This is a genomic window from Lactobacillus sp. ESL0684, assembly GCF_029392675.1.
Classification (GTDB): domain Bacteria; phylum Bacillota; class Bacilli; order Lactobacillales; family Lactobacillaceae; genus Lactobacillus.
On sequence record NZ_CP113941.1, the window covers coordinates 338,357 to 396,027 of the forward strand.

The 57,671-nt window shown below is 37.4% G+C and carries 58 protein-coding genes (2 of these 58 running past the window's edge); 53 read left to right on the plus strand and 5 right to left on the minus strand.

Annotated features, from left to right (window positions below; genetic code table 11):
• The 5 genes from OZX56_RS01595 to OZX56_RS01615 all read left to right on the plus strand — a co-directional run.
• Positions 1–36: the end of a ribose-phosphate diphosphokinase gene (locus OZX56_RS01595; protein WP_277124774.1), read on the plus strand. It extends 936 nt beyond the left edge of the window; 36 of the gene's 972 nt are visible here — the last part of the coding sequence; its start codon lies beyond the left edge, outside the window; its stop codon occupies positions 34–36.
• 192 nt (positions 37–228) lie between these two features.
• On the plus strand, positions 229–1,023 hold the full coding sequence (locus tag OZX56_RS01600) for a Fic family protein (RefSeq protein WP_277139939.1): 795 nt from the start codon (positions 229–231) through the stop codon (positions 1,021–1,023).
• A gap of 194 nt (positions 1,024–1,217) precedes the next feature.
• Positions 1,218–1,679 carry a YbaK/EbsC family protein gene (locus OZX56_RS01605; RefSeq protein ID WP_277139940.1) on the plus strand — a complete coding sequence of 154 codons (462 nt, stop codon included), beginning with the start codon at positions 1,218–1,220 and terminating at the stop codon, positions 1,677–1,679.
• 115 nt (positions 1,680–1,794) lie between these two features.
• Positions 1,795–2,778, plus strand: coding sequence for an ornithine cyclodeaminase family protein (locus tag OZX56_RS01610; protein ID WP_277139941.1), 984 nt, complete (start codon positions 1,795–1,797; stop codon positions 2,776–2,778).
• A gap of 21 nt (positions 2,779–2,799) precedes the next feature.
• Positions 2,800–3,990, plus strand: a complete 1,191-nt coding sequence (locus OZX56_RS01615; RefSeq protein ID WP_277139942.1) for an amidohydrolase — start codon at positions 2,800–2,802, stop codon at positions 3,988–3,990.
• Positions 3,991–4,039: 49 nt separating this feature from the next.
• Here OZX56_RS01615 and OZX56_RS01620 read toward each other — a convergent pair whose 3' ends face one another.
• Positions 4,040–5,335: a glycosyltransferase family 2 protein gene (locus tag OZX56_RS01620; RefSeq protein WP_277139943.1), complete on the minus strand. Its 1,296-nt coding sequence runs from the start codon at positions 5,333–5,335 to the stop codon at positions 4,040–4,042.
• Positions 5,336–5,496: 161 nt separating this feature from the next.
• Here OZX56_RS01620 and OZX56_RS01625 point away from each other — a divergent pair, with 161 nt between their 5' ends.
• The 4 genes from OZX56_RS01625 to OZX56_RS01640 all read left to right on the plus strand — a co-directional run bounded on the left by OZX56_RS01625 (position 5,497) and on the right by OZX56_RS01640 (position 11,084).
• Positions 5,497–6,255, plus strand: coding sequence for a DeoR/GlpR family DNA-binding transcription regulator (locus OZX56_RS01625; RefSeq protein WP_277139944.1), 759 nt, complete (start codon positions 5,497–5,499; stop codon positions 6,253–6,255).
• Positions 6,252–7,166, plus strand: a complete 915-nt coding sequence (gene pfkB / locus OZX56_RS01630) for a 1-phosphofructokinase (protein WP_277139945.1) — start codon at positions 6,252–6,254, stop codon at positions 7,164–7,166. The genes OZX56_RS01625 and pfkB overlap by 4 nt, the downstream gene beginning before the upstream one ends.
• Before the next feature lie 18 nt (positions 7,167–7,184).
• The gene (locus OZX56_RS01635; RefSeq protein ID WP_277139946.1) at positions 7,185–9,128 is read left to right on the plus strand and encodes a fructose-specific PTS transporter subunit EIIC; all 1,944 of its coding nucleotides are present in this window, start codon (positions 7,185–7,187) and stop codon (positions 9,126–9,128) included.
• A gap of 138 nt (positions 9,129–9,266) precedes the next feature.
• Positions 9,267–11,084 (plus strand): DUF2207 domain-containing protein, encoded by a 1,818-nt coding sequence (locus OZX56_RS01640; RefSeq protein ID WP_277139947.1) that lies wholly within the window; start codon positions 9,267–9,269, stop codon positions 11,082–11,084.
• 30 nt (positions 11,085–11,114) lie between these two features.
• Here OZX56_RS01640 and OZX56_RS01645 read toward each other — a convergent pair whose 3' ends face one another.
• Positions 11,115–11,555: a Fur family transcriptional regulator gene (locus tag OZX56_RS01645; protein ID WP_277124758.1), complete on the minus strand. Its 441-nt coding sequence runs from the start codon at positions 11,553–11,555 to the stop codon at positions 11,115–11,117.
• Positions 11,556–12,004: 449 nt separating this feature from the next.
• On the opposite strand from OZX56_RS01645, the gene OZX56_RS01650 reads away from it, so the two are divergent.
• The 10 genes from OZX56_RS01650 (at position 12,005) to OZX56_RS01695 (ending at position 22,785) form a co-directional block, all read left to right on the plus strand.
• Positions 12,005–12,901 carry a zinc ABC transporter substrate-binding protein gene (locus OZX56_RS01650; RefSeq protein WP_277139948.1) on the plus strand — a complete coding sequence of 299 codons (897 nt, stop codon included), beginning with the start codon at positions 12,005–12,007 and terminating at the stop codon, positions 12,899–12,901.
• Positions 12,902–12,919: 18 nt separating this feature from the next.
• Positions 12,920–14,047, plus strand: a complete 1,128-nt coding sequence (locus tag OZX56_RS01655) for an SLAP domain-containing protein (RefSeq protein WP_348635966.1) — start codon at positions 12,920–12,922, stop codon at positions 14,045–14,047.
• Between the two features lie 55 nt (positions 14,048–14,102).
• A complete protein-coding gene (locus tag OZX56_RS01660; protein ID WP_277140337.1) occupies positions 14,103–14,723 on the plus strand; it encodes an ATP-binding cassette domain-containing protein in 621 nt (206 codons plus the stop codon).
• Positions 14,723–15,514, plus strand: a complete 792-nt coding sequence (locus OZX56_RS01665; protein ID WP_277124754.1) for a metal ABC transporter permease — start codon at positions 14,723–14,725, stop codon at positions 15,512–15,514. Before OZX56_RS01660 ends, OZX56_RS01665 begins: the two co-directional genes overlap by 1 nt.
• Positions 15,515–15,701: 187 nt before the next feature.
• Positions 15,702–16,931 carry a lactate oxidase gene (locus OZX56_RS01670; protein ID WP_277139949.1) on the plus strand — a complete coding sequence of 410 codons (1,230 nt, stop codon included), beginning with the start codon at positions 15,702–15,704 and terminating at the stop codon, positions 16,929–16,931.
• Between the two features lie 486 nt (positions 16,932–17,417).
• The gene (locus OZX56_RS01675) at positions 17,418–18,914 is read left to right on the plus strand and encodes an ABC transporter substrate-binding protein/permease (RefSeq protein WP_277124750.1); all 1,497 of its coding nucleotides are present in this window, start codon (positions 17,418–17,420) and stop codon (positions 18,912–18,914) included.
• A complete protein-coding gene (locus tag OZX56_RS01680; protein WP_277139950.1) occupies positions 18,907–19,656 on the plus strand; it encodes an amino acid ABC transporter ATP-binding protein in 750 nt (249 codons plus the stop codon). Before OZX56_RS01675 ends, OZX56_RS01680 begins: the two co-directional genes overlap by 8 nt.
• Before the next feature lie 15 nt (positions 19,657–19,671).
• Positions 19,672–20,823, plus strand: a complete 1,152-nt coding sequence (locus OZX56_RS01685; RefSeq protein WP_277139951.1) for an ArgE/DapE family deacylase — start codon at positions 19,672–19,674, stop codon at positions 20,821–20,823.
• A 241-nt stretch (positions 20,824–21,064) separates the two neighbouring features.
• Positions 21,065–21,796, plus strand: a complete 732-nt coding sequence (locus tag OZX56_RS01690; protein ID WP_277139952.1) for a hypothetical protein — start codon at positions 21,065–21,067, stop codon at positions 21,794–21,796.
• 149 nt (positions 21,797–21,945) lie between these two features.
• Positions 21,946–22,785, plus strand: a complete 840-nt coding sequence (locus OZX56_RS01695; protein WP_277139953.1) for an aldo/keto reductase — start codon at positions 21,946–21,948, stop codon at positions 22,783–22,785.
• A gap of 11 nt (positions 22,786–22,796) precedes the next feature.
• Here OZX56_RS01695 and OZX56_RS01700 read toward each other — a convergent pair whose 3' ends face one another.
• The gene (locus tag OZX56_RS01700) at positions 22,797–23,675 is read right to left on the minus strand and encodes a LysR family transcriptional regulator (RefSeq protein WP_277139954.1); all 879 of its coding nucleotides are present in this window, start codon (positions 23,673–23,675) and stop codon (positions 22,797–22,799) included.
• Positions 23,676–23,751: 76 nt separating this feature from the next.
• Between OZX56_RS01700 and OZX56_RS01705 the strand changes: the two genes are divergently transcribed.
• The 6 genes from OZX56_RS01705 (at position 23,752) to OZX56_RS01730 (ending at position 28,596) form a co-directional block, all read left to right on the plus strand.
• A complete protein-coding gene (locus OZX56_RS01705) occupies positions 23,752–24,597 on the plus strand; it encodes a DUF3737 family protein (protein WP_277139955.1) in 846 nt (281 codons plus the stop codon).
• A 9-nt stretch (positions 24,598–24,606) separates the two neighbouring features.
• Positions 24,607–25,788 carry a MalY/PatB family protein gene (locus tag OZX56_RS01710; protein WP_277139956.1) on the plus strand — a complete coding sequence of 394 codons (1,182 nt, stop codon included), beginning with the start codon at positions 24,607–24,609 and terminating at the stop codon, positions 25,786–25,788.
• Positions 25,778–26,524 carry an SDR family oxidoreductase gene (locus OZX56_RS01715; RefSeq protein WP_277139957.1) on the plus strand — a complete coding sequence of 249 codons (747 nt, stop codon included), beginning with the start codon at positions 25,778–25,780 and terminating at the stop codon, positions 26,522–26,524. The genes OZX56_RS01710 and OZX56_RS01715 overlap by 11 nt, the downstream gene beginning before the upstream one ends.
• A gap of 15 nt (positions 26,525–26,539) precedes the next feature.
• Positions 26,540–27,079, plus strand: coding sequence for an NAD(P)H-dependent oxidoreductase (locus OZX56_RS01720; protein WP_277139958.1), 540 nt, complete (start codon positions 26,540–26,542; stop codon positions 27,077–27,079).
• Positions 27,076–27,975 (plus strand): alpha/beta hydrolase, encoded by a 900-nt coding sequence (locus OZX56_RS01725; protein WP_277139959.1) that lies wholly within the window; start codon positions 27,076–27,078, stop codon positions 27,973–27,975. Before OZX56_RS01720 ends, OZX56_RS01725 begins: the two co-directional genes overlap by 4 nt.
• Before the next feature lie 195 nt (positions 27,976–28,170).
• Positions 28,171–28,596, plus strand: a complete 426-nt coding sequence (locus tag OZX56_RS01730) for a hypothetical protein (RefSeq protein WP_277139960.1) — start codon at positions 28,171–28,173, stop codon at positions 28,594–28,596.
• Positions 28,597–28,668: 72 nt separating this feature from the next.
• Here the strand turns inward: OZX56_RS01730 and pepF are convergent, their stop codons facing one another.
• Complete coding sequence (pepF, locus tag OZX56_RS01735; protein WP_277139961.1) at positions 28,669–30,474, minus strand: oligoendopeptidase F; 1,806 nt, start codon at positions 30,472–30,474, stop codon at positions 28,669–28,671.
• A 159-nt stretch (positions 30,475–30,633) separates the two neighbouring features.
• Here pepF and OZX56_RS01740 point away from each other — a divergent pair, with 159 nt between their 5' ends.
• Together OZX56_RS01740 and OZX56_RS01745 are read left to right on the plus strand one after the other, a co-directional pair.
• A complete protein-coding gene (locus tag OZX56_RS01740) occupies positions 30,634–31,833 on the plus strand; it encodes an LCP family protein (protein WP_277139962.1) in 1,200 nt (399 codons plus the stop codon).
• Between the two features lie 20 nt (positions 31,834–31,853).
• Entirely contained in the window at positions 31,854–32,225 is a 372-nt protein-coding gene (locus OZX56_RS01745; RefSeq protein ID WP_277139963.1) for a hypothetical protein, read from the plus strand.
• A gap of 53 nt (positions 32,226–32,278) precedes the next feature.
• On the opposite strand, the gene OZX56_RS01750 is transcribed toward OZX56_RS01745, so the two are convergent.
• Positions 32,279–33,193 carry a proline-specific peptidase family protein gene (locus tag OZX56_RS01750; RefSeq protein ID WP_277139964.1) on the minus strand — a complete coding sequence of 305 codons (915 nt, stop codon included), beginning with the start codon at positions 33,191–33,193 and terminating at the stop codon, positions 32,279–32,281.
• Positions 33,194–33,377: 184 nt separating this feature from the next.
• Here OZX56_RS01750 and OZX56_RS01755 point away from each other — a divergent pair, with 184 nt between their 5' ends.
• The 26 genes from OZX56_RS01755 to OZX56_RS01880 form a co-directional block, all read left to right on the plus strand.
• Positions 33,378–34,118: a PAS domain-containing protein gene (locus OZX56_RS01755; protein ID WP_277139965.1), complete on the plus strand. Its 741-nt coding sequence runs from the start codon at positions 33,378–33,380 to the stop codon at positions 34,116–34,118.
• A gap of 103 nt (positions 34,119–34,221) precedes the next feature.
• On the plus strand, positions 34,222–34,671 hold the full coding sequence (locus tag OZX56_RS01760) for a DUF3290 domain-containing protein (protein ID WP_277126959.1): 450 nt from the start codon (positions 34,222–34,224) through the stop codon (positions 34,669–34,671).
• Between the two features lie 9 nt (positions 34,672–34,680).
• On the plus strand, positions 34,681–35,313 hold the full coding sequence (locus tag OZX56_RS01765) for a DUF421 domain-containing protein (RefSeq protein ID WP_277139966.1): 633 nt from the start codon (positions 34,681–34,683) through the stop codon (positions 35,311–35,313).
• Positions 35,314–35,326: 13 nt separating this feature from the next.
• A complete protein-coding gene (locus tag OZX56_RS01770) occupies positions 35,327–36,151 on the plus strand; it encodes a Sir2 family NAD-dependent protein deacetylase (protein WP_277139967.1) in 825 nt (274 codons plus the stop codon).
• Between the two features lie 9 nt (positions 36,152–36,160).
• The gene (locus tag OZX56_RS01775) at positions 36,161–37,114 is read left to right on the plus strand and encodes an exonuclease domain-containing protein (RefSeq protein WP_277139968.1); all 954 of its coding nucleotides are present in this window, start codon (positions 36,161–36,163) and stop codon (positions 37,112–37,114) included.
• A 98-nt stretch (positions 37,115–37,212) separates the two neighbouring features.
• On the plus strand, positions 37,213–38,082 hold the full coding sequence (locus OZX56_RS01780) for a DNA/RNA non-specific endonuclease (protein WP_277126955.1): 870 nt from the start codon (positions 37,213–37,215) through the stop codon (positions 38,080–38,082).
• Between the two features lie 487 nt (positions 38,083–38,569).
• A complete protein-coding gene (locus tag OZX56_RS01785; protein ID WP_277139969.1) occupies positions 38,570–39,397 on the plus strand; it encodes a type II CAAX endopeptidase family protein in 828 nt (275 codons plus the stop codon).
• Positions 39,397–39,609 (plus strand): hypothetical protein, encoded by a 213-nt coding sequence (locus OZX56_RS01790; RefSeq protein ID WP_277139970.1) that lies wholly within the window; start codon positions 39,397–39,399, stop codon positions 39,607–39,609. The genes OZX56_RS01785 and OZX56_RS01790 overlap by 1 nt, the downstream gene beginning before the upstream one ends.
• A 228-nt stretch (positions 39,610–39,837) precedes the next feature.
• Positions 39,838–40,566 (plus strand): L-ribulose-5-phosphate 4-epimerase, encoded by a 729-nt coding sequence (locus OZX56_RS01795; protein WP_277139971.1) that lies wholly within the window; start codon positions 39,838–39,840, stop codon positions 40,564–40,566.
• Between the two features lie 112 nt (positions 40,567–40,678).
• Positions 40,679–41,134, plus strand: a complete 456-nt coding sequence (locus tag OZX56_RS01800) for a PTS sugar transporter subunit IIA (RefSeq protein WP_277126950.1) — start codon at positions 40,679–40,681, stop codon at positions 41,132–41,134.
• 15 nt (positions 41,135–41,149) lie between these two features.
• Positions 41,150–42,547 carry a PTS transporter subunit IIC gene (locus OZX56_RS01805; RefSeq protein WP_277139972.1) on the plus strand — a complete coding sequence of 466 codons (1,398 nt, stop codon included), beginning with the start codon at positions 41,150–41,152 and terminating at the stop codon, positions 42,545–42,547.
• 39 nt (positions 42,548–42,586) lie between these two features.
• The gene (locus tag OZX56_RS01810; RefSeq protein ID WP_277126948.1) at positions 42,587–42,877 is read left to right on the plus strand and encodes a PTS sugar transporter subunit IIB; all 291 of its coding nucleotides are present in this window, start codon (positions 42,587–42,589) and stop codon (positions 42,875–42,877) included.
• Positions 42,878–42,941: 64 nt separating this feature from the next.
• Positions 42,942–45,014 carry a PTS sugar transporter subunit IIA gene (locus OZX56_RS01815; protein ID WP_277139973.1) on the plus strand — a complete coding sequence of 691 codons (2,073 nt, stop codon included), beginning with the start codon at positions 42,942–42,944 and terminating at the stop codon, positions 45,012–45,014.
• 179 nt (positions 45,015–45,193) lie between these two features.
• Positions 45,194–46,627: an MFS transporter gene (locus OZX56_RS01820; RefSeq protein ID WP_277139974.1), complete on the plus strand. Its 1,434-nt coding sequence runs from the start codon at positions 45,194–45,196 to the stop codon at positions 46,625–46,627.
• 94 nt (positions 46,628–46,721) lie between these two features.
• Complete coding sequence (locus tag OZX56_RS01825; RefSeq protein WP_277139975.1) at positions 46,722–47,111, plus strand: PTS sugar transporter subunit IIA; 390 nt, start codon at positions 46,722–46,724, stop codon at positions 47,109–47,111.
• Positions 47,112–47,265: 154 nt separating this feature from the next.
• Complete coding sequence (locus OZX56_RS01830) at positions 47,266–48,087, plus strand: PTS sugar transporter subunit IIC (protein WP_277126944.1); 822 nt, start codon at positions 47,266–47,268, stop codon at positions 48,085–48,087.
• Positions 48,080–48,916, plus strand: a complete 837-nt coding sequence (locus OZX56_RS01835; protein WP_277126943.1) for a PTS system mannose/fructose/sorbose family transporter subunit IID — start codon at positions 48,080–48,082, stop codon at positions 48,914–48,916. Before OZX56_RS01830 ends, OZX56_RS01835 begins: the two co-directional genes overlap by 8 nt.
• Positions 48,917–48,931: 15 nt before the next feature.
• Complete coding sequence (locus OZX56_RS01840; RefSeq protein WP_277126942.1) at positions 48,932–49,417, plus strand: PTS sugar transporter subunit IIB; 486 nt, start codon at positions 48,932–48,934, stop codon at positions 49,415–49,417.
• A 2-nt stretch (positions 49,418–49,419) separates the two neighbouring features.
• The gene (locus OZX56_RS01845) at positions 49,420–50,424 is read left to right on the plus strand and encodes a serine hydrolase domain-containing protein (protein ID WP_277139976.1); all 1,005 of its coding nucleotides are present in this window, start codon (positions 49,420–49,422) and stop codon (positions 50,422–50,424) included.
• Complete coding sequence (locus tag OZX56_RS01850; RefSeq protein ID WP_277139977.1) at positions 50,421–51,461, plus strand: dipeptide epimerase; 1,041 nt, start codon at positions 50,421–50,423, stop codon at positions 51,459–51,461. The genes OZX56_RS01845 and OZX56_RS01850 overlap by 4 nt, the downstream gene beginning before the upstream one ends.
• Entirely contained in the window at positions 51,461–52,231 is a 771-nt protein-coding gene (locus tag OZX56_RS01855; RefSeq protein ID WP_277139978.1) for a serine hydrolase, read from the plus strand. Before OZX56_RS01850 ends, OZX56_RS01855 begins: the two co-directional genes overlap by 1 nt.
• Positions 52,232–52,476: 245 nt before the next feature.
• Positions 52,477–52,764, plus strand: coding sequence for a type II toxin-antitoxin system HicB family antitoxin (locus OZX56_RS01860; protein ID WP_277126938.1), 288 nt, complete (start codon positions 52,477–52,479; stop codon positions 52,762–52,764).
• 277 nt (positions 52,765–53,041) lie between these two features.
• Positions 53,042–53,608, plus strand: a complete 567-nt coding sequence (locus OZX56_RS01865; protein WP_277139979.1) for an aldose epimerase — start codon at positions 53,042–53,044, stop codon at positions 53,606–53,608.
• Between the two features lie 102 nt (positions 53,609–53,710).
• Positions 53,711–54,829 carry an LCP family protein gene (locus OZX56_RS01870; protein WP_277126935.1) on the plus strand — a complete coding sequence of 373 codons (1,119 nt, stop codon included), beginning with the start codon at positions 53,711–53,713 and terminating at the stop codon, positions 54,827–54,829.
• Positions 54,829–55,446 (plus strand): glycerol-3-phosphate acyltransferase, encoded by a 618-nt coding sequence (locus tag OZX56_RS01875; RefSeq protein ID WP_277139980.1) that lies wholly within the window; start codon positions 54,829–54,831, stop codon positions 55,444–55,446. Before OZX56_RS01870 ends, OZX56_RS01875 begins: the two co-directional genes overlap by 1 nt.
• 43 nt (positions 55,447–55,489) lie before the next feature.
• Positions 55,490–57,671, plus strand: the 5' portion of a protein-coding gene (locus OZX56_RS01880) for an LTA synthase family protein (protein ID WP_277139981.1). The gene runs 791 nt beyond the window's last position; 2,182 of the gene's 2,973 nt are visible here — the first part of the coding sequence; the start codon lies at positions 55,490–55,492; the stop codon falls past the right edge of the window.

Consider the following 57,671-nt stretch of genomic DNA (forward strand, 5'->3'; position numbering starts at 1 on the left):
TTATTTAATACTAGATATCAAGAAGATAAAAATTAAGTTGGTTGACTAACCATACTAATCAGCTGTCCTGTCAGAAATGGCAGGGCAGTTTTTTGTTAAAGAAAATTGTGTACAAAAAGCAATATGTATTATTTGATGTATGATATATTATAAGTATTAAAGCAGTCTTTTTAAGGTAGCCATAGGAAAATAAAAGGACTAAACAAACCAAGCTAGGAGATGATCAAAATGAAGTATGAAGATAAATTTCATCTTACAGCCGAAGAAAATCGCCGTTTTGCTAAAACTAATTTAACTAAATTAGTTTTTACTAGCTCGCGTTTTGAAGGATTAACTACTACTATGCCTCAAACACAAACTATCATTGATGGCATGGGAGTTGACGGTGTTTCAATTGATGATATTAATATTATTGTTCAGCTAAAAAGAGGTTGGCAATTCGCTATTAATTATGACCAGCCAATTAATTTGGACTTTGAAAAACAAATCAATAAAATTGTTGCTCGTGATACTGCAGCTTTTCCTGGTTATTTACGTAATAGTTCAGGTCGTGTAGAAACTTATCGTGGTGAGTTTTCACCCCCAGCAATTGACAAAGATAAAGAAAAAAATTATTTAAATTCTGTTTTAAATAGTCATCGTTCTACAACCGACAAAGCAATGACCGTAATGTATCACAATATGCGTCAACAAATGTTTTATGATGGTAATAAGCGAACAGCTACCATTGCAGCAAACAAAATTATGATAGAAAACGGTGCTGGATTAATTAATATTCCTTTAGATCAGTGGACTATTTGGAACCAAAAATTGGCCGATTATTATTTTTCCAATGATATGACGGAATTGAAAAGTTGGACATATCAAATTGGTATTTTTGGCATAGAGCCAAATTTACCTGCACGGTTACAAAGTAAGTCGACCAAGATGTCTGCAAAAGAACAACAAGAAAATATTGCTGAATTTAAGCAGTTATTGAAAAATGCACAAACAGATAATTCACAGTCTAACGATTCCGATTAACAGGACAAATATTGACTGTTTTCTAACAGTGAGAATTTAGGCAGCTTCTTAAATAAAAAGTGATTGACTAACCATCTTAATAAACTGTCCTGTCAGAAATGGCAGGGCAGTTTTTTGCTAAAGAAAATTGTTTACTAATTTTAAAATCTGTTTCATAATATTTTAATAATATAGTGAATGATAGGAGAGATAAAATGTCACTTGAGAAAGTCAGAGAGTATTTCAGTCAGTATCAATTAGAAGAACGAATTCACGTTTTTGATCATGAAACGGCTACAGTCGAACAAGCAGCAAAAGTTCTGGATATAGAGCCAAATCAAGTTGCTAAGACTATGGCTTTCAATTTAAAAGAGGGGCCTATTGTAATTGTCACGGAGGGAGGAGCCAGAATTGCCAATGCTAAATTTAAGGCAGCGTTTGGACAAAAGGCTAAAATGGTGAAACCTAATGAATTGGAATCTGTAGTTGGTCATCCAATTGGAGGGGTTTGTCCGTTCGCGTTAAAGCCCAATGTTAAAGTTTATCTTGATCAAAGTCTTAAGCAGCACGAGGTTGTCTATCCAGCAGCCGGCTCAGCTAATTCTGGGATCGAACTGACTTTAGCAGAGTTAGAAAAATACGCTCAACCTGCTGAATGGGTTGATGTGACTAAGTAGCTGTTTCTAGTGGAGTAGTTTAGATGTTGGTTCTTCCGTGATCCAATAGAACTGTAAGTTCTAAAATGAGCTATAATAAAGCTAAAGATAAATGAGTTAATGAAAGGAATTAACCTTGCTACTACTAAAAAAAGCCGATATTCAAAAATGTTATACCTTAAAAGATGCGATGGCAGCAGTTACTGAAGCATTTAGATTGTTTTCAAAAGGGGAAGTTGAGGTACCATTACGTACCCAAATTGTTAATCGGCAGCAAACGGGTTCATATTTATGTATGCCAGCCTTTTGCGAGAGCGCAGACGCTGCTTGTGTCAAAGTCTTGGACATGTTTCCAGATAATCCTAAGCAAAATTTGCCGACCATTAATGCTCAAGTATTGACAATTGATACTAATACAGGCGTGATTAACGGCATGATGGATGGTAATTATGTTACTCAATTACGCACGGGTGCTGCATCAGGAGTGGCATTTCAAAATCTGGCTAGGCAAAATTGTACTAAAGGAGCTGTAATTGGCACAGGTGGTCAAGCAGCTACGCAATTAGAAGCGATGCTGAATGCGCGCAAGTTAGAATTAGTTGAGGTTAGCGACCGTGACTATCCACGGGCACAAGAATTTGCGCAAGCAATGTCAGAGCAACTTGCAGATTATGGCGCTAAGATAGTTGCAGTACCTACTGCTGATGAAGCAGTTAGAGATGCGGACTTAATTATCTCGGTCACGTCTTCAACGCAGCCAGTTTACGATGGTAAGTTAGTTAAAGCTGGTGCGACCGTGAGCGGTGTGGGCGCATATCAACCACAAATGCAAGAGACACCAGTTGAATTATTGCAACGTACAGATAAAATCTACTTCGATTCGCAAGAAGCGGTTTTGGCAGAATCTGGTGATTTAATTATTCCACTCAAGCAGAAGACGATCAATCAAGACAAGTTTGTTGGAGACCTGGGACAAGTTATCTCGGGCGACTTGCCAGCTCGTGAAAATGATCAGGAAATTATCTTTTTTGAAACTGTGGGGATTGCTGCTCAAGATTTGCTTACTGCTAAGTCAATTTATGATCGAGCATTAGCAGCTAACGTAGGCATGCAATGGTAAATATAATAAGGAAGAATAAAAATGACAATTGAGCAAGAACTAATGCAGCGTCTTGAGCGTGACGAAGATAAAATGATTGCTATTAGGCGACATTTACATGAACATCCGGAACTCTCAAATGAGGAACGGGAGACACATGATTATATCAAACGCTTTTATCAAGGGATGGCTTGTACGGTCAAAGATTGTGGTACTGGATATGGCATCACGGTTGACATTGATAGTGGTAAACCTGGTCCTAAGTTAGGATTGCGGGCAGATTTTGATGGTCTGGCTATTGACGAAGATAATGATTTATCGTTTAAGTCACAAAATCGTGGGGTAATGCACGCTTGTGGCCATGATGCTCATACTGCGTATTTAATGGTTTTAGCCAAAAACTTGATTGAGCTTAAGGATAAGCTACGTGGTTCAATCCGCATTATTCATCAGCCGGCTGAGGAAAAAGCTCCTAGTGGCGCACAAAAGATGATTGCTGGTGGCGTTCTAGATAATGTTGATCACGTAATTGGGTTGCACGTAATGTCGACAATGCCGCTAGGTACGGTTGCTTATCATCTAGGTGAGAGTCAAACTGGTCGTTCAAACTTTACAGTTAAGTTTATTGGCAAGGGCGGACATGGTTCCATGCCACAATTGTCCAACGATGCGATTGTCGCAGGATCATATTTTGTCATGGCGGTGCAAACGATCGTTTCGCGCCGGGTTGAACCCAATGCCCATGCTAGTGTTACAATTGGGTCTTTTGATGGGGCTGGTACCAGCAACGCCATCAAAGAATCAGTTACCCTTAAGGGTGATATTCGCATTATGCAGGAGAGTACGCGTACAGTTATCGAGCAGCAACTTGAACAACTAATTAAAGGGACTGAAGCGATGTTCGGCGTAAAAGCTGAATACGAAATTGTTAAAGATGTACCGGTTTTGTATAACGATCCTGATTTCACTAAGCAAATAGTTAAGAGTCTAAAAGCGGAAGTTGCTAATGTTCCGGAGATAACTGAAGTTAGTGATCTTGGAGCACAAGATCCGTCAGAAGATTTTTCCTATTATGCTTTGCAAAAATCGTGTTCTTTTCTATATATTGGCTGTGACGTTGATGATGGTCAGACGCATCCCCACCATAGCCCTAATTTTATGTTAGATGAGCGTTCGCTACTTATTGCGGCTAAAACCGCGGGTCTTGCTACGGTTCATTATTTAATGGATTAATTAAATAGAGCCTGAAATAATTCACGAAGGATTTTTTCAGACTCTATTTTTATGCTAATAACACAAAGTTTTGTAATTCTGCTAAAGTGCTGATTTTGACATCAAATAATAACTGGGCATAGTTTTGAGGATTGCTAGCAATTTGTTTTAGATTAACTAAAAAGTCGCCATTCTGGTGGATTAAATAATTAATTAGCGGATGAAACGGCTTGATTCCCAGCATTACGCAGATATTATTATCTATAACTATAAAATTATCTGTGGCACGCAAATAGCCAATTGGAGACTGTGGCTTGAGCGCTTCAAAAACGATAACACCACCCTTGTGTAAAACTTCTGTAAGTAATTGCGTTGAATTGTTAATAGCAAAAGTTTTAAAGCGTTCGTTATTTTGGTAGATGAGCCAGTCAGTTAAATTATTATTTTCTTCGCAATAAAAGTTTCTAGGTAATAGCTCAAATTGGTTGTAATATTGATAATCTGGATAAAATTTACTACTTTTAATTAAATCATTATCACCTAAATTTAGCTGCTGCAGTAATTCAATGAAGTAAGCCAAGTAATATCTAAATCCCGGTGTTGTTAGGTTAATCAGCACTCTTTTTAGCGCATCATATTCAGCTGCTTCGCGGTATTTTGGCGCACAGTTACTGATTAAATCTCGATATGCTGTAAAAATATCAAACAACCGTGGATTACGGTATGAAGTTGTAGTGCTGTTTGCGTGTTTATAGTAATTATAAAGCGGCTCAGGGATGTAAGATAGCTTGTGGCAATGACTAATAATCGGAATGATAAGATCTAAATCTTCGTAAATCATCTGTTTAAAATGGTATTTTTGCCAAATTTCACGGCGATATAATTTGTTCCAGGAATACGAATTATTTTGGGCTTCGGTAATATATTGGGCAATGTCAATCAAGCCTTCAGTACTAGGTAAACTACGCACGTCTTGCTCGTAGCCCTCTTCCACCCAAACTTTGTGTACATCGCAAACTGCGATATCACTTTGATATTTATTGATATTACGGTATAAGCTGGATAAATAATTTGGTTCTACCCAATCATCAGCGTCAGTAAAGCCAATAAATTTACCTTTGGCTTGTTTTAGCCCAGTATTTCTAGCCAGTCCTTGTCCCTGATTAGTCTGGTGAATAACTTTGATTTTGTTTCTATTTTTTGCTTGAAAAGCTTGCGCAATCTCTAATGTTTGGTCTTGGCTACCATCGTCAACCACAATTATTTCGTAATCTTGGTTAAAGTCCTGCTTAATTAGGGATGTTAAACAGCGAGCTAGTAGCTTTTCTTCGTTATACGCGGCAACAATAATTGAAATTTCAGTCATAGCAATTCCTCTCAATACTTTATCCATAATATACCTGATTTTGATACGCGATACTACATTTTGTTGGTGTTGCTTGTTTTTGCATGAAAATGCATATTTTTGCACGAAAATGATTGCTTTTGAAGCTGGAACCGAATACAATATTGGATGAGGTGAAAGTGATGCTAACACAAGAGCGGCAAAATTTGATTGAAAATTATGTTAATCAGCACGGACTGTGTCAAGTCGGTGATCTTTGCCAATTGACTACGACATCGGAATCTACGATTCGTCGTGACTTGAATCAGCTGGAAGAAAAAGGCTTGCTTAAGCGAGTTCATGGTGGAGCCCAGTCTGTTAAAAAGTTTGCTCATGATGTGTCGCAGCATATTCGCTTTAGTTTGAATCACGAGGAAAAGGTCTTGCTTGCCAGATATGCTGCCGAACATTATGTCCATGAAAATGATTATATTTTTATGGATGCAGGAACAAGTGTCTATGAAATGGTGCCATTTTTGGCAGATATTCCAGGGATTACGGTGGTAACTAATGGCCTAGAAACAGCCTTAGGGGCCCTTAATCACGGGATTAATACGTTGCTTTTGGGTGGACGAGTTAAGTCAGATACACATGCGGCAGTAGGACAAGCAGCTATCGAGCAGCTGGAGTCAATGAACTTTGCTGCTAGCTTTGTTGGGACTAATGGCTTAGATGAACATGGTAAATTGACTACACCTGATCCTGAAGAAGCAGCAATTAAGAAACTTGAAATTAAACAGGCACAGCAGGCTTATGTTTTGGCAGATATTTCTAAAATTGGTGAACGTAATTTTGCAGTATTTGCAGATGTTAGCCAATTAATCGTGATTACGCCAGAGTTAAATGCTCGGCATAAACAATTATTACCAACAAAAATTAATTTAGAGGAGGTCAAAGGATGATCTATACAGTTACGGTCAATCCAGCCTTGGATTATGTCATTCAAATGGAACAACTAGATTGGGGTGAAGTCAATCGCAGCAATAATTGTTCGTTTCTGGCAGGGGGTAAAGGAATTAATGTTTCGCAAATCCTTAATCAGCTGGGAGTTGACAATACTGCTTGGGGCTTTATTGGCGGTTTTACTGGTAAAGAATTAGTGCGCCAAGTCAATCAGCGCCGGATTGTCAGCGACTTTGTTACCATATCAGACGCTACCAGGGTCAATGTTAAACTGCACGCTGGTAAGGAAACTGAAATCAATGCAGCTGGGCCGACGATTACTAAACAGGAAATTCTTGCTTTTGAGGATCGGTTAAATGTATTGCAAAAAGGCGATATTGTGGTGTTAAGTGGCTCACTAGCGCCAAGTTTGCCAGTAGACTTTTATCAACAATTATTGCCTACGATTAAAGCAGCGGGGGCGGAATTTGTAATTGATACAACAGGTCAGGCGTTACTTGACACGCTTAGCTATCGACCACTGGTTATTAAGCCTAATCATCATGAGTTAGCTGAGCTGTTTAACACGACTTTTAATTCAGATGCGGAGATGCTCAATGCGGCACGTAAACTTCTTGATTTAGGAGCACAGAACGTGATGGTTTCAATGGCTGGTAGTGGTGGTTATCTAGTCACGGCTAAACATGCTTATCATGCTAATGCCGCGGTTGGCACGGCTGTTAACTCAGTTGGTGCTGGCGACTCGATGATTGCTGGTTTTGTTGGTACTTATGTCCAAGCTGGTGATCTGAGTGAATGTTTCAAAATGGGAATGGCTTGCGGGGCAGCCACTGCTTTTACTAAAGATATTGCTATCAAAAGTCAAATTGATGCAGTTTTACCACAAATTACAGTAGAACAAATTTCATAAAGTATAAGGGGAACAATAATGGAAATTAAAGATATTTTAGCTCCTGAATCCATGATTATGTCGCTAAAAGCGACTAACAAGGAAGATGCAATTAAGGAGATGGCTGATTTAGAAGTCAAAACCGGAATTGTTAATGATGAAGACGAGTTCATCAAGTCGATTTGGGAACGTGAACACGAATCTACTACGGGAATTGGTGATGGCATTGCAATGCCACACGCGCGTAACAAGTCGATTAATAAGGCGCGAGTCTTGTTTGCTAAGAGTAAGCAAGGGATTGACTTTGACGCACTTGATGGTCAGCCAGTCTACTTGTTCTTCATGATTAGCGCGCCAGCTGGTGCTGATAATACGCACTTAGAAGCTTTGGCTAAGTTATCTGGTCTTTTAGTTGATCCAGAGTTAGTAAGTATGCTGAAAAAGGCGCAAACACCTACAGAAGTAATCGATCTATTTGAACAGGCAGAAGCGCAAAAAGATGCGGAACAGGTCGAGGCTGAAAAGGCAGCTGCTAATGATTCGTTAGATAAGCCATTAATTGTTGGTGTCACCGGCTGTATTAATGGGATTGCTCATACTTATATGGCACAGGAAGCTTTGATTAAGGCTGGTAAGCAACTGGGTGCCAATGTTCGAATTGAAACTAACGGCTCTGAAGGTGTTAAGGATAAGCTAACTGCGGCTGAAATTAAGCAAGCTAAAGGTGTAGTTATCGCGTCTGATAAAAAAGTCGACATGCCACGTTTCGATGGTAAGCCGCTGATTAAGCGTCCAGTAGTTGATGGAATCAATAAACCAGATGAGCTAGTCGAAGATATTTTACAAGATAAAGCTGGGATCTATCATTCTGATGAAAAAGTTGCTGCTGAATCAGAAGGTGGTAAGCAGAGCTTTTGGAATTCTATTTATCAAAACCTAATGAATGGTGTTTCCCATATGTTGCCGTTTGTTATCGGTGGCGGAATTTTGATGGCAATTTCCTTCATTGTGGAAAACTATGCAGGTGGACCAAAATCTCCAGCCTTTATCTTTTTGAACAATGCGGGGAACATGGCGTTTGCCTTCATGGTACCAATTCTATCTGGTTATATTGCTGAATCAATTGGCGATTTACCGGCCTTAATGCCTGGTTTTGTCGGTGGTTTTATGGCCACTGTTTATAGTGGTGCTTACGGTGGATCGTATGTGGCTAACGTTTTAAGTAATGCCAAGTCACCAGCTGGATTCTTGGGCGGGTTAGCCTCTGGTTTCCTTGCTGGTTATATCGTAGTTGGACTAAAGAAATTATGTGCCAAAATGCCTAAATCACTTGAAGGTATGAAGCCAATGTTGATTTACCCAATTTTGAGTTTGTTGCTAATTGCTTTGGTAATGTACTATGTAATCAACCCAATCTTTAGTTCAATCAACTTTGCGATTACTAACTTCTTGAATCAAATGGGTACAGGAAATCTGGTAGTCTTAACCACCATTCTAGCTGGAATGATGTCAATTGATATGGGTGGACCTTTCAACAAGGCTGCGTATGTCTTTGCTTCAGGTGCTTTTGCTAATGATCCTAATTCTAAAGTGGCAGCTGTAATGATGGCAGCTGTAATGGTTGGTGGTATGGTACCACCGCTAGCAACCGCTATTGGTACGACCTTCTTTAAGAATAAGTTTACTGAAGATGAGCGTCGGGCAGGTGTTACTAACTGGATTTTGGGCTTCTCATTCATTACCGAAGGAGTAATTCCGTTCGCTGCGGCTGATGCTGCGCATGTTATTCCATCATGTATCGCTGGCTCTGCTGTTGGTGGAGCATTAGTTGGCATGTGGCGCATTGGAGTTCCTGCACCACACGGTGGTCTATGGGTATCGCCGCTGGCCAATCATATCTTGCTTTACTTTGTGGCGACCATTATCGGTGCAATTGTTGCAGGGGTAATTCTCGGCTTGTGGAAAAAACCGGTGGAAAAATAATTTTTAGATAAAAGTAAAAAAGCTTATCGACTAGTTGTTGATAAGCTTTTTTGTGTTATTGGCTAAAAAGAATCATCAGATAGCTTATGGTAAACTTAGAAGGAAGGTTTTTGTTAAACAATTACTAGGGGAGTATGAATGAAACGAAAATTATTAAAAGCTGGGAATTTCCTAATTCTAATTTTAGGGCTACTTTTTTTATCAACAACGGTTAAAGCTGACGATATTGATTACGATATTACTAACTTGAATGTTATTGCTAGGGTGCAAACAAACGGCTCATTGAAGATTAAGCAGCAAGTTACTTATGACTTTGATGATGACGCGCATGGTGTTTATTACCAACAAAACTTAGCTAAAGGGCAAGAATTAACTAACTTAAAAATTAAGATTAAAGCTGATGATGCTAAAGAAACGGCCAACCATAGTTACACTTTAGCTTCTGCTAATAATACTTACAAGATTAAGTTATTTCATCAGATTGCTGCTGATAGTAAATTTCGAGTAACCTACTATTATACGATTACGAATGCGATCACCAATTATCGCGATATTGCTCGCCTGAATTTTATGATTGTTGGTGATGGCTGGGATGAAGATCTTGATAATGTTCGTGCACAAGTACTGTTTCCTGGGAAAATCAACAAGTTACAGGCATGGGCTCATGGTCCTCTTGATGGTTATACTAAGGTGCAGCCTGACCAAGGCAAGATCACAATGACAGCTAAAAACTTGGATAAAGATCGCGGAATTGAAGTTGACACGATCTTTCCACCAGCCGTAACTAAGGCTAATCGCAAGCGGGTTGACAAGAATAAGCGGCAAGCTGTCTTAAAGCAGGAACGGAATTTAGCTCGTCAAGCCAATCAGGAACTTAAAAAAGTTCGTCAACGTCTAAGACTGTGGTATATAGTTGGCTGGCTACTAGTTATTGGCGGAATTGGTTTAAGTGGTTTAGCAATTTATCGTGGTCTTAGAGCTCAGCGGTTTGGAACTTTTCCACAGAAGATAAATGATTTGGTGCATAACTATGAAATACCAACTGTAAATCCGGTTGCTGCCCAAGTTCTGGATACAGCTAAGGAGCCAGATAGTAAGGCATTTACAGCTTATTTGCTCGATTTGGTTAGGCAAAAACGTCTAGAGTTAACTAGTTATCAGAGAAAACGCAAAACATATTATCGGATTAGCCTAGTTGATGAAGAGCTACTCAAGCAGGATAAGTTGCTCAAGTTTTTGTTTAATAAGGTGGGAGATAAAAAATCTTTTACTACCTATGGTCTACGTAAATATAAAAAGGATGATTTGGGTCGCAGTTTTAGTAGGTGGCAAACCAGGCAGCGCAATCTTGTTAAAGGTAAAGGACTTCTTTCGACGCGTTATGAGAATAAGCTTGATAATCTTAAGACAACGGTAGGCAGTCTGAGTCTTTTAAGCATGGTTTGCTTGGTGCTTGGTCTAATCTTTTTCCATTTTCAATTGCAGAAAATGATTACGTTAATTTGCCTGCCAATATTACTGATTGCTGACATAATTGTTTATCTAGTAGCAATTGAGCGAATCGCTATTTATACCAAAAAAGGTGCAGAAGTGACTAATCAAGTTCGTGGTTTTAAAAAGATGCTGCAGGATATTGGGCAATTTAAGATGAAGGATGTTGGTGACCTAATCTTATGGGAACAGATCATGCCCTATGCGGTTAGCTTTAGCTTGTCCAAACGAGTGCTTAAACAATTAAAGATTGAGTTTGACCTAGATCGATTGGATAATAATGATAGTTTGTACTTTGGATATTACTCCTCTTACTATACTGGTCTTAGTTTTGAAGCAGCATTTCAAAGTAGCTTTGAAAAGAGTGTTTCACATTATTCTTCGTCATCATCGGGCTCAAGTGGCGGCTTTTCAGGTGGTTCCAGCGGCGGGTTTGGTGGCGGCTCCGGTGGAGGTGCCTTTTAGCGAAGTTAAAAAAGTAGAGTAGCAAATGCGCTACTCTACTTTTTTACTGTCCAATTGACACTGATTGCAAATGCCATGAACTTCAACTTGATAATCGTTAATTTTAAAACCAGTTAACTGCATTTGGGCTTTAGTAAAGTCAGGTAGTGGCAGTTCGATTGTCCGCCCGCATTCCTCACAGATAAAATGGCTATGATTAGCGGAAATAAAGTCACATTGAAATTTAACTCGCAAACCGCTGGCAAACATTTTAGTTTCTAAAATACCAATTTCTTGCATTTCTTTGACGTTGCGGTAAATCGTGTCATGACTCATTTTGGGAAAATGCTGACGTAAGTGCTTGTCAAGCTGGGTTAAGGAAAGATAGTAGTCTTCATGATTGTATAAATAAGTCAATATTTCTTGTCGTTGCTTGGTTAACTTATAGTGATTCTTTTTTAAAATATTTAGTGCGATTGCTAATTTGTCCATCAAATTCATCCTTCAAAGTGTTTGGGCCTAATAGTTAAGCAATATTAGTTTACCACCTTTGCTGGTAAAAAAACTAATATTCAATTAACATAATTTTAGCTTGACTGGGAAAAGCTAGCGTAACTAGCTACAAATCGGATAAATTACGTTTAACTAATTGCTTATCTGGCTTGATTATTTTGGTAAAATAAATTACTTTCAAAAAATGATTGACAATTGTATTACGATAATTTATATTTAAATCGTACTAATTACGTTTAATAAAAGTAACTAGTACGATTTATTTAACTGAAATCAGTTAGCTGAAACAAGTAGGTTCTAAGATTTTGTTGTTTTTAGTGTATAATATTGTTAACTATAAGTAGATTTTGAAGTTATGAAATTACGCTAATTTGTTAGTTAGTAATTTTATTAGATGGATTACTACTTGGAAAAGGATATCTAGATTAATGAGAAAAAAGATCAAGTTGAAATTATTGCCCTTAGTTGTTGTTTTGGGGACAATGCTCTTAACTTTGAGTGGCTGCACAGGCAATACCGATTCCAGTCACCAGCATGACCAAATTTCGATTGTCACCACAACGAATATCTATGCCGATATTGCGCAAAATATTGTTGGTAAATACGGAAAAGCAGAGCCAATCATTGATAAAGCAAGCATGGATCCACATGATTTTGAGCCTAAGACTAATGATGCCAAGAAATTATCTAATGCAGATTTGGTTGTTGCTAATGGCTTAGGTTACGATAGCTGGATGAATAAGCTGGCTTCGTCGGTCGACAAAAAACCAATCTTAGTTGGTGAAGATGTAATGGGATTAGCTAAAAACGCTAATCCACATATTTGGTATAGTTTAACTATGCCTACCAAGTATGTTAATTATTTAGTTAAAAAACTGAGTAAAAAAGACCCTAAACACCGCGACTATTATCAAGCTAATGCAGATAAATATTTAGCTAAAATTACCAAAGTCAAAAAGCTAGCGGATAAAATAGATGGTACTAAACACAAACCAGTTTATGTTAGCGAGCCTGTCTTTGATTATGCGCTGCAAGCATCGGGTTTGAAAGTGGCCAATCAAGACTTTGAAAAAGCTATTGAAAACGAAACTGATCCAAGTCCGGCAACTATTCAAAAGATGACGACGGGGATAAAGGAACATAAAATTGCGTTTTTCGTCAATAATACGCAAGCCACCAGTCCAGTAGTTAATAACTTTGTCAAACAGGCGAAAAAAAGTAATGTTCCAGTTTTAGAAGTAAGAGAGACTATTCCTGATAAAACCACTTATCTTGAGTGGCTAACTGATAATTATCAGAAACTAGCCAAAATTGTGCAAAAATAGTCAAAAGAGGAAATAACAATGAAAAAATTAATTGCTGCATTGGCACTGGCTGCTAGTATAGCTGCTCCTGCAACCGTTCATCAAGTGGATCAAGTAGCAGCGGCAAGTTCAATTAATGAGCAAGCTAAGCAGAATAGTTATAGTGGTGTTACCTATTTATATCAGATGCTAGAACAAGAGGGGATTGTCTACAACTGCTTTTATGCTAATGGTCCGCTGCAGTACCGTAATGGCAAGCCAGAAGGAGTGGTAATTCACGAAACTGCAACTCCAGGTGCAAGTGCCCATGATGAAGCAATTTATTTTAACCGCGAATGGATGAATATGTATTCTTACGTCCACGCGTTTGTTGATAAAGGTCAAATTATTCAAATGATGACGCCTAATTATGGTGTTTGGGGCGCAGGAGCTAATGCTAACAATCGTTTTTTCCAGGTAGAATTATGTGAAGAAAGCAATCAAGCTGACTTTGCCAAAGGGGTGAATAACGATGCAATCTATGTTGCTAAGATGCTGCATCGTTTCAATCTTGAACCAGATAACGCTGTTCACGATGGCAAAGGTACGATTTGGTCCCATCATGCTGTATCTAACTTTTTAGGTGGAACAGATCATACAGATCCAGATGGTTATTTTGCTAAATTTGGTTATTCAATGGATCAATTTTATGATCTAATTAAGTATTACTATGATTTACAAACTACACCTGCGACTGACCCAGCAACTGATACCACTACTACGAGTGAAAAGCCTGAAAAGCCAACTGAGCCGGCTTTGCCAGCACCGATTGCTACTAAGACCTTAATGCATGATGCTATTATTTATGATGCTGATGGTGTGGCAACTGATGCAGCCATGAAAAAGCCGGGCAGTAAGTTAACAATTTACGGCGATAAGACCATCAATAATAAAAAATACTTACAGATTGGCAGTAATCAATATGTTGTAGCCAGCAACGTTGAAGGCAGAATGCGTAAGTTAACCCACAATGCCTATTTATACAATAATAGTGGTAGTCGTATTGGTTATAGCAAATTATATCGTGGTAATTCAGTGAGAACATATGGCGGTAAGGTCAAGATTGGTAATCGCAAGTATTATCCAATTGATGTTAATGAATATGTTAAGGCTGGGAACTTTAAGTAAGCTCTAAGTTAGGAGGGTCAAATTGTCTGATATTTTAGAAGTCAATAACTTGTCAATGAGTTTTGATAAAAAAATGATTTTTTCGGATATAAATTTCAAACTAAAAAGAGGCTCAATGACTGCTCTTTTAGGTCCTAATGGTACAGGTAAGACCACCCTAATTAATATTTTAATGCAGCTGCTTACTCCTACTAAAGGTTCATTTAGGTTTGCTCAAGATACTAAATTGGGCTATGTACCGCAATTTCGCAATATCGATGCTGAATATCCATTGTCAATTGCTGCTTTTGTTGGTTTGAATGCCCCATTATTCAAGACTGGCAAAACTAAACAGGCAATCAATAAGCAATTAGTTGAGGCAAATTTGGCAGATATCAAAAACGTTCGGATGGGCGAGGCTTCTGGTGGACAAAAGCAACGTGCGTATCTAGCACAGGCCTTGCTTGATAACCCCAATATGATTATTTTGGATGAAGCAACTGCTAGTTTGGATCCAACTGCTAAAGATGAGTTGATGAGTTTAATTAAACACTTAAACCAAAAGCATGCTATTACTGTATTGTTTGTAACTCACGATGTACCCTTAGCTCGTAAATATATGGAAAATTATTTGTACTTGAATCATGGTGTAATCGAGCAAGGAAAAATGACCCAATTTGAGGGGGCGTATGAGTAATGTTTGCATATGAATTTATGCGTAATGCATTTGTTGCTAGTACTTTTATTGCCATTACTTGTGGCATAGTTGGTGTCTACGTAGTTAGCCGCAACTTTAGCTTTTTGGCACATACTTTGTCGGAAATCGGTTTTGCTGGTGCTGCTTTTGCAGGTTGGCTAGGCATTGGTCCCTTATGGGGAATGTTATTATTTACCTTGTTTGGCTCGGTGAGTGTCGGCGAATTATCTTTACATAGTGATCAGAAAGAGGCATCAATTAGTGCTATTTCTGCATTATTTGTTGGACTAGGAGTTTTGTTTTTAGCGATTTCTAGTACTAGTAGTAAATATGCGACTAACATTTTATTTGGTAGTATTATCGGTGTGGATAAACAAGGCGTTATTCAAATGGTTTTGCTATCGTTAATCGTGTTATTGTTAATTTTTTCAATTCAGCGACCACTTAATTTCGATTCCTTTGATCATATTGGAGCGCTGGCACATGGGGTTAATAGCAATTTAGTTAGTGTGGTCTTTTTAGTGGCACTAGCAATGGCAGTGTCAGTGGGTTCACAAATTGTTGGCTCTTTGTTAGTCTTTATTTTATTAACGTTGCCGCCGGCTAGTGCGAATTACCTTGGTCGCACTGTCGGATCGATTATTGCTTGGTCAGTCCTATTTGCATTAGTTGGAGTTTGGCTAGGGCTATATTTAGGTTTTATTACCAATTTGCCAGTTACTTTTTTTATTTCTGTAATTGAAGTAACAATTTATTTAGTGGTATATTTTGTCAATTTACTGAAAAGGTAATTTACAACTTTGTATGGGTAATTCGTGAGCCGGTATTGGCTCTTTAAGTATAGTTTTCCTGTGTAATTGAAATTGGCAAATATGATAATTGATGGGCAAACTTTCTTTTATTATTTTCACTAACATTTGAAAGTGCTTTCGAGTATAATAAGGCTAAAATAATTTTATATTAAAAGGAGTTTTTGCAATGACAGTTTATTATAACGGTTTTCCGCAAAGTGATCGCGATGAGGCGATTAGTATGATTAATGTAGATGAACTTGAGGAGCGTGCTAAAGAAGTGATGCCAGAGGGTGCCTACTACTACATCGCATCTGGTTCTGAGAATGAATGGACTTGGCGCAATAATACGACTGCGTTTAATCACTTTCAAATTGTGCCTAGAGCATTGACTGATATGCAGGATCCGCAACTTGACACTGACTTTATGGGACTGAAGCTAAAAACTCCAATTATGATTTCCCCAATTGCTTGTCACGGAATAGCTCATACCGATGCAGAAGTTGCTACCCAAAAAGGTGCCGCAGCTGCCGGTGCATTATTTTCATCAAGTACTTATGGTAATAAGAGTGTTGAAGATATTGCTGCCGCAGCGCCTGATGCACCACGTTTCTTTCAACTTTATTTAAGTAAAGATTGGGATTTCAACCAGATGGTCTTTGATGCTATTAAGAAGGCTGGTTATAACGGAATTTTCTTAACCGTTGATGCACTAGTTTCTGGTTATCGTGAAGCTAACTTAAGAACACAATTTGCTTTCCCAGTTCCATTAGATTTCTTCAGTCGTTATCAGGGAGCACAAGGTGAAGGACAGACTGTGGCACAGATGTATGCTTCTTCTGCACAAAAGATTGGACCTGAAGACGTTAAGCGAATTAAGGAAATGTCTGGCTTACCAGTTTATATCAAAGGGGTAATGTGTGCTGAGGATGCCAATTTAGCAATGGGCGCTGGTGCCGACGGTATCTATGTCACTAATCATGGTGGTCGAGAAGTTGATAGTGGCCCAGCGACAATTGATATGTTGCCAGAAATTGCTAAGGCAGTAAATCATCGGGTGCCAATTATTTTTGACTCAGGAGTTCGTCGTGGTTCACACGTCTTCAAAGCGTTGGCTCTGGGTGCTGATTTAGTTGGAATTGGTCGTCCATATCTTTATGCCTTAGCTCTTGGTGGTGCTAAAGGTGTCGAGTCAGTCATTAAGCAATTAAATGATGAATTACTAATTGATATGCAACTAACTGGTTGCAAGACAATTGAAGATGTTAAGCATGCAAAATTAACTAATATTAGTTATACTGCTGACAATTTGAAGTCGGATACGGATCCTTCTAGACTTAAGCCATACCCAGTAACTGGTGATAACCAATTAAAGAATACTGGTGCTGATGTAGTTTCCGGTGCTTCTGAAGCTTAAAAATACAAAACTGCTGTACTTGAGTATTCTTATAAAACTCAGTAAGCAGTTTTTATTTTTTAAAAATTTTGATTACTAGTAAAAGTGGTACTAACGTATATAAATATCATTTTTTAATCATAAAATATTAATTTAATTTCAAAAAAGATTGGACAAGGTCTTTTTTTCTGTTATAATCATGAATTAAAGATATTAGGAGTAGTAAATTATTTTTTCTATTAGCGAGTTTGCGGGTGGTGAAAGGCAGACTAGAAGAATAATTGAAGGCGTGCCTGATAGATAATTTGATAAATCAATAAGCGGATACTTTGTGTCAACAAGAGTGGTACCGCGGGTAAAAGCTCGTCTCTTCTTACGTAATGTAAGAAGAGGGCGAGTTTTTTTATTTAGGGAGCAAAAATGAACTTTGTGAATAGGCGACGATGCATTGACTTGTTGTAGTAAATAGCTGAAATATTTGCATAAATAAAAATGGGAGATTAGTCAATGAAAAAGATAAAAAAATGGCTGGCAGCAATTTTTGCGCTACTAATGCTGCTAAGCGCAGCAACTGTTAATAGCACAGATGTTCAAGCTGCTAAGACGCCAAAAGCAACCGATAATTATTTAAAAAAGGTTAAGCAAAAAGGTAAGCTGGTGATGGGCACTAGTCCTGATTATCCGCCATTTGAATTTGTTAAAAATCAGCACGGCAAATCCGGTGTAGTGGGAATAGATGTCGAAGTTGGCAAAAAAATCGCCAAAGATATGGGCGTCAAATTGGTTATCAAAACGATGGATTTTGACTCACTGTTAGTTGGTCTTGAAACTGGCAAAGTTGACATGGTAATTGCGGGAATGACGCGGACTCCGAAACGGGCTAAAAGTGTTGATTTTAGTGAGGTCTATGAAAATAGTGGACAAGAATTAATTATTAGAAAAGCTGATGCTAAAAAATATCATAGCTATCATTCCTTTGCGGGTAAAACAATTGGAGCGCAAACGGGAAGTTTGCAGACTGATTTGATTAAAGAGCAAGCCAAAAAAGTTAAACTAAAAACAATGGATAAGGATAATGATCTTGTCTTAGCTTTAAAAACTAATAAGTTTGATGCAGTAGCCGTTGATAAAGAAACTGCTGAAGCTTTTTCACAAAATACGGCTGGCTTAACGCACATACCTGCAGGATTTAAAACAGGTGATATGGGCAAAGCGGTAGCCTTTCATCAAGGGGCTCAAAGTTTAGTGAATGCGGCCAACAAATCAATTGAGCAAATTAAAGCCGACAAATTAATTCAGAAGCAATATTTACCTAAAGTTAGCAAGTACCTAACTACTGGCAAATCTAAAAAAGCAACCAAGTCATCCAATTCAATGTGGGCTTATAAAGATTTCTTTTTTGCTGGTGTTGGTTACACCTTGTTTATCTCAGCAATTTCGGTTTTCTTCGGCTTTTTGCTAGGTGCAGTACTAGCATTAATGCGGTTGAGTCATAATAAAGTTGCTCATTCGATTGCCACTGCTTATATTGAATTTGTTCGTGGTACACCGCTCATGGTGCAGTTATTATTTATTTACTTTGGCTTAGGCTTGATTGTTAACATTCCAGCCTTATTATCAGGGATTATTGCTGTGTCACTTAATTCGGCTGCTTATGTGGCAGAAGTTATCCGCTCGGGAATCAATTCGGTTTCAGTTGGGCAAACGGAAGCTTCAAGGTCACTAGGATTATCACGTTCAGCTACGATGCGTTACGTAATTATGCCACAAGCAATGAAAAATATCTGGCCAGCTTTAGGAAATGAATTTGTTTCTTTGATTAAGGAAAGTTCGATTGTTTCAGTTATTGGGGTCAAAGACTTAATTTATCAATCACGGATTGTCCAGGCAGATACCTACCGGGGCGTCATGCCATTGGTAATTACCATGATTCTGTACTTTATTATTACCTTTAGTTTGTCTAGTTTAATGAAAATATTTGAGAGGAAGATGAATCATGATTAGTACTAAACCAATTTTGGCAGTCGAACATTTACAAAAAACTTTTGGTAAGAATGAAGTTTTAAAAGATATTAATGCTGAGGTTAATGATGGGCAGGTTATCTGTTTGGTCGGACCGTCAGGTGCAGGTAAAAGTACCTTCTTGCGTTGTCTAAATCTACTTGATGAACCGACTTCAGGGAAAGTTTTGTTTGAGGGCAAGGAATTGACTGCTTTAAGTGAAACAGAGCTTAATACTTTACGTGAAGAAATGGGAATGGTGTTTCAACAATTTAATTTGTTCCCACATATGAGCGTTCTTGAAAATATTAAATTGGCTCCGACTAAAATTAAAAAGACGCCAGATGAAACAATTACGGCTAAGGCAATTGAACTGCTAGAACAAGTTGGTTTGGCTGATAAGGCTGATGCTTTTCCTGCTAGTTTATCAGGAGGTCAGCAACAGCGGGTGGCAATTGCCAGGGCTCTAGCAATGAATCCTAAAGTTATGCTCTTTGATGAACCAACCTCGGCGCTTGATCCCGAAATGGTTGGCGAAGTGCTAAAAGTTATGCAAGATTTAGCTCAAAAGGGAATGACTATGGTAGTTGTAACTCATGAAATGGGCTTTGCCAAAAAAGTAGCTGATGAAGTTTGGTTTATGGCTGATGGTTATCTTCAGGAAAAGGCTACACCGCAGGAATTCTTTGCTCATCCTAAGACAAGCCGGGCACAGGACTTTTTAGCTAAGATATTAGAAGCATAATAAAAAGGTGCCATTATGGAAAATAAACAAGCTATTAAAATATTGACTGATATAATTGCACTTGATACAACTAATGATCATGAAAGTCAGATTGCCGATTATTTGACTGATCTATTTAAAGATTATCCTGTTAAAATTGATCGGGTTACTTATACGCCAGGACGCGATAACTTAGTAATTACGCTTGGTGAAAGTGGACCAATGTTAGGCTTTTCAGGGCATGAAGATGTGGTTGATGCTGGCGACTTAGCTAATTGGCAAACGCCACCGTTTACACCCACTATTAAAGCTGGAAAATTATATGGCCGTGGTGCCAGTGACATGAAGTCCGGATTAGCCGCAATGGTTGTTAGTATGCTGGATTTATTAAATAGTGGTAAAAAATTACCTGGTCGGCTGCGTTTGCTAGCTTCAGTTGGTGAAGAAATTGGCGAATTTGGAGCTGCCCAACTGGTTAAAGCTGGGTATGCGGATGAGCTGGCTGGCTTAGTCATTGGCGAACCATCTAATTTTAATATTCGAGTAACTCATAAAGGAATTATTGATTATTATGTTACGTCGAAAGGGATTGGTGTGCACGCTTCGACACCAGAGTTAGGGCGCAATGCAATTATGCCGTTAGTAAAATTTGCTCAAGAAGCACAAACTTTAATGGCAAGTCATACTGAAAAAGATCCCGTTTTAGGAGGGTTAACTCATGTAATTAGTCAAATCCAGGGCGGTAATCAAATTAATTCGGTTCCAGATCAGGCCTGGCTTAGTGGTAATATTCGAACCACTCCACTTTATCCGAATCAGCAAATTATGACTGAGCTAGAACAGATTATTAGCGAATTGAATGCTCAAGGTGCGCAGTTAGCTATTCGGTACAGTTATCCGGAAGTGCCGCTGCCTAGTCAAGCAGATACTAAACTAGCTAAATTGGCACAGCGAGTAGTACGCAAAAGTCTTGGTCGCGGAGGTGAGCTAGTTGCTGGGACTGGCGCAACAGATGCTTCAGAATATATTCAGGCTTCGAATAACTTTCCGATTATTATCTTGGGACCAGCTGCTGGCGTGAGCGATCATCAGCCTAACGAATTCATTGCAATTGATGACTATTTGGCAGGATGCAAGTTATACCAAGATTTAGCATGGCAATTTTGGCAGGAAAATTTGAAAGTATAAAATACATCGGAGATATATAAGTTTTCTTAGTGACTGTACAATTCTAAATATTTGGTAAAACGTTTGTTGACCTTAGTATGTTTTGACGACGACTATGCTAAGTTAAATGAAAATAGGTCAATAAGGAGAAAAGCTGATGGTCAAGTATTGGGTAGTATTCAAAACCTTATTTAAACAAAAAATAAAGTCAACTTACAAAGTGTTTTGCTTACAATTATTTGCAACAATTGTATTTTCTCTTATGTTGAATTTTAATTATGATGCCAAAGAACGTCTGAATTTGTATCCCGATAGTTTTGAAACAGCATTTATTTTACTAGGCATTTTAGCCAATATGATTTATTTGGTATATAGTTGTCAGCAGAATGAGCGTTTTAATCGTGATCAGACCTGGCGCTTGCTACCAATTAATGATAGTAAATTGTATGTAATAAATACGGTTAGTTCAGGTAGTGCTTTTATCTGCTTTGACTTGTTGTTGGGAGTTGAATTGATTATCGCGTTATTTATTTTCTCTTTTTTTGATACTAGTACGAGAAAAATATTTTATAACTTTAATTATTCAATGACCCACTTGTCTGGAGTAGTGATTAATAAGTATGTTTTGACTGTGCTAGTCTTGTTATTAATCGGAATAGCGATTTATTTAACAGTTAGCTTTCTGAATTTTAGTAGTGTAGCGCTAATTGATTTTTGGCCAAATATGTCACATAGGTTGGTCAAGTGGACAGTTAGAATTATCTTACTTTTTGTTGTTAGTTGGCTAATCGTTTCTGGTTATAATATTTTGCGTCATGTTATCGTCAATATTGACCATGCTTTGTTCAATATCCCTTACCGATATTTGACGTATCCATTGCCAAAAATTAATTTAGCTGGTGATGCAGGAATATTTTTGTTATACGATACAATTTTACTTATGCTAAACTGGTGGTTAAACGATCATTATGTTGAAGCTAAGGCTGATAAATAACTTGTCTGAGCCGTTCCTTATCAAAAAGGAGCGGCTTTTTTATCGCCATAATATAGCTAAAAAGCATAGGTAAGCATTTATTATAGGTATTAGACAAAAAAGCGCTCCACTTGTAAGATTAACTCAATCAATCATAAAGGAGGAAAAATATGAAGCGAATCAAATTAAACAATGGTGTCTCTATGCCGCAGTTAGGCTTTGGCACTTTTCAAATTAATGACTTAATAGAATGTGAGGCTTGTGTGCTATCCGCGTTAAAAACTGGTTACCGAATGATCGATACTGCTGCCAATTATGGGAATGAAAGTGCCGTTGGCAAGGCGATTAAGCGTAGTTCAATTCCGCGTAATGAGCTTTTTATTTCATCTAAGGTTTGGCTAACTAAAGATGGTTATCAAGAAACACTTGCAGCTTTTGAGCAAACATTAAAAAATCTGCAAACAGATTATTTGGATCTTTACTTAATTCATATGCCTTATGGTGATTATCAAGGCAGTTGGCGGGCAATGAGCGAATTGTACCAAGCTGGCAAAATTAGAGCGATTGGTGTATGTAACTTTTTGCCAGATCGACTGGTTGATTTGATTTTAACTAGTGGGGTTATTCCAGCAGTGAATCAGATTGAATTGCATCCGTTTTGTCAGCAGCAAGATTTACGACAATTAATGGCTAAGTATCAGATTACGCCTATGGCTTGGGCCCCATTTGCGGAAGGTCAGAATCATTTATTTACCAATCCGATTTTAGTTAAGATTGGTGCTAAATATGGTAAAAGCGCCGCTCAAGTAGTCTTGAAATGGCTTGAACAGAGTGAGATTTCAGCTATTCCTAAGTCGGTGCATTTAGAACGTATGCAAGAAAACTTTGCACTAGCAGACTTTAATCTGACTGAGGAAGATTTGGCGGCAATAACAGCGCTTGATAGTAAGCAGCCAGTAATTTTACAAGTTGATAGTGCCAAAGAAGCCTACCGCTTGCATGAACTTTAGACTTAGCAAGACTAGCTGACTGGTAAGAGCAGTTTGAGTTCAGTTAAGAACTTTTGCACGGCTGGAGAAAGAGTCAGTGCTTTAGACCAGATTAGACAAACTTGAGCGGTTTGGCGAGGAACTAAGGGAATGAAGACTAGATCGGTATCAACTGTATTAATAATGCCATCTAAACAGATTGCTGAGCCGACTCTAGCTTGGGCAAGTAGTGAAGCATTATATAGTAGGTTATAGGTGGCAACCACATTAAGTTTTTTGAAGCTACTACCAAGCCATTGATTGATGACCTCTAAACTGCTTTGTTGTTGCGGAACAATCATTCGCTGATTATGTAGGTCATCAACGTTAATTCCAGTTTGGTTGGCTAACGGATTATCTTTACGAGTTAAAACTCCCCAAGCGGTACTTCCTGGTAATACTAAAAAATTATAATCAGTTTTATTTATGGGTTCTACGGTAACTCCAAAGTCGAAAATACCATTTTGCATTTTTTCGTGGACTTCTCGGGCATCACAACTGTGCAGATTAACCGTAATTTTGGGAGCAGAATGCGTTAAATTAGCGATTGTTTGAGCAATTGTACTCATCATGGGAATCTCGGCACAACCAAGAAAGACGCTACCACTAATTTCGTGTTCTTTATTGATGTTGGCGCTGGTCTTGTCGGCTAAGGCAATTAATTGTCTGGCTTGATTGGCTAGGTATTCGCCGGCGCTAGTTAACTTAATGCCGCGATGATTGCGCTCGAATAAGCTAACGCCTAATTCGCTTTCTAGTTCATGAATTTGCCGTGAAATTGTCGGCTGAGAAATATGTAATTTATTGGCTGCATGGGAAATGCTTTGTTCGTTCACAATGGTTAAAAAATACCGTAAAACTCTTAATTCCATCAAACTTGCTCCTATTATGTTTGCATTAGTGGTACTAATCATAACATTTTTAAGTTAAAAAATAAGAAGGTAAAAAATGAAAAACTATCAGGATGAATATTATGAAGGTGAACGACCACTCTTTGGACTAACAGATGCCCAAATTAGCAATACTACTTTTGGACCCGGAGAATCTCCCTTAAAGGAAGGCAGAAATTTGCAACTGACCGGAGATATTTTTAAGTGGAAATATCCGTTATGGTATTGCGATCAGGTTGAAGTTAAAAATACGCTTTGGGAAACGATGGCTCGCTCAGGTGTTTGGTACACTAATCATCTTAAAGTAACAGATTCTGTCTTGCAAGCTCCGAAAAATTTTCGGCGTTGCCAAGACCTTAAGTTAACCAACGTAACTTTAGCAGATGCAGAAGAAACCTGTTGGGATTGTCAGAGAGTGACTTTAGAAAATGTGCAAGCTACTGGCGATTATTTTGGGATGAACAGTAAACAAATTAAGGCCAATAATTTAAGAGTAGTTGGTAATTATGCTTTTGATGGAGCAAGTGACGTAGAGATTCACGATTCAGTTTTGATAACTAAAGATGCATTTTGGAATTGTCAAAACGTCACGATATCAGATTCAGTGATTAATGGCGAATATTTGGGGTGGAATACTAAAAATCTCACGCTGATTAACTGTACTATCGAAAGTGATCAGGGTCTGTGCTATGTTGAAAAGTTAACTATGAGAAATTGTCGTTTATTGCAAACAACTTTGTCATTTGAATATTCAACTGAGATCGATGCAGAGATAGCTTCGGAAATTACTAGTGTCAAAAATCCCATTAGTGGCGTAATTAAAGCAGAAAAAATTGGTACGCTCATTATGGATGATACCAAAATTGATCCTAGCAAGACTAAGATTATTACCCAGAAAGATTGAGTGCAAACTATGGAATATGATTTTACTACCATTATTCCGCGTAGACAGACTAACTCTGTTAAGTGGAATGTTGATGAAAATGAATTACCGATGTCTTTAGCAGACATGGACTTTGCTGTAGCTCCAGAAATAGTTACGGCGATGAAAGAAAAACTAGACTTGGGTGTTTTTGGATATGAAACTGTCCCTGATACATATTATGAGGCACTCATTAATTGGTTCCAAGGGCAGCATCATACTAAGTTAGAGAAATACTGGTTAATGTTTGTCAATGGTGTTATTCCGGCTTTATCATCAATTGTTCGCAGTGTCACTAATGTTGGCGACAATATTTTGGTGCAAGCGCCGGTTTATGATATTTTTTATCATTCAATTGAAAATAATGGTCGTCATACTTTAACTAGCGATTTAGTTTATCAAAATTATCATTATGAAATTGATTGGACGGATTTAGCGGCTAAATTGTCGCAGCCACTAACAACCATGATGATTTTGTGTAATCCACATAATCCAGTGGGCAAAACTTGGACTAAGGCTGAGCTTGAGCGACTGGTTAAGTTATGCACGAAATATCATGTAAAGTTAGTTAGTGATGAAATTCATGGCGATTTAGTCTGGGGGCAAGAGGAATATATACCGCTAGCTGCATTGGCAAATTTGGCAGATAAAGAAGTTGTTAGCTTAACTTCGCCAAGTAAGGCTTTTAACGTGGCAGCACTACACGCGGCAACAGTGATTATTCCTAATGAAAATTTGCGTAATCAGATTAGTCGCGGGTTGAATAATGACGAACTAACTGAACCTAACCTGCTGGCGATTCCTGGTAGTATTGCGGCTTATACTAAGGCTGACGAATGGCTCAATGGCTTGAAAAAGCAGCTGACGGCTAATTATTATTTAGCAGAGAAGTTTATCATGGCAAATATCCCAGAGGTCAAAATAACATCTGGGCAAGCTACCTACTTAATGTGGCTCGATGTGTCGGCTTATACCAATGATTCACAAGTTTTAGCAGACTTTATTCGTAGGAAAACCGGTCTGGTTTTAGCAGCTGGTGCTGTTTATCGAGGTAATGGTTCAAACTTTTTGCGGCTGAATTTTGCTTGTCCAAGTCAAATGTTGCTGGATAGTTTACAGCGCTTGCAAGTAAGTTTAACAGAGTTTAAGAAAGAGAAAAATTATGGCAATTAAAGATAAAGTAGTAGTTATTACAGGGGCTTCTTCAGGAATTGGCGCGGCAACAGCACGCTTATTAGCCCAAAAGGGTGCCAAATTAGTTTTAGGTGCTAGACGAACTGATAAATTAGCAACCTTAGCTAGCGAAATTACGGATGCGGGTGGCCAAGCGATTTATCAAGTAACAGATGTCACCAATAAGGAAGATAATCTTAACTTGGTTGCTGCAGCTAAAGCAGCTTTTGGTCAAGTTGATGTGATATTTCTAAATGCCGGTTTAATGCCAAATTCGCCGTTGTCTGCGCTAAAAACTACTGAATGGGATCGTATTATTGACGTCAATCTTAAAGGAGTGCTAAATGGAATCGCAGCAGTCTTACCAGAATTTACTAAGCAAAAATCTGGCCATATTATTGCGACTTCTTCAGTAGCTGGTCTAAAAGCCTACACCAATGGTGCGGTATATGGCGCAACTAAATGGGGGCTAAAAGATTTGATGGAAGTTTTGCGAATGGAATCAGCACAGGAAGGTACCAATATTCGAACGGCGACAATTTATCCAGCGGCAATTAAGACTGAATTACTGGAGCAGATTACAGATGAAGCAACGGCTCGTGATATGGGGCAGACATACGACCAATATCAAATTAGTCCTGATCGCGTAGCTAATGTGGTAGCTTTTGCCATTGATCAGCCTGCAGATACTAATGTCAGTGAATTTACTATTGGACCAACTAAGCAGCCTTGGTAATCAGGAGTAGAAATAATGAATGTTTTAGTATTAACTTTTCACCCAAATTTAGCTCTTTCAAAAGTAAACCGACATTTATTTGATCAGGTCAAGCAAAGCAAGCTCCCTAATTTGCGGATTTATGATGAGTATCGTCTTTATCCAGATGAAAAGATTGTTGTTCAGCAAGAACAAGTAGCATTAGCTTGGGCTGATCGGATTGTTTTACAATTTCCATTTTATTGGTATAGTTGTCCACCGTTACTGAAAAAGTGGGAGGATCAAGTTTTAGAACATGGTTGGGCTTACGGTAGCGGTGGTAACAAGTTGCACGGTAAAGAATTATTACTGGCAATTTCTGCGGGAGCACCCAAAAGCAAGTATCAACATGATGGAGAGTTCGGAGTAACACTGCCGGAACTATTATTGCCATTTCGTAGTACTAGCAACTTAATTGGTACTAAATTTTTGTCTCCATTTATTGTTTATAATGCGATGGCAATCAGTGATACTGATTTGCAAGCAGCTGGAAAGGCTTATTGTCAATATTTGTCTGCACTTGGATTAGATAAATGACTCGTCGGCGAAAAATATTAATTAGCAGCGGATTGCTAATTTTATTGCTGGTTTTTGGTGGACTTTGTTGGTATAAAGCGAAGCTACCTGTTGAGAACCAGACTTATGTGTTGCAAGGCGATCGATTCACTAGTGTAGGTAAAATTGCTAATCGTGCTAAGTCAACACCAACAATTTATCTGCATGGTTGGGGTGCTAGTGGACGCTCAACTGCTGGGATGATTGCCTATGCCGTAAAACATGACCATGCACGTAAGGTTTTGACTGTTACCGTGCAAAAAAATGGCAAGATTCATTTACAAGGAAACTGGCCTAAGACGGTTAAGCGACCAATAATTCAGGTAGTCATGCAGGACAATAAAAATAGTGATTATTTTACTACTAGTAATTGGATTTATCATTTAATGTTGCTACTAAAGCAGAAGTATCACATTAAGCAATATAATACTGTCGCGCATTCGATGGGAAATCTAACGCTAGCGTATTATCAGGAACGATATGGTGCTAAGCAAAGTCTGCCTAAGCTAGTAAAACAAGTAAATCTTGGTGGACACTTTGCTGGGATTATTGGGATAGATGATCAAGTCAATCATAATTACTTGCAAAAAAACGGGTGTCCCAGATATCTTAACGATACCTATCGCTATTTATTACGCCATCGTGAAAATTTCCCTACTGATGTGCAAGTGTTAAATATTTATGGTAACAAGCAAGATGGCACTAATTCTGATGGTTCAGTCAGTGTCGTGTCGGCGCGTTCGCTGCGATATCTCTTGCATGGAAAAACTCGCAAGTATGAGGAAGTAGAGATTAAGGGCGCAGACGGTCAGCATAGTAAGTTGCATGAAAATCCACATGTCAATCGGCGAATTGGTTGGTTTTTATGGCCAAAATGAAAAGCGAGAGTGCCTAGGGTACTCCCGCTTTTTGATGTGAGAAATATTTTATTTCCTTAATTGTTATATTATTTATAGGGCCAAGTTGCAAGTCGTATTTATGACTTTTTGCAAAACAATAAAATTGCTCTGCATATATTAAGCTGTTATGCTGAAGCTAAATAATACTGTATCTTTAGTTTAGGAGGCTCTATGATGAAGAAAAAATGGTTGATTTTAGCAATTTTACCAGCTTTAGTATTGACTTTTACCAGTATAGGTTCGCTAGAAGATGTTCAAGCAGTCCCGGCACAAAGTTCACATTATTGGTGGAAGCCTAGGAAGATGATTACTACTAAAAAGCAAAGCTTATGGAAAATTAATGGTAGCGAGCCGCGTTATGAACAGCGATTAGTTCAAAAAAAGAACTTGAAAAAAGGTTCGATTGTAACTGTAGAGGCTCCGGCTAATTGGCCATGGGCATTTATTGGTAATATTCCTGGCATTGGTCAAGCGACTGAAGGACGTTATTTTTGGGTTAATAATAATGATTCAAATAAATGGTTAGCTAAGTATAATCAGAAAAATCTCAAAAAATACCATAAAAAAACTACTCATAAAAAAGTTGCAAAAAGTCATTAATGATTACAAGTGCAATAGTTTAATTAGTCTTATACAAAAGCCATGCTTTAGAAACATGGCTTTTTGTTTACCTTATTTAAAATCGTGCTGAACAATCTCTGTAAATTCATCTAAACGTTTAGCAAAAGTTGTAAAGGCATCTTCAAGATAATCTGGCTTAGTCATATCAACTCCTGCATGCTGCATAATATCAGTTGGAGCAGCACTAGAACCGGCTTTAAGAAAATCTAGGTAGGCAGCGCGATCTTGATCAGTTCCATGGACCACCTTGTTGGCTAATGCGGTAGCTGCTGCAAAGCCAGTAGCGTACTGATAAACGTAAAAGTCATAATAAAAGTGCGGTATGCGGCTCCATTCTTTGGCGATTTCACCACCCGGTGCGACGCTATCGCCATAATAATGTTGATTCAATTGTCCATAAAACTTGTCTAATTTATCTGCAGTTAATGGGTTGCCATTGGCATCTTGTTCATGAATATATTGTTCAAATTCAGCAAACTCAGTTTGTCTAAATAGCGTTCCTTTGAATGAATCGAGATAATAATTTAAGACAAAGGCACGGGTTTTGGGATCTGTGACGTGATCGAGCAAATATTCGGTTAGGATATTTTCATTAGTGGTTGAGGCAATCTCAGCAACAAAGATAGGATAGTCACCGTAGACATAAGGCTGGTTTTTGCGGGTATACATGCTGTGGACAGAATGGCCGGTTTCGTGGACAAGAGTGTAGAGAGAATCGATATTGTCAGTCCAGTTAAGCAATTCGTAGGCATCAGTGTCATACGAACCACCCGAGTATGCACCTGTAACTTTATTTTGCGACTCAACTACATCAATTACGCGATTATCAAAAATATAATCAACTTGTTTAAGATAGTCCTGTCCAAGTGGAGCCAGGGCTTTTTTGGCTGCTGTTTTTGCTTGAGTAAAAGTATAAGACAGCGCAGGTTTACCAGTCAAAGGTACATACATGTCCCACATTTGTAAATCTTTAAGCCCTAAGATTTGTTTGCGTAAGGCAACGTAACTGTGCAGTAAGTCCAAGTGGTTATTAACCTCTTGAATTAGGGTGTCGTATACGATAGTCGGCACGCCATTTTCATCTAGAGCTGCGTCACGAGCACTGTCGTAATGGTGAACTTGAGCAGTAAAATTGTGTGCTTTAACTACACCGCTTAGCGTTGAGGCGAGTGAATTTTCAAACTGACCATAAGTGGCATACATTGTTTCAAAAGCGCCGCGTCTAACTTGCCGATCTTGAGACTGAATTAAAGTATCATAAAGGCCATCAGATAATTGCACCATTTCGCCGTTCTCATTTTGAACGTAGCCATATTCTAAATCTGAATTAGTCAAGACGTTAAAAGTATTTTCAGAGACACCCATCGCATCACCGGTATCTGCGATTAACTTTTCCTCGTTTGCAGACAAGGTGTGCGGCCGCAGACGGGTAATTTGCTCTAGCCAATGGTCAAGCTGTTTTAATTTAGGTTCACTAGTTTTAAAATTAGTGAGTGTATCTGCCGGCAGCGCTAAGATAGCAGGTTTAATGAAGGCAGTAGCGGCTTCAAATTGGCTAATTAGAGTTTGGCTTTGGGCGACATAACCTAAATAATGAGCATTACTCGTATCAATATCGCTGGACATTGAAGCATAGACATAGAGCTTTTCTAATCTACGTTCAACAGTTAAAATTTTACTTAAGCTGGTAAATAAATTGGTAGCAGTTTTGGTAAATTCTGCCTGTAAACTAGTTAAAGTTTGTATTTCCTGTTTAACTATTGTATATTCATCTTCCCAGTCTTGGTCGGACTTGAAGACGCGGGTTAAATCCCACTTTAAGTTATCTTCAACTTGATCTCTTGTTGGAATGGTCATTAAAAATTCTCCTTATTAAATATTTACTTAATGTTAGCCATTATTTGCTTAAATGGTTAAAAAATAAGATATTATTAATTATATTCAGTAATATTTTAGTTTAAGTTCAAACATGTTACAAATATCATTGGATAATTGTGGAAGGAAATAGAAAAAGGAATGGATCAAAATTCTAAACGTAGAGAAGATTACCATAAAAAGTTTTCTACTACTAGTCTACATCGTAATCATATTTTTGCGGCCCCAGCACAGGCGTTAAAAAGTGGTATCTTGCTGCGAATTGTTGGAATTATCGGAATACTCTGTGTTTGTTTTGGGTTAGCTTTTGCAGCACATATGTATTTTGCGCTGCATACGGCCATTGATGGCAATGGCAATAATTCTGCAACCTCTGCGCGCATTGCTAATAAAGAGCCGATCTCAGTTTTGGTTTTGGGAGTAGACCAAGGGATGGAAGGTCGTCACGATAAGGGCAATTCGGATACTTTGATTTTGGCAACGGCAAACCCAGCAAAAAGTAAGGCAACCATGACTTCAATTCCACGTGATACCTTGGTTAATATCCTAGGCGATCCGGGAGATAAATATGATATGTTTAGAGTTAATTCAGCTTATGGCATTGGCGGTAGCAAAGCATCAATGAAGACTGTTTCGGCTTTAGTCAATGTCCCAATTCATTATTATGTGGAAGTTAATATGAAGGCGCTCAAGAATTTGGTTGATGCAGTCGGTGGGGTTGATGTTAAAGTACCGTTTGATTTTTCATATGATTGGTGCGATTTTCATAAAGGCAAGCAACATTTGAATGGTCGACATGCTGTGGCTTATGTACGTATGCGCCATGATGATCCTCGTGGTGATTATGGTCGGCAAATGCGGCAACGACAAGTCATTACAGCGGTTGTGCATCAAGCGATGTCAGTTAATACGATTGCCAATTATCGTAAGTTAGTCAAAATCTTTACTAAATATGTCAAAACCAATTTGACCTTTAATGACATGTTGGCATTAGCAATGAATTATCGCGGTTGTATGAATGACCTAGATAGTGGCTATTTGCAAGGTCATGATGCCTGGATTAACGGGTCATCTATTCAGGTTGCGTCAACTGAAGCCTTACAAAAGACGTCAGATACAATGCGAAAAAATCTTGATTTAGAAACACAGACTTTAGATAATGATGAAACTAGACTTAATAAGTTAAACGAACAAAATAATAATATTAAGTGGATGGATCCTGCACCGTTTACCAATTATCAGATTTACCGTTCGGCGGTAACGTCTGAAGCTGATGCGGATAATGCTAATCAAACAGGTAATAGTAATTCTGAAAATGGTAGAGGAATTTTTGGTAATTAAGCTTTTAAAAAGGGGCAGCTATGCAAAAACGAAGTTTTTTTCCGATGATTTATGGTCTAATATCAGCTTTAATAGCCTTTATTGCAGTGTTTTTTATTTGCTGGCGTAATTTTCATTGGAACTTAACATTAACAATTTTAATAGCGGGAATTTTTGCATTATGCTTTTTCTGTTTATCGTGGTTTCGCGGGCATGCGTCAGTTGAGATTAAGCGAATTGTTTACGAATACCACTTGTCAGATCAAGAATTAGCGAAGATTACGGGCATGAAAACTAGCGACTTTCCAATTTATCATAATAAATTACAATTAATCTTGCCTAAACGCGAATGGCCACAGGTTTTAACGGCACTGCAACAATATGAAAGACAGCGCAAGAATACAGAGTTATAACAGCAAAAAAGGGCTGACCTTGATTTTTAAGTCAAGGTCAGTCCTTTTTTTGCTTATTCTCCTTTGAAAGTGCCGGTTTCGACTTGTTTAATAAAGTCGGCTAGGTGTTTGTAATAGACGTCAGGATTATCTACCATATGATGATGACCACCATTTGGAGTGGTTACCAATCGGGAATTAGGAATTAGTTGCTGCATTGTTTTAGCAGTAGCGATTGGCATAGTTTCATTTTCGCCAAAGGTAATTAAAGTTGGAGCAGTAATCTTGTCTAGCTGATCTCTAAAGTGCCAGTCCTTTAACTTACCAGTAATTACAAATTCATTATCACCCTGAAAAGCATTGTAAACAGCTGAACCACCAATATCGCCTAGATGATAAAGTTTAGAAGGCTGCTTGCGATCAACGAAGTTGATGTTGAGAATTTGAACATCATCTTGGTAGCGTTGATTGTCATAATTATTGTTTGCTTCACATTCGTGCATAAAGTCGATTTCAGTTTGTGGCAATACTTCTTGGCGGCGGCGATTAACCGAGGCAACGTATTCGTCAATTTCATCGACCATGGAAGAAATAATTGCGCCCTTAAGATGCTGACCATATTTAACCGCGTATTCTTGGACTAGGAGGCCACCCCAACTTTGACCGATAAGATAAATATTGTCTAAACCAAGTTTTGCACGTACTTCGTCTACTTCATCTAAGAAGTATTCGTAAGTTAGATATTTTTTGGCAATGGCCGGATCGTCGTAATCTGGTTGGTCAGAATAAAGTGAGCCAAGCTGGTCGTACATCGTAACTTGTACATTCAAACCTTGCTTTTTTAGTTGTTCAGCAGTATCTTCCCAATATTCATGATTGCCGCCAGGACCACCATGCAGTGCTAATAAGTGGATGTCGCCATCACCTTGGGTATTAGTCCATAGATGATAGCCATTATCTAAAGTAATAATTTTAGTACCAGTTTTCATTGTTTGCTCCTTTTTAAACTATTAACTACTATTTTAGCTCATAGCGTGAAATAAAAATAGTTTTGGATTTTATGGTCAATATCTACAGCGGTATTAAGCGATTTTGATGTTGCTAATTGCTTATTAAGCGGTTACTTGCTATAATTTGATTATTACTATTTGAATTGGATATTGGAGGTAAATTATGGCAGAACCTGAATGGCTACAAAATATGGATAAAGCTGAATACTTAAAAGAAGACTTTGAAGCCCAAGGTAATGGTCGCTATACGGTTGATGGATTGAACAAGGAAGATCCAGATTGGCTTGATAAGGCGGCAGAAAAGACTCACGCGGCTAGTGGCGATGATTATGTGAAACTCGATAGTGGTCTGATGACCGTTAACCAGCTCAATTGGATGTTGCGCAATACAATTGGCGAATTGACTTTTGTTGATGAGAATAATCAGTTCTTGTGGTATAACCGTCCGGTTGATCCGAATGCCAAAATGAAGGCTAAGCGAGTTCCCGAACAAGTTGGCGATACTATGAAAGATATTCATCCAGATATTCGCGATGTTATCCCTAATGCTAAAAAGGTGGTGCACGCTTTACGGACTAAAGCAGATGGTCATGAAGCAGTTTATATGCCAGTACCAACTGGTAATTTAGAAGAACTGGTCTTGCATTATTATAAGCGAATGGAAGACGATGAAGGAAACTATGCGGGTATTTATGAATGGGTTCAAGATTTATATCCACTAGTTAAATACTTCTGTGAAACTACTGGACAAAAGTTGGTAGTTGACCCTGATGCTACAACTGGCGCAACTTATCGCCGTAATTCTGATCCAGATAGTTCAACGGGAGCTTCAACTAAGGCGGAACAAGTAAAAGAGGAAGCGAAGCCAGAACCAGATACTTCATCAGCCGCTTCAGAAAATTAAATAATCCTAAGCAGTAGTTAGATCTAGTCTAACTACTTTTTGTTATACTTGTTTATATAGATTCAATTATAAAAAAGTTGTTTTTATTCGAGGTGACAAGCTGATGAATTTTTATACACTGAAGTATATTGAGCAGAATCAAAATACTAATAAAACTATTCTGTATGTCTTGATTGCTGCAGCAGCATTAACTGTATTCGTGTTTACGTTGTTATATTTGCGGCACCGTTTTGATACCCGGTATCGTGATTTAGGAATTATCGCGTTATTATTTTTGTTAGTATTTGCTGGAACGCAATATGAAAAGTATGTGCAAACTAATTTAGTTAAATCGCAATCAGTACAAATTGTGCCGTTTATTAAATCGATTGCGCGTGATCAAGGAGTGCCTAAATCTGATGTATTGGTCAATTCAACTACCTTAAAAGATGGCATTATTGTCCGGATTGATTCAAAGAATATTGATTATCAATTAAATCTTAATGATGATAATAATAGTTATACTTTGACTCAAGCCTATGTAATTGATCATAAAGTTAAGATTCAAAAGTAGGAGAATAGTATGAACTATACACAACTTTTTATTAAATTTGCACTTGGTGTTTTAACTCTGATTTTTCAGATCAATGTTTTTGGTAAAAGCAACTTAGCTCCTACTACCGCTTTGGATCAATTACAAAACTACGTTCTTGGTGGCATTATCGGTGGAGTTATTTATAATGCTGATGTTTCGGTCTTGCAATTTTTGCTAGTATTGGTAGTCTGGACTTTAGTAGTCTTTATCCTGAAGTTTGCTCGTGAGCATAGTAACCTAGTACGTAAGGTAATTGATGGCGATCCAATTCAAGTAATTAAGAATGGCAAAGTTCTGGTTAGAAACTGTCTGTCTGCTGGGATTTCAGCCAATGAATTAATGTTTAAGTTGCGCAGTCAGGGGATTTATTCGGTTGAAAAGGTTAAGAACTGTATTTTTGAAAAGAATGGCCAGTTAACGGTTATTCGGAATGATGAGACTAATGTGCGGTTTCCGGTGATAAATGATGGTCAGGTCAACCAAGATGTACTGGAATTAATGCACAAGGATGAAGACTGGATTACGCAAGAAGTCAAAAAGGCCGGTTTTAATAATGTCAGCGATGTTTTTCTAGCTGACTTTAATGATGGGAAACTTTCCTTTACAGGATATCAAAAATAGAAAATAGGTATAAATGGAAAATTTAAAACAAGCTAAGCAGCTGATTGCTGATGCAGAAGTTGTTATTGTGACGGCTGGTAATGGGCTAGCGCAGATTGAAGGCCTAGATATTTTGGATAAAAAAGACTTCCAAAATAACTTTGCAACTGTGGTGCAAAAATACGGTGTAACAAATGTGCAGGAGGCTTTAGAATATAAGTTCCCTTCTTGGCAAGAACAGTGGCTGTTATGGAGTCAACTAATTCAAGAATACACTCTGAATTATCAACCTAGTCAAACAATGCAAGATTTGCATTATATAATAGGAAGAAAAAAGTATTTTATCGCGACAACAACTTTTGCAGATTTCTTTGAGCGAGCTGATTTTAATGGTAACCGTATTTTCAATGTAGTTGGCAACTGGTCTGAGATGCAATGTTCGAGTGGCATTAATCATGGCTTACATGATGATCAGCAGGTGGTGCAAACTTTTATCCAAGCAGCAAAAAATCATGATTTGTCAGCAGAGTTAGTGCCTAAATGTGAAGTTTGCCAGCAGCCATTGGAACTGCATTTGCCACTTAATAATCATTTTTATCCAGAAAGTGATGCTAATAGTCGTTTTCGTTGGTTTCTAACAGGTAATGAAGATAAAAAGGTCACTGTTCTAGAATTAGGTGTTGATGAAGCTAGCCCTCAGTTGTTCACCCCACTGGTTAGTTTAGTTGAACAATTTCCTCAGTGGTCATATGTAGCAGCCGATTTTTCGCAAGATGAGTTACCCGAAGTGATTCAGGATCGCAGTGCAGCTGTTAATGCAGATAGCGCGACATTAATTAAAAGTTTAGCAGAAAAGTAGAGCAATAAAATGAGTATTACGATAACTAACGGTGTCCTGCAAGTGTCAGGTGCCCAAGATAAATTACGGGGTAAAGGGCGTGAACGACCAGAGTTTCTGTCCGATTATACTTTGCTAGATATTGAAACAACAGGCCTTAGTCCATATCGTGATCATGTGACTGAGCTAGGTGCAATTAAAGTTCGCGGCGGTGAAGTGGTTGATCAGTATAATCAGCTAGTCTATTATCCACGGTCTAATCATGTACCAAGTGCGATTACCAAACTTAATGGGATTACGGAAGACCAGTTACTTGCTGAAGGTATTCCGGTAAAAACTGCTATGACTGAATTTCGCACTTTTATTGGGTCAGATATCATCATTGGCTATAATGTTAACTTTGACCTAAATTTTTTATATGACCTAACGCAAAAGTTTAATTTATCAGAATTAAATAATGATTATGTTGATGTTTTGCGCTTTGCTCGTAATTATTATCCACGCCAGCGCAATCGTTTGCTTGATTGTATTCAGCGTGCTGGGATTGCTCAGACTGAGCAGCATCACGGTTTAGCTGATTCCCTTGATACCAAAAAGGTTTACGATGATTTTCGCTTGCATTTTACCCCTGATTTACTTGCTCAAACGAAGCAGCAGCTTAAGAATTTTGACTTATTGGCGGAAACTTTGACTAACGAGCAGATTGGTTTTCGTAATCCAGTTAAAAATAAAAAAATCACTTTTGCACCCAATCTAGCAATGGATAACTCAGAAGCTTGCCAAATGGTTAATAACTTGGGTGGTCAAGCACAACTTGAGTTAACAGCTGATACTGATTATTTGATTGTGGACGATCACACGTTTTTTGACAGAAATGATCCACTTAGAAAACAGGTGGAGAATTATCAGCAAACAGGTAGTAAAATTAAGCGGTTATCTGAAAAGTATTTTTTAAATATGCTTGATGAATGGGCTAGAAAGTAAACTAAGTGTCATTATAAAATGGCACTTTTTATTTGCCATCTTGCAAACTGAAGTTCGATTAGTTATACTTAATTGAGTTTAATTAAGGGGAGAATGCAATGGCGCGTAAGAAAAGAAGACGTAGCAAACGCAAAGATAATAGTAACTTCTGGTCAGTTGTAGTTATTATGATTGCGGCAATTTGGCTGATATCAACTAAAGGTGGCAGTGATCCTAACGGCAGTCATTTTCTAAAGCAATTTACAGGTCAAAGTTCTACTTCAAGCAAAATTGATCATGCTAAACCAGCAACAACAGCCTATGGCGGTTTGGCACAAAAAGATTATGATAAATTAGCTAAATTAGACTTTAAGAGTGGCGGGGATGCATACATTACAGTTAATGCGAATAAGTCCACTTTGATTAAAAATGCTTGGAAGGTCAATCGGGTGATCTATGCCGACTTAGATAGTCTGAATCGCACATCTCATTCAAATACTGCTTTTCTGGAGAAACGTAACGTTGCTAGCGGTGACTTAAGAGTACGGCAGTATGTGGAACCAACAGCTTGGCATTATAATCATCGTGGTAAGACGCAAGTATACAATCGGGGACATCTGATTGCTTATTCGGTATCGGCTGGGATTGATCAGAGTGGTAATTACAATCCTGATAATCAATCGGGTGATCAGAACAATCCCAAGAACTTGTTTACTCAGTCAGCTTTTGCTAATCAAAAAATTCAGACAGTCTTTGAAAGTAAAGTTAGGTCAGCTTTGCGTGCTAACAAGCGAGTGATTTATCAGGCAACACCAATTTTTCGAGGTCAGGAATTAATGGCACGCGGAATTAATTTGCAAGCTGTCGCAACTGATGGTAGTTTGGACTTTAACGTCTACCTGTTTAATGTTCAACCTGGCTTTGTGTTTAATTATCAAGATGGTCGCGCTAAAGTTAATCGAGAACTGCAAGTCAATGATAATGGTTAGTAGTAATAGTCAATACAAAAAAGTCTTGCGAAATGCAAGGCTTTTTATGTTGGAGCTTATTTAGATAAATGAGTGGCTGGATTGAGGTAAGTGTCACTACTTGATATTGTCTTACTAACGCTAATCTTTAAGAATAAAGTTGCTACCAATATTATTGACAAGTTAGCTATGACATAGTATTGTACTAAGTAAGTGATACAGCTTATAAATTATAATCGATTTGTGAGAGAAGGTGAGAATGATAGCAAGTTAGATTAGTAAGGAAAGAAACTACAAAGCAGTTTATTTTCTAAGAGTAGCAAAAATTATTAGTGCGTAATGACTAGTATTTCTGGTCATTATAATTTTTAAACAACAAATATACTTGCTGAAAGACTACTGCATGGCAGTAGTCTTTTGGTATGCAAGAAATAATTGGGTTTATGTTGGTGTTTACAAAAAGTGATTATTAGTTAATAATATTATTATATAATATTGGAGGAAAAGAATGAAAAAAATAAAATTTAATAATGAGAGTATCTGGTCACCGATTTTATTTACAATCGTAATAGAATTGGCGTTTGTCATAATTGCTATTCTTATTAATTTTCTAGCACCTAGTTTAGTTGCTACCGTAGTATATCGTTTGGCAAGGATAAGTAGGACCACGGCTGTATCTTTAATAAAAAGTTTGGCGCCGCCCTTTACAGTTTTAAGATATATTGTTGCTGTCTGGTTTTTGCTTTGGTTAAATAAAAAGTGGTTGAAGGAGCCATTGGATTTTGGCAACTGGCGCTGGTCGCCTGAAGTCATTATAATTGGTCTTTTTGCTCTTTTAAGCGAAGTATATGGTATTACGACGACTAAGATTGGTTTTAACGCTACTGACTTGTCTAATCTATGTTTTACCTTTGGTCCAGCAATTTTTGAGGAACTTTGGTTTAGAGGTATTGTTTTAGTTGCATTAGTTAGGCGAATGAAGCAACAAAAATTGGGAGTTTTTTGGGCTTTGCTAATTACCTCTATTATTTTTGGTTTAGGGCATGTCATTTTGAATGATCAACCAAATCTTCAAGAACTTATGTTGCAAGTAATATCGGCTGCCGGAGGTGGCTTTCTTTATGGAGCGCTATATTTACGTAGTCAAAACCTGCTTTTGCCAATGTTGCTACATTTTGCTAATGATTTTAACGCATGGTTTTTTAATACTTGTTGGGAAGATTTGTTACCATTGTCTGATGTCCAGTGTGTAGTTTTAGAATTGCTAGTCAATTTAATTTTAAGTATGGTCCTAATTTACAAATTTAAAACTAATAAAGAATTAGAGGTAGAATAATGGTGGCTAAACTGTTTAGTAGATTAACTACGCTTAGTTGGCTGATTACGTTAGTGTTACTTATCGTGGCGATAAAACGGCAAACTTTGTTTACGCAGCCAATCTTGACACATAATACACCGCATGGCTTTTTAGGTTGGGCGTTGGTAATTTCAATTGGCCTGAGTGTTATCAATGCTTTTATCAAGTTGACGTCCGATCCAAGAAAATAATAGCTATTTAATATATAAAAAAATCCAGTTCAGAGATTAGAGTTTCTGAACTGGATTTTTTGTATACAGAATTTTAGTAAACAAAGTAAGCTAGGGATTACTTAAAAGCTTCTATAATTCTTTAATTTAGTTAAACGATTGCACTAAAAATATTATCAATACTTGTCTTATGGTTCGGTTCAACTAATGATTGAATGACTATTATAAGTTTAGAAAGGATGAATTAGTATGCTAGAAAAGTTAAAAGAGGAAGTTTACCAAGCTAATATGCAATTGCCAAAACTAGATTTAGTGACTTTTACTTGGGGAAATGTGTCGGGAATTGATCGTGCCAGTGGCTTGTTTGTGATTAAACCATCAGGTGTTGCATACGAAGAACTGAAGCCGGCCGACTTGGTAGTGGTGAACTTAAAAGGTGAGGTTGTTGAAGGTGAGCTTAATCCTTCCAGTGATACACCAACGCACACGGTTTTATATAACGAATTTCCCCAAATTGGTGGGATAGTTCACACGCATTCACCTTGGGCTGTCTCGTTTGCGGCTGCCAAAATGGATATTCCAGCGATGAACACGACACATGCCGATACCTTTTATAATGCTATTCCAGCAGCGGATGCTTTAACTGAGGCAGAGATTACAGAAGATTATGAAGTTAATACTGGGAAGGCAATTGTTAGAACTTTTCAAGAGCGTGGTCTTGATTATGCAGCAACGCCAGGAGCACTAGTTAGTCAACATGGGCCGTTTTGTTGGGGAGAAGATCCAGCAAAAGCAGTTTATAATGCCAAGGTTTTAGAAGTTGTAGCTCAAGAAGATTATCACACTTTGCAATTAACTAGGGCAGATAGTCAATTGCCCCAATACTTACTAGATAAACATTATTATCGCAAGCATGGTCAGAATGCGTATTATGGGCAAACTAATGCAGCATCAAAAACTCATGCTAAACATAAGTAAGACTAGTAGTCAATTAAGTGCACTAAATTTAGTTAATCTCTGTGACTTATAAAGCGCTTTTTTTAATGCTTAAATTAATTGTGTGATAAATAGGATTTGAGGAGGTGAATAAATGGAAATTTTAAGTCCAGATTTAGTTTTTGCACAAGTCGAAGTTAAAACTTCTGATGAAATCATTCATTATCTAGCTGATCACTTAATGGATACTAAAAAAGTTAAGAGCACTTTTGAACAAGCAGTTAAAGATCGTGAAAGAGTTCATCCCACTGGATTGCCTAGCGGCAAAGTAGCCGTCGCTATTCCGCATACCGATGTTCAGTATGTCAATGAGGCTGCAATTACTTTTGCTACTTTAGCACATCCAGTTAAGTTTCATAATATGGCTGTGACTGATGAATGCTTGGATGTACAGATAGTGGTTATGCTTGCACTGAAAAATCCACATAGCCAAGTTAAAATGTTACAAAAATTAATGGCGCTGTTTCAAAATCAAGAGCTACTAAGCAGCTTGTGCCTAATTAACAATAGTGCGCAGCTTTATAAAAGTATTTCAAAATATATTGAATAGTTAGGAGGACTTGTTATGAAATCAATTATCGATTTTATCATGTACATTGTTGGTCTGGGGCCAACTGTTTTAATTCCCATCATTATGTTGATATTTGGACTGTGCGTTCGTGTACCTTTTACTAAGGCTCTACGTGGCGGGTTAATGGTCGGAATAGGATTTATTGGATTAAATGCAACAGTTTCGATTCTAACCGATGTTATGAATCCTGCAATCAAAAACATGATTCAGGTAATGCATTTAAATTTAGAAGTGATTGATGTAGGTTGGCCATCTGCCTCAGCAATAGCCTATGGCACAGCAGTTGGAGTTAGTATGATTCCGTTAGGAATTGCAATTAATTTATTGATGTTAGTCACTAAAACTACTTCAACAATTGATGTTGATATTTGGGATTTTTGGCATTTCGCGTTTAGTGGCTCGCTTGTTTATGCTCTGACTAAAGACATTGTACTTAGCTTGTTTTTAGCTAGTGTGAACATGATTGTTATTATGGTAATTGCCGATCGAACTGCGCCACTTTCTGAAAAGTATTTAGGATTACCAGGAATTTCGGTGCCACATGGCTATGCAGGTTCATTTGTGCCAATCGCATTAGTAATCAATTGGATTATTGATAAAATTCCAGGTATTAATAAAATTCATATGGATGCCAAAGACTTTAATAAGAAGTTTGGTTCATGGGGAGAACCAACACTGTTGGGTTTTGCGATTGGTATTATCATTGGTGTTTTAGCTTATGGTTTTATTCCAGGAATGACAATTGCCACTAAATTAGGAAAGATAATGCTGATGGGTGTAACTCTATCCGCTGTCATGATTATTACCCCTAAGATGGCTGCATTACTTTTGCAAGGTGTGGTTCCTGTGTCTGATGCAATTCAATCTTTTACCCAAAAGAAGTTCTCTGGTAAAAGAAAAATTTATATTGGTATGGACACTGCGGTTGGAATTGGTAGTCCGGTTGTTCTAGCTTGTGCAACGTTGATGATTCCAGTAGCCTTGCTATTTGCGTTTATTTTACCAGGAAACAAGTTTTTACCAACGATTGGGCTAGTAGGGTTTGTTTTCATGTTTCCATTAATTGTTTCGGTTACTCATGGTGATTTCTTTAGATCATTTATCATTGGTGCAGTTAATGTGGTTTTAGGACTATGGATTGGCACTAATTTGGCACCGTTAGTCACTAAATGTGCTCGTGCAGCTCACTTTGCAATTCCTAAAGGTTCCTCACTTATCTCTAGTATTGATTACGGTTCAAATCCATTTCCTTGGTTAATTGTACAGATTGCACCGTATAAAATCTTTGCTTATGCCATTGGACTCATTTTAATCGTCGGACTATGTTGGTGGAATAGAAGCAAAATTATTGCTGGAGAGCAACAATTGACTAGTGATGAAGATAAAAAATAATTTTAAGTTTATATCAAAAAGAATAAGGAGATAATTATTATGAAAAAGATTTTAGTTGCTTGTGGTGCTGGAGTTGTTACTAGTACATCCGCAATGAATAAGTTACAAGAAGAATTAAAAAAGCGCGGAATTACTGAAGAGCAATATACATTAGGGCAATCCTCAGTTGCACAGGTTCAATCGCTGTCTTCTGATTATGACTTAGTTATTACAACTACCCAATATGACAATGATGAGGTTAAAGTACCAGTTGTTAATGGACTTGCATTGCTAACTAATATTGGGATTGATCAAGTAATTGATGAGATCATTAAGGATTTGAACTTCTAAACAATTTTAAGAAATAAGAAGGGTGATTAGTGTGATAAAAAAGCAATCTACTAAATTATTAAATGTGAAGAAACTGTTAGATTACTTAATAAAGGCACCTGATTTTGTTAGTCTAAATGAAATTATGGCAAACTTTAATATTTCACGCAGAACTGCCTTTAATTGGTTAAGTATGATTAATCAGCTTTTACAGGAGAATAATTTAGATAAGATTATTAATGTATCACACTATGGATATAAAATATCAGATCGAACCAAGCTGCAGTTAACATCAGACTCTGAGATATTGCCTAACTTGACTGAATATTCACACAAGGATTTAAGTTCTGATGAGCGACAAACAGCAATTATCTTATTTTTAATTAATAAGAATGATAATGTTTCAATTAATAAATTCGCGACAATGTTTGATTGTTCTCGTAATACAGTCATTAGTGACTTTAAAATTATTAAAAAAAGTTTCCCACAATTGACTATTACGAGTTCACGCTTAGGACATAAGATTACAGGCAATGAAATCGATATTAGAACTACTATTTATGAATTATTAATACATGATAATAAGTTGGTTCTTAGGTTTATTGAACAGCTAGACTTTTCATTGATAAAAGCTAAACAAATAATTCTAAATTCTCAACAGCAATTACAGATGAATTTTTCTGAAAATTCAATTAAGCTATTAACTTATTTGTTGGTCTTTAGCAAATGGCGAATTGTAAATGATAATAGTCTGCGAGATGATGCAGACTATTATTGGATCGACACTAATACTTCGACTGTATTACCAACTTGCACAGAAATTTTGAATTTATTTGTTGGGGAAAGTTATTCTAAAGGTGAAGTTACTTTTTTAAGTAAAGTTATTCTTTGTTCACAAGCCACAGAAGTTGGGTGCGTTAATAAAAAGTTGTACGATGATTTAAATCATATTGCTCAAGAAATGATTTTTAGATATGAGCAATTAACAGAACAACAAATTTCTTATAAAATTTTCACCAAAGTCTTGTGTAATCATTTATATGCGACATTTTTTCGAGTAAAATTTGGAATTCCGTTTACTTCAAATGAAGTTAATGAAATTAAGCGACAATATCCAGAATTAATTAAATTTACGGCAATTGCTTGTGTACCGCTTGAACAATATTTACATAAGAAATTACCAAGTGATGAGATAGCATTGATCTGTCTTTATTTTGGCTCGGCAAACAACCAGGATTATCAAGATCTGTCTAATACAGATAAGGTAAAAAGGGCTTCACTGGCAGAAGTTCTAGTAGTATGTTCTAGTGGCATCGGTACTTCAGCAATGTTGTATTATGAATTAACTAAATTATATCCACTGATTAAGTTTTCACTGCCACTAGAGATACGTGATATCCCCAAAGTATTTAACTATAATTACCAGGCAAAGTTAATAATTAGTACCGCTAGTTTGAATACTGCAACTTATCCTATTCCGGTTGTAAATGTCAAGGCAGTCTTGACTAAGCATGATCAGAATATTATTGAAAAATTTTTGCGTGAAAATATGCCGCGGCAAATTGAACATAACGCAGGTGCGGTAGACAGACTAGTGACTATTATTAATGAATATGCAGATGTAAAAGATGAAAATGGCTTGCGTTCAAATTTAGATAGATTTATTTTTCCAGAAAATAATAGAAATAATCAATTTGATTTACCGAGTTTGGCAAGTTTATTACCAACTAATCATATTAAGTTTTTGAAGAATAAACCAAGTCTTTCTTGGGAAGAAGCTTTACAAATAGGTTGTCAAATACTTGAGCAAGATGGAGTCATTGCTAATTCGTATCTTCAAGAGATTATTAAACTGATTAAGAAATATGGTCCATACATGTTAATTGCAAATAATATATTTTTAGCCCACGCTGCTCCTAGTGATAGTAGTCGCGCAGTTGGGTTATCTCTTGTTCGATTAGATATGCCATTAGAAATAAAGGCGCGCGATCAAAGTGTCTGGGTAAAATGTATTTTTGTTTTATCACCTGGATTAAATCGTGAGCATGAGCGGGCTTTGGAACAACTAGTTGATATTGTTGGTAGTGGGGATATTGAGCAATTATTTAGTGCAAAAACGCCCAAAGAAGCTAGAAAGTTTTTGCTATCAGTTTATTGAAAAATAGCTAATTAAATACACGGTTTGATTTTTTGAATCGTGTATTTTGCTTGTGTTGCTATTTACAGATTAATTTACTAAAAAGCCATTTTAAAAGATGAAATAAAGTGTATAATTTGTGTGTCATAGTTACGTGATAAATTCTTTGAATTTTATAAAATTGAAAGAGGGAGATAATAATGGCACAGAATTTAAGTTATCAAGCTGACACTAAGGTGCAAAAAAATCGTTGGTGGATTTTGGTTGCAGTTGGTTTGTTTACTTTCATGTCAACGCTTGACGGTACGATTGTCAATATTGCATTGCCAGTAATTAGTCGCGATCTAGGTATCACGATGAGTCAGTCTGAATGGGTTTCATCGCTATATTTGATTGTTGTTTGTAGCTTAATTTTATTTTTTGGTAAGCTAAGTGATTTACATGGAAAAATCAAAATCTTTCGTTTAGGGGCAATTTTCTTTATTACTGGTTCGCTATTATCAGGAATTAAAGTAAACTTGGTCTTTCTGCTAGTTGCGCGAGCAATTCAAGCAGTTGGTGCCGCCATGACGATGGCTACCAATAATGGAATAATTACAGAAATTTTTCCTTCAACAGAACGTGGTAGGGCTTTGGGGACGATTGGTTCATTCGTAGCTTTGGGTTCGATCGCTGGTCCTGGACTAGGCGGAGTAATCTTAAGCCAGCTATCTTGGTCGTATATTTTTTGGTTGAATGTGCCAGTCGGAATAATTGCAGCAATTATTGGTGCTATTGTTTTACCTAAAGATATTACATTTGCTAAAACATCACTTGATAAGCTAGGAACTTTTAGCTTTGCTTTAGGAATGGTTACGCTGTTTGGCGGCATCTTTTTAGGACAACAGTTGGGATTTAGTGCTTTACCAGTTATTTTGATGTTAATCGCTGGTGTTGCTAGTTTTGTTTGGTTTGTTTACCTTGAGAATCATACTGCTAATCCGCTACTACGCTTTGGTTTATTTAAGAACTTAGACTTTTCGATTAGTTTACTATGTGCCCTGTTAATTTTTATTACAAATTTCTTCTTTAATGTAGTTACGCCATTTTATTTAGAAAATGCGCGTCATTTAGCTCCTAGTACAACAGGATATATTTTAATGATTATGCCAGTTGTGCAACTATTTGTCGCTCCGGTTGCTGGGACGGCTTCTGACAAGATTGGTTCTAAACTAATTACATTTATTGGTCTAGTTTTAATGCTGATTAGTCAGATTGGCTATTTCTTCTGTGATTTGAATTCATCAATTTGGCTATTTATCAGCTGTATTGCGATTATGGGGTTAGGTAGTGGAATTTTCAGTTCTCCTAATAATTCGCTAGTTATGAGTTCGGTTAAGCAAAAGGACTTGGGTGTTGCAGGTAGTATTAATTCGCTGTCACGAAATCTTGGGATGGTAATTGGGATCTCAAGTGCGACTACTGTCTTGTTTGCTGCAATGAGCCATGCTAAGGGAACGCGAGTAACGGGTTATTTACCTAAAGAACCAGAAATTTTTATTTTTGGGATGCACGTGGTTTTCTTAATTTCAATCATCATATGTGCAATTACTGTGATTTTGAGTGGTTGGCGTTTATTTAGAAAAGAAAACTAACTATTTTGATATCGACAAAAATTTGTCTACCGACAATATTTAATGCTAAAATTGGTATGTTTGAAAAACTTGTAATTGAAAGGAATGTGAAAGTATGCGGATGTTATTAATGAGCCATGGACAAATGGCTAAGGCAGCTCTAGGTAGTGCAGAGCTAATCATGGGTGAACTTGACAATGTACAAGCAATTGGTCTTAACCCAGATCAGGGTCCTGATGATTTGCAAAGTGCTGCTGAAGAATTTTTGAATCAAACTGAGGATGAAGAGACAGTGGTAGCTGTTGATTTATTAGGTGGGACTCCTTCTAATGTGGTAATCAGATTGCTGGCTAAATATCCTAATATTCAGGTAATTAGTGGGATTAACTTGCCATTAATTATTGAGTTTGCTAATCAATCGATGATGGGCAACGGATTAAATAAGGCACAATTAATTTCAATGGCCAAAGATGGCATTGCAGATGTCAACGAGAAATTGAAGTAATTCTACTCAAAAAAACAAGGGACACGAATGGTTGAAAATAATTATTTGTGTCTCTTTATTTTTATCAAAAATATTTTTATCAGTTTTTTTCTGATATACTAAGATATTAGTAAAAATAGTTTTACATAAATTTAAAGATCGAAGGAGAATTAAAATGGCAATATCATGGGTAACTTTAATTTGCTTGACATTATATGTTGCAATTGCCCAATTAGATTCCTTGGCCGGTAAGATCGGCCTGTATTCACCTGTATTTGCTGGTGCAGTAACTGGTTTGTTAATGGGTGACTTGAAAACAGGTTTGTTAATTGGCGGTACGTTGCAACTAACAACTTTAGGTGTTGGAACATACGGCGGAGCAACTGTACCTGACTTTTTATCAGGTTCTGTTATGGGAACGGCGTTTGCGATTATTGCGCATCGCGGTGTTGCATATGGAATTGGCTTGGCGATTCCGATCGGTTTATTGTTGACACAGATGGATATCTTGGGTCGATTGACTAACTCATACTTTCAGAGTTTAGCGGATAAGTATGCAGATAAAGGTGACTATAAAGGTGTTGAAAGGGCTAACTTGCTAGGTATCTTACCGTGGACACTGTCACGTGCAATTCCGGTTTTTGTTGGGCTTTATTTCGGTTCAGCTGTAGTTAAGGCAATTAATGCTTGGATTCCGCAATGGCTGATGAACGGCTTGAAGACTGCCGGAATTATTTTGCCAGCAATGGGAATTGCGATTTTGTTACGTTATCTACCTATTAAGAAGTATTTTGCATATTTTATCATTGGCTTTGTGTTGATGGCGTACTTTGCTAAGAGCTTTTCCTTACTCGGTGTAGCCCTAGTTGGTTTGGCTTTAGCTGCAATTCACGTTACCAATGCTACTAAAAATTCGGCATCACCCGAGCCTGCAACTGGTACATCAGAAGCGGTAACAACAGGTTCTAGTGATGGGGAGGTTGACATCGATGTCTAAATTAAATTTAAAACATTTGAATAAAAAAGATATTCGCAAAGTCTTTGTACATACTTGGTTAGGAATTCAATTAGGCTGGAATTATGAAAGAATGGAAGGACTAGGATATGCTTATTCCGTTATTCCAGCTTTGAAAAAATTATACAAAGATGACAAAGAGAAGATGACGCGAGCATTAAAGATGGAAACTGCTTTCTTTAATACTACTCCTCAGATGAGTCATATTATCGTTGGTGCAGATATTGCGATGCAAGACGAGCTGGGATTAACTGATGAAAGTGAAGAAGCCATTACTGGATTAAAAACCGGATTAATGGGACCATTTGCTGGTGTTGGTGATACTGTTTTTATTGCGATTTATAACGCGATTATTTATTCAATTGCAGCGTATCTAGCTTTAGCAGGTCAATGGATTGGTCTACTTGTGCCAATTATTGGGTTTTTGGCTATGACTTGGACACGTTGGCAACTATTCATGATTGGTTTAAAGGAAGGGCGCAAGGTTGCGACAACCTTTTCAGATAAGATGTCACTGTTCACTGAAGGAGCGTCAATTCTGGGATTAACAGTTGTTGGCGGGATGATTCCTTCAGTAATTAATTACAAGCTTGACCTAACTTATAAGGTTGGTAAAGTTTCGATGAATGTGCAAGATATGCTTGATCAGATTATGCCAGGATTATTGCCACTATTAATTGCACTATTTTCCTATTGGATTTTAGGTAAGAAAAAGATGACTTCAACGAAGTTGATTTTTGTTTTGATTGCATTAGGCTTGGTCCTGGGTAATTTACAACCTATTTGCAGCTTTATTGCTAATCTATTTTAATCTGGAGGTAAGAGGATGACAGTAGTAGCAGCTCGTGTAGACGAGCGAATGATCCACGGTCAAGTCGCAACAGTATGGACCAATACTGTTGGTGCTGATCGTTTAATGGTTGCTAATGATAAAGTAGTTCATGATGATTTACAAATTTCTGCTTTAAAGATGGCTCGTCCAGCAGGTAAAAAATTGGCTATTTCTAGTATTGAAAAGGCCATTATTAATTTACAACCGGGAGCTAAATACACTAATGACAAAGTTTTTGTTATCACTAGAAACATTGCTGATATGGCTGCCCTAATTGATGGCGGAGCACCGATTACTAACTTCAATGTGGGTAATATCTCTGAAAAAGAAGGCTCGAAGGCAATTAAAAAGTCAGTCAATTTGACACCAGATGATGTTGCGACAATTAATCGTCTGCTGGATCAGGGGATCAAGATTACAGCCCAGATGGTTCCTAACGAATCAGATGCTTCAATTGCAACTTTTCTTGAGGAAAAATAGTTATGCAGGAGCAAGTAATTGCAACTGAATTAAAGGACTCTATTGCTAAGCAAGAAATTTATGGTGTCAGCTTTAGTTTAATTAGTCAGCAACAGAATCAATATACATATTGGGGCTTTACGGGTAAAGGCGAACAGCATCAGCCCGTGAGCCCTGATTTATATTATGATCTTGCTTCGTTAACTAAAGTGATTGCGACTACTACCAGATGTTTACAATTACTTGTTAACGGACGGATTAATTTAACTGATACTTTAGGTATGTTTTTGCCTAAAGCAGCAGCTAAGGAATTAACTATTGAGCAATTGTTGTTGCATCGAACAGGGCTAGTTGCCGATTTGCCTAATGTACATGAATTAACGTCAGTTGAGCTACAAGAACAGGTTTTGGCAAGTTTACCGCAAGTAACCCCGGGGACTAAAACGGAATATTCAGATCTAAACTTTATTTTATTAGGTTGGATTATTGCTCAAGTTGATGGTGATGTATTAGAAAGTATTACAGAGCATGTGTTTAAACCATTGAATATGGCACATACCTTCTATCAACCAGAGTTACATATTGCCACTAGCCTTTGTGTGCCAACTGAATATCAGGAAGAACGCGGTCTAGTTCAGGGCGAGGCGCATGATTATAAGGCACATTTACTTAATGGTGTTAGTGGTCATGCAGGTTTGTTTGGTACGCTAACTGATTTGACTAAATTTACCCGTGTTTTAAGCGGATTAACACCTAATGAACAGGTAATGCCGCAAGCGGCTTTCGATTTGCTGGCAAAGTATGATGTTGGTGCACGTACTCTTGGTTGGCAACGTTGGAGTCATGATGAGCAATACTGGCATACCGGATTTACTGGCACATCAATTGCATTTGATCGTCAAAAGCACACTGGCTTTGTTTGTTTGACTAATCGAATTTATCCGACTAGAACTAATAAAGGCTTTGTGCATACTAGAAGGCAACTATTACAAGCCTTTTTTGGACGTAAGAGAGAGTGGAATCAATGACAAAAATCACTGAAATAACAGTAGGAATAGTAAGTTTACCGCTAAAAACTCCATTTACAACGGCTCGTCATACTGTCACTGCTGCTCAAGCAGTTCAGGTAAAGGTCACATTGGCTAATGGATTAATTGGGGTTGGTACAGGTACTCCCAATGAGGTGGTAACTGGTGACACTTTAGCAAGTAGTCGAGCAGTATTAGAAGATGTTATCATTCCCAGCTTAATTGGTTGTGAATTTGAGGATTGGTCTAGCAATTTAGCAATTTTAAAAAACGCGATTCAAGATAATCAACCGGCTAAGGCTGCTGTTGAATTTGCCTTATACGATCTACGTTGTCAGACTTATCAGACTAGTTTAGTTAAATTGCTTGGCGGTAGGCAGGCTGCGGTAACTACTGATATGACTTTGGGAATTAAGCCACTTGATCAAATGGTCGCGGCTGCCCAAGAGTTTGTTAAGCAAGGTTTTACTACATTAAAAATCAAAGTTGGTTCTAATGGGATTGCGGCGGACTTGCATTTAATTGCAACAATCAGTAAAGCTGTAGGGCCACAGATTAAGCTGCGGCTTGATGCTAATCAAGGCTGGAGCCGGATGGAAGCTGCTCAAGCATTGCGTGAACTAGCTAATGCCAATTTACCAATTGAATTTGTTGAACAGCCGTTAGTGGCCAATGATATTGCAGGTTTAAAGGAATTAACGCAGTTACATATTTTGCCAATTATGGCGGATGAGAGTGCCTTTTCTTATCAAGATGTAATACGCTTATGCAGTGAACATGCAGTAGATTACGTGAACATCAAACTAATGAAAACTGGTGGCTTGTCTGAAGCTGAAAAAATTAATGATATTTGTGCTGCTTCTGGGATTTCTTGTATGATTGGCTGCATGATTGAGCCAACCAATAGTATTCAAGCGGCAATTGCCTTTGCGGCAAGTCATGAGAATGTGAAGTTTGCGGATCTTGACTCTGTTTATATGACTAAAGAAGTTCCTGAGGGACTGATATTAAATGGATCAGAATTACGGATAAAATAATGTCGGATTTTAAACAAGAAGTTACTAAATTACAACCACGGATTGATTATCAACTTTACCTATCTAGTTCATGGGGAATGGAAGTTGCAATTAATTCTAGTCAGCTATGGCCATGTGCAAGCCTGATCAAATTAGGCATTGCTGAATATGGGCAACAAATAGCTCTTAAAAAGCCAGAATTATTAACAGAAAAAGTTACTTTATTACCAGCAGATATTGTTGGTGGTGCCGGAACGCTGCAATTACTTTCACCGCAGACATATACGGTAAAAGACCTGTTACAGCTGATGTTAATTCAGTCAGATAATACTGCTACCAATGCGTTATTATCGACTTGGCAATTAGCTAAAATTCAGGCATGGCTTAACCAAAATTATCCTCAAGTATTACTGCAGCGGCGCTTGATGGCACCAGCAGTTAATGGCGAGAATCTGGCAACTGCTAAAAGCATAGCGCAATTATTAGCAGCTTGTTTTGATTATCAAGATGAATATGGACAAACCGTGCAGGTAAGTCTGCACCATCAAATGAGTCATGATAAATTGGTTTGGCCAGTTAATATTGGTGAATATACTAAAATTAAAACGTACAATAAAACTGGTGAATTACTTGGGTATGACCATGATGCTGCACGTTTTTATCTCGGTGATGCTTGGCTTGACTGTGTGGTAATGACTAAATATGCCACTGGCAAAAGAAGCCAGGCAGTAACCTTTTTGCAGTCAGTTGGTCGTTTGCTTTGTCAAACTTTAGTAGAATATCAACAATAAAAATTAAGCAATCTTAAATTAAATTTTGATGATTGCTTTTTTGATATTTAAGATTAAATCAGCATGATAATATTTATAAATTTTTTAAGCTGAATAAAAATAAAATGTTGATTTTGATTTAGATGTTAACATTTTGGCGCTGTTTTACTAAAACTAATTTTTTAATGATTTATTGTTACATTTCGCACTTTTAGGTATATGATTACTATAGGAGAAATGATAGCGTAAACAAGGAGGATTGTTGAATGGACCATAGAATTGTTACCTACCCTGCCATTTTTAAACCATTGGAAGATGATGTGTATGTAATTAGCTTTCCTGATGTTAAGGGCGCGATTACTGAAGGACAAGGCTTGAGAGAATCACTTAAAATGGCTGCTGATACGTTGGCAAGTAGGTTATACAATAAAGCACAATTGCCTAAAATTACTGCAATTGATGATATTGAGCTTGCAGATGATGGCTCTTTTGTGGCACCAGTATCAGCTGACTTGACTGAAGCAGCGCGTGATCGAATAAATTATCGAATTTAAACAAAAAAGCACCTCAGAAACTGAGGTACTTTTTGTATTAACTTGTTCCAAAAATCAATTATTATAATTCTCGCGAACAAACTAATTATATTATATTGAACTGATTTTGACTATCAATTTAACTCAAAAGTTATTAAACGAGTATAACTTGGTGGCACTACAATTGATACTCACTTAGGAAAGTTTCTCTGATTGTCCAAATTGCTAGTTTTAATCAAAATTGACAGAGTTAGGGTTTGAGTGCTATTTTTAAATGGGAAAAAGTTTGGAGTGAATTATGCAGACAATTGAAAATTCTCTTTTACGACTGTCGATTGATGAGCAGGGGGCAGAACTGGTTAGTGTGATTTCACCTAACAATCAGCGTGATTATTTCAAAAATGGAATTAACCAAAGTAAGCTTGCGATTTTTTTTGCTGAAAATGAGCAAAAAGATAATTTGGCGAGTTCATTGCCCTGGACGATAATTGATAAGGGAGATACACAAGTCAGTTTTGCTTTAATCGATGATACTGCTAGCTATAAGCAGTTTCCGTATCATTTTGAAGTAATTTTGACTTATCAACTTGAAGGAAACCGGATAGCAGTAAAATGCTATGTACAAAACAATTCGCATAAGCAGATGCCATTTTCTTTAAAACTGGTATTAGATCAGCTTGTAGATTGGCAGATTGAACCAATCATGGAAAATGTAGAATTAACGCAGGATGAGCTTAAATTAGAATTAACGTCACCGCAACTGAATTTGCAAGTCGGTGACGGATGCGTTTGCGCTGTTCAAGATGACAAGCTTCTTGCTGGTGACAGTAATACGGAATATCATCTCAGCTTGACGCTTAACTAAGATTGTAATGATTTTAATAAGAAATCAAAGGCAAATCAGCATTGATTTGCCTTTTTTGCTATAATACATTCATTGTTAATTAATTATTCAGGTAAATAAATTATGACTCATAACGATAGGCACCCGGATAAGACCCGGGTCGAAATACATGCAAAAGATTATCATAAGAAGCGGCGAATTTTAGGTTGGGTGCTAGGGATCTTAACAGCTGGTGTTTTGGCTGTTGCGATTTATTCAGCTTATATTTATTATCAAACTAAAAATGCTGTTGATAATACTTATGATCGTCATAATCAGGTTCAAATTAAAAATGATGAATTCAATGGAAAAAATGAATTTGCAGTTTTGCTAATGGGAACAGATACTGGTGCACTTGATCGTAAGGAAAAAGTCGGTAATACTGACACGATGATTATTGCCACTGTTAATCCACGTAAAAAACGCTATACCTTAATGTCTGTTCCTAGAGATACTATGGCTGAAATGGTTGGCGCAGAAAAATTTCAAATTGAAAAAATTAATGCGGCTTATCCATTAGGTGGTGCCAAGATGGCGATGTCCAGTGTTTCGCAGTTAGTTAACATTCCAATTAAGTATTATGCTTTAGTTAATATGAAAGGGATTATGCGGTTAATTCGAGATGTTGATGGGCTGGACATCAAGCCAACCCTTAGTTTTGAGTATGGCGGTTATATCTTTAAAAAAGGTCAACTAACCCATATGGGTGGCGGTGGTGCGCTTGCTTATTCGCGAATGCGCTATGATGATCCTGAGGGCGATTATGGTCGCCAGAAACGGCAGCGACAAATTATTACGGCTTTAATTCAAAAGTCCTTATCATTGAATACTTTACCTAAACTTGATTCCGTTTTAGAAGCAATTTCTGGTAATGTTAAAACTAATTTACCTTTTAAAGCATTAGAAGCAATTGCTTTTAATTATCGTTCATCGACTAAACATGTCAAAAATGATTATTTACATGGTCACAGCGCCATGGTTGATGATGCTGCCTACCAAATTCAATCTACTAAAGAATTACAGCGAGTTTCAGACTATTTAAGACAAGAACTGGGTCTGCCGCAAGAAACAGTTAATAATAATGAAACTCAGCAAAATAAACTGAATCAACAGCAGGGATTTAAGTTTAGTGATGCTGAAGCACAGAATTATCATATTTATCGTAATTCTAGCCAACAGTTGATAGAAAAGGATGATAATTAATGGCGCACTTTTGGGCTTTAATAATTGGATATTTATTTGGAAATTTGCTGTTTGCTATGTTGGTGGGCCGTTTTTGGTTGCATCAGGATCCGACTAAAGTTGGCTCAGGCAATCCCGGTACGGCTAATGTTGGTGCTGTTTTTGGCAAAAAATGGGGTATTATTACTTGCATTGGTGATGTTACTAAAAGTATCGCTGCTTTATTAATTGTGCATTATTTTTTACCAGGAAGACTAAATTTGCTGTATACTGGTTTAGGTTTAGTATTAGGTCATTGCTTTCCAATTTGGAATCATTTTCAGGGTGGTAAAGGTGTAACTATCGCTGCTATTTTGACTATTAGCTATGATCTAAAGGCTGGTGCTCTTAGCTTATTGGTTGCCCTACTACTGATGATTTGGCTAAAAAACCTAACTATCCCTCCATTAACCTTTATGTTATTGTTTACACTTTATGAGTTTACACAGTTCACACAAGCAGGGGTGGTTTTAGCGATAATTACTCTGGTCATGGGGTATAAGTTCAGGTTTGATTTACGTGACTTTTTTACAGGGCAGGCTAAACGTGTTGATGTTTTAACCACTGTTAAGAAAAAACTTGGTCAGTTAATGGAATAATCTTTGAGCAGTAATCTTTTAGTGAGGATGTATAACTAGAAAAATGAATAAAAATAAAAAAACTTCAAAAGCTTGGCAAATAATCTGCCTATTAGCTGCTACTTTTTTTATGTTGGTGCAGATGTACAACCTAAAAGGAGCCGCTGCTAGAACCTCATATTCGTTTATTAATTTTATGCCGAATATGTTGCATAATGCGACTTTGATAATTGTTCCGTTAGTTTTTGGTGCAGTTTATAGTAAAAAGAAGCAACGTCCTAGTGAAAGCTTTAAGTTTTGGCTGATGGCCATTGTAACTTTAATCATTTACTACGTCTTATTTTTTATTAAGTCACCAGAACGCTTCAATATGTGGCGTGTTTGGGGAATGTTATTTCCAATTATTACTAGTACTTCTGTCTTATTTGCTGGTCTATTTTTTAGTTTGCTGGCGCAACCTTATTTGTACGACTTACAGCATCGCCTAACTAAAAAACAAAATTTACTAATTTTGAGTTTGTTAACGGTCTTAGGCTTTTCTTTAAGTGCCGGTAATTTAACCTTTCAATACTCGCTTTATGGGCTTTATTTAATCTTGTTCTTTAGCTGGGGAATGTTCTTAGCTAATATAGAAATTCCTCGTAAGCTCTATTGGGCAGGACTAGTTACTGGCTTAGTGTCCTTTTTTGTGGTTTTAATTGGTGTGCCAGGCTTTGATGCGGTTTATTGGTCACAGATTATCTCTGGCAATGGCGGCGGTGATTGGAATCGGGAATTTTTAAATAACCCTTCTTCACCGTTTATGTTATTAATGGTGATTGCAGTCTTTTTACTGTTCAAAAAAGTAATTGTATCTTTTAGCAGTAGACAGATGCACTTATTCATTCCGATAATTATCTTTATGGACGCTCCGATTTCCAGTAAATTTATGAACGCATTTCGCTTTACGGATTCCTCGGCACTTAACAAATTAATCTTGTTAATCATAATGGCAGTTATTGCTTGGGTTTGGAGTGGTCTACTTGAGCGATACTTATTTAAAGTTAAGCCATTTGCTAAAGTAATTCATTACCTTAATCAAGAAACGAGCTTGGCTAAGATTTGTGAAACGGCATGGGGTCATTTTACCAGCTGGGTAATTAGTAATCGGGTTAATTTATTAACTTGGGCCTGGTTTTACGTACTTAGTTTTGCTTCTTTCTTAATTGAATCAGATAACTTACGAATTCAGATTAATACAGCTTCGACGATTAATGCGATTGTTTATTTACTAGGAACTAAATTTTTCGCAATTGTGCTGACTACAATCTTTCTTGATGCCCTATTTTCTGTCTTTTACTTTGTTACAACAAGGTATTGGACGTCTAATATGTTAGTCAGTGTGATTGGTATTGGTTGGGCAGTTGCTAACAAGATTAAGCTTAACTTACGTGGTGAACCAATCTATCCAACTGAATTAAGTGAAATTGTCAATTTAAATACGCTGTTACCAATGATTGGTAAGACGATGGTCATTGCCATTGTGATTGCCTTAGTAGTTGTGATTATTTTAGATATCTTTTTAGAGCATAAATATCCAATTAAGAAAAAAGGTTCGTGGAAGCGGCGTGGAATTTGGGCACTAATTAGCTTACTCTTGTTTTTGACACCACTACGATTCAATCATGATGGCGGAGTTATTTATCATATTAGTCATGGCTTTGATAATAAGCAGAAATTTCGTAACCCTGAACGTGATATTCAGGTTAATGGACCAGTTCTTAATTTTCTAAATTATATTGATTTACAGATTATGGATCAACCGGCCAATTATTCTAAAACTACGATTAATCATTTAAATGATAAATATGCCAAGGTTGCTAACAAGATTAATAAAACTCGTAAGAATGATCTGGACAAACAAACGATTGTCTTTAATTTAAGTGAGAGTTTTGTTGATCCGAATACTTTCCCAACGATTAGAATTGATAAGGATGTGCCAAATCCGGTTAAGTTTATCCAATCGATGAAGTCACGTTCAACTTACGGTACTATGCTTAGTGCCGGTTATGGTGGTGGTACTGCCAATATGGAGTGGGAGACACTTACAGGACTTAATATGGGGCTATTTAAGTCAACTTTGACGCCATATGTTCAGGTTGTTCCCAATTATGACTTCTATCCAACTATTGGGATGAATTTTGATTATAAGTCGGCAATTCATCCATTCATCGGAACTTATTATTCACGGATGGAAGATTATCATC

Excerpts from the sequence above, each read along its gene's own strand:
- OZX56_RS01600 (WP_277139939.1), top strand. The coding sequence starts at position 229 with ATGAAGTATGAAGATAAATTTCATCTTACAGCCGAAGAAAATCGCCGT.
- OZX56_RS01605 (WP_277139940.1), top strand. The coding sequence starts at position 1,218 with ATGTCACTTGAGAAAGTCAGAGAGTATTTCAGTCAGTATCAATTAGAA.
- OZX56_RS01615 (WP_277139942.1), top strand. The coding sequence starts at position 2,800 with ATGACAATTGAGCAAGAACTAATGCAGCGTCTTGAGCGTGACGAAGAT.
- OZX56_RS01620 (WP_277139943.1), bottom strand. The coding sequence starts at position 5,335 with ATGACTGAAATTTCAATTATTGTTGCCGCGTATAACGAAGAAAAGCTA.
- OZX56_RS01625 (WP_277139944.1), top strand. The coding sequence starts at position 5,497 with ATGCTAACACAAGAGCGGCAAAATTTGATTGAAAATTATGTTAATCAG.
- pfkB (WP_277139945.1), top strand. The coding sequence starts at position 6,252 with ATGATCTATACAGTTACGGTCAATCCAGCCTTGGATTATGTCATTCAA.
- OZX56_RS01635 (WP_277139946.1), top strand. The coding sequence starts at position 7,185 with ATGGAAATTAAAGATATTTTAGCTCCTGAATCCATGATTATGTCGCTA.
- OZX56_RS01640 (WP_277139947.1), top strand. The coding sequence starts at position 9,267 with ATGAAACGAAAATTATTAAAAGCTGGGAATTTCCTAATTCTAATTTTA.
- OZX56_RS01645 (WP_277124758.1), bottom strand. The coding sequence starts at position 11,555 with ATGGACAAATTAGCAATCGCACTAAATATTTTAAAAAAGAATCACTAT.
- OZX56_RS01650 (WP_277139948.1), top strand. The coding sequence starts at position 12,005 with ATGAGAAAAAAGATCAAGTTGAAATTATTGCCCTTAGTTGTTGTTTTG.
- OZX56_RS01655 (WP_348635966.1), top strand. The coding sequence starts at position 12,920 with ATGAAAAAATTAATTGCTGCATTGGCACTGGCTGCTAGTATAGCTGCT.
- OZX56_RS01660 (WP_277140337.1), top strand. The coding sequence starts at position 14,103 with ATGAGTTTTGATAAAAAAATGATTTTTTCGGATATAAATTTCAAACTA.
- OZX56_RS01665 (WP_277124754.1), top strand. The coding sequence starts at position 14,723 with ATGTTTGCATATGAATTTATGCGTAATGCATTTGTTGCTAGTACTTTT.
- OZX56_RS01670 (WP_277139949.1), top strand. The coding sequence starts at position 15,702 with ATGACAGTTTATTATAACGGTTTTCCGCAAAGTGATCGCGATGAGGCG.
- OZX56_RS01675 (WP_277124750.1), top strand. The coding sequence starts at position 17,418 with ATGAAAAAGATAAAAAAATGGCTGGCAGCAATTTTTGCGCTACTAATG.
- OZX56_RS01680 (WP_277139950.1), top strand. The coding sequence starts at position 18,907 with ATGATTAGTACTAAACCAATTTTGGCAGTCGAACATTTACAAAAAACT.
- OZX56_RS01685 (WP_277139951.1), top strand. The coding sequence starts at position 19,672 with ATGGAAAATAAACAAGCTATTAAAATATTGACTGATATAATTGCACTT.
- OZX56_RS01690 (WP_277139952.1), top strand. The coding sequence starts at position 21,065 with ATGTTGAATTTTAATTATGATGCCAAAGAACGTCTGAATTTGTATCCC.
- OZX56_RS01695 (WP_277139953.1), top strand. The coding sequence starts at position 21,946 with ATGAAGCGAATCAAATTAAACAATGGTGTCTCTATGCCGCAGTTAGGC.
- OZX56_RS01700 (WP_277139954.1), bottom strand. The coding sequence starts at position 23,675 with ATGGAATTAAGAGTTTTACGGTATTTTTTAACCATTGTGAACGAACAA.
- OZX56_RS01705 (WP_277139955.1), top strand. The coding sequence starts at position 23,752 with ATGAAAAACTATCAGGATGAATATTATGAAGGTGAACGACCACTCTTT.
- OZX56_RS01710 (WP_277139956.1), top strand. The coding sequence starts at position 24,607 with ATGGAATATGATTTTACTACCATTATTCCGCGTAGACAGACTAACTCT.
- OZX56_RS01715 (WP_277139957.1), top strand. The coding sequence starts at position 25,778 with ATGGCAATTAAAGATAAAGTAGTAGTTATTACAGGGGCTTCTTCAGGA.
- OZX56_RS01720 (WP_277139958.1), top strand. The coding sequence starts at position 26,540 with ATGAATGTTTTAGTATTAACTTTTCACCCAAATTTAGCTCTTTCAAAA.
- OZX56_RS01725 (WP_277139959.1), top strand. The coding sequence starts at position 27,076 with ATGACTCGTCGGCGAAAAATATTAATTAGCAGCGGATTGCTAATTTTA.
- OZX56_RS01730 (WP_277139960.1), top strand. The coding sequence starts at position 28,171 with ATGAAGAAAAAATGGTTGATTTTAGCAATTTTACCAGCTTTAGTATTG.
- pepF (WP_277139961.1), bottom strand. The coding sequence starts at position 30,474 with ATGACCATTCCAACAAGAGATCAAGTTGAAGATAACTTAAAGTGGGAT.
- OZX56_RS01740 (WP_277139962.1), top strand. The coding sequence starts at position 30,634 with ATGGATCAAAATTCTAAACGTAGAGAAGATTACCATAAAAAGTTTTCT.
- OZX56_RS01745 (WP_277139963.1), top strand. The coding sequence starts at position 31,854 with ATGCAAAAACGAAGTTTTTTTCCGATGATTTATGGTCTAATATCAGCT.
- OZX56_RS01750 (WP_277139964.1), bottom strand. The coding sequence starts at position 33,193 with ATGAAAACTGGTACTAAAATTATTACTTTAGATAATGGCTATCATCTA.
- OZX56_RS01755 (WP_277139965.1), top strand. The coding sequence starts at position 33,378 with ATGGCAGAACCTGAATGGCTACAAAATATGGATAAAGCTGAATACTTA.
- OZX56_RS01760 (WP_277126959.1), top strand. The coding sequence starts at position 34,222 with ATGAATTTTTATACACTGAAGTATATTGAGCAGAATCAAAATACTAAT.
- OZX56_RS01765 (WP_277139966.1), top strand. The coding sequence starts at position 34,681 with ATGAACTATACACAACTTTTTATTAAATTTGCACTTGGTGTTTTAACT.
- OZX56_RS01770 (WP_277139967.1), top strand. The coding sequence starts at position 35,327 with ATGGAAAATTTAAAACAAGCTAAGCAGCTGATTGCTGATGCAGAAGTT.
- OZX56_RS01775 (WP_277139968.1), top strand. The coding sequence starts at position 36,161 with ATGAGTATTACGATAACTAACGGTGTCCTGCAAGTGTCAGGTGCCCAA.
- OZX56_RS01780 (WP_277126955.1), top strand. The coding sequence starts at position 37,213 with ATGGCGCGTAAGAAAAGAAGACGTAGCAAACGCAAAGATAATAGTAAC.
- OZX56_RS01785 (WP_277139969.1), top strand. The coding sequence starts at position 38,570 with ATGAAAAAAATAAAATTTAATAATGAGAGTATCTGGTCACCGATTTTA.
- OZX56_RS01790 (WP_277139970.1), top strand. The coding sequence starts at position 39,397 with ATGGTGGCTAAACTGTTTAGTAGATTAACTACGCTTAGTTGGCTGATT.
- OZX56_RS01795 (WP_277139971.1), top strand. The coding sequence starts at position 39,838 with ATGCTAGAAAAGTTAAAAGAGGAAGTTTACCAAGCTAATATGCAATTG.
- OZX56_RS01800 (WP_277126950.1), top strand. The coding sequence starts at position 40,679 with ATGGAAATTTTAAGTCCAGATTTAGTTTTTGCACAAGTCGAAGTTAAA.
- OZX56_RS01805 (WP_277139972.1), top strand. The coding sequence starts at position 41,150 with ATGAAATCAATTATCGATTTTATCATGTACATTGTTGGTCTGGGGCCA.
- OZX56_RS01810 (WP_277126948.1), top strand. The coding sequence starts at position 42,587 with ATGAAAAAGATTTTAGTTGCTTGTGGTGCTGGAGTTGTTACTAGTACA.
- OZX56_RS01820 (WP_277139974.1), top strand. The coding sequence starts at position 45,194 with ATGGCACAGAATTTAAGTTATCAAGCTGACACTAAGGTGCAAAAAAAT.
- OZX56_RS01825 (WP_277139975.1), top strand. The coding sequence starts at position 46,722 with ATGCGGATGTTATTAATGAGCCATGGACAAATGGCTAAGGCAGCTCTA.
- OZX56_RS01830 (WP_277126944.1), top strand. The coding sequence starts at position 47,266 with ATGGCAATATCATGGGTAACTTTAATTTGCTTGACATTATATGTTGCA.
- OZX56_RS01835 (WP_277126943.1), top strand. The coding sequence starts at position 48,080 with ATGTCTAAATTAAATTTAAAACATTTGAATAAAAAAGATATTCGCAAA.
- OZX56_RS01840 (WP_277126942.1), top strand. The coding sequence starts at position 48,932 with ATGACAGTAGTAGCAGCTCGTGTAGACGAGCGAATGATCCACGGTCAA.
- OZX56_RS01845 (WP_277139976.1), top strand. The coding sequence starts at position 49,420 with ATGCAGGAGCAAGTAATTGCAACTGAATTAAAGGACTCTATTGCTAAG.
- OZX56_RS01850 (WP_277139977.1), top strand. The coding sequence starts at position 50,421 with ATGACAAAAATCACTGAAATAACAGTAGGAATAGTAAGTTTACCGCTA.
- OZX56_RS01855 (WP_277139978.1), top strand. The coding sequence starts at position 51,461 with ATGTCGGATTTTAAACAAGAAGTTACTAAATTACAACCACGGATTGAT.
- OZX56_RS01860 (WP_277126938.1), top strand. The coding sequence starts at position 52,477 with ATGGACCATAGAATTGTTACCTACCCTGCCATTTTTAAACCATTGGAA.
- OZX56_RS01865 (WP_277139979.1), top strand. The coding sequence starts at position 53,042 with ATGCAGACAATTGAAAATTCTCTTTTACGACTGTCGATTGATGAGCAG.
- OZX56_RS01870 (WP_277126935.1), top strand. The coding sequence starts at position 53,711 with ATGACTCATAACGATAGGCACCCGGATAAGACCCGGGTCGAAATACAT.
- OZX56_RS01875 (WP_277139980.1), top strand. The coding sequence starts at position 54,829 with ATGGCGCACTTTTGGGCTTTAATAATTGGATATTTATTTGGAAATTTG.